Annotated in this window: 55 protein-coding genes (1 of these 55 only partly in view); 23 read left to right on the top strand and 32 right to left on the bottom strand. The window is 54.5% G+C overall.

Annotated features, from left to right (window positions below):
• From ACT3R4_RS12970 to ACT3R4_RS12950, 5 genes are all read left to right on the top strand, one after another.
• Positions 1-494, top strand: partial view of a LysR family transcriptional regulator gene (locus ACT3R4_RS12970; protein WP_193057016.1) — the 3' portion only. 421 nt of this gene lie to the left of the window's left edge; only the last 494 of its 915 coding nucleotides appear in the window; its start codon lies beyond the left edge, outside the window; it ends in the stop codon at positions 492-494.
• A gap of 78 nt (positions 495-572) precedes the next feature.
• Positions 573-1,466, top strand: a complete 894-nt coding sequence (locus ACT3R4_RS12965; RefSeq protein WP_441679240.1) for an AEC family transporter — start codon at positions 573-575, stop codon at positions 1,464-1,466.
• 99 nt (positions 1,467-1,565) lie between these two features.
• A complete protein-coding gene (locus ACT3R4_RS12960) occupies positions 1,566-2,684 on the top strand; it encodes a PQQ-dependent sugar dehydrogenase (protein ID WP_441679241.1) in 1,119 nt (372 codons plus the stop codon).
• Positions 2,685-2,838: 154 nt separating this feature from the next.
• Positions 2,839-4,284 carry a sensor histidine kinase gene (locus ACT3R4_RS12955; RefSeq protein ID WP_193057014.1) on the top strand — a complete coding sequence of 482 codons (1,446 nt, stop codon included), beginning with the start codon at positions 2,839-2,841 and terminating at the stop codon, positions 4,282-4,284.
• 11 nt (positions 4,285-4,295) lie between these two features.
• Complete coding sequence (locus ACT3R4_RS12950) at positions 4,296-5,696, top strand: sigma-54-dependent transcriptional regulator (RefSeq protein WP_441679242.1); 1,401 nt, start codon at positions 4,296-4,298, stop codon at positions 5,694-5,696.
• Between the two features lie 283 nt (positions 5,697-5,979).
• Here the strand turns inward: ACT3R4_RS12950 and ACT3R4_RS12945 are convergent, their stop codons facing one another.
• Entirely contained in the window at positions 5,980-6,387 is a 408-nt protein-coding gene (locus tag ACT3R4_RS12945) for a hypothetical protein (protein ID WP_172117531.1), read from the bottom strand.
• 384 nt (positions 6,388-6,771) lie between these two features.
• Here ACT3R4_RS12945 and ACT3R4_RS12940 point away from each other — a divergent pair, with 384 nt between their 5' ends.
• The 4 genes from ACT3R4_RS12940 to ACT3R4_RS12925 all read left to right on the top strand — a co-directional run bounded on the left by ACT3R4_RS12940 (position 6,772) and on the right by ACT3R4_RS12925 (position 11,633).
• Positions 6,772-7,974, top strand: a complete 1,203-nt coding sequence (locus tag ACT3R4_RS12940) for a quaternary amine ABC transporter ATP-binding protein (RefSeq protein WP_172117530.1) — start codon at positions 6,772-6,774, stop codon at positions 7,972-7,974.
• Positions 7,974-8,804 (top strand): ABC transporter permease, encoded by an 831-nt coding sequence (locus ACT3R4_RS12935; protein ID WP_172117529.1) that lies wholly within the window; start codon positions 7,974-7,976, stop codon positions 8,802-8,804. The genes ACT3R4_RS12940 and ACT3R4_RS12935 overlap by 1 nt, the downstream gene beginning before the upstream one ends.
• Before the next feature lie 152 nt (positions 8,805-8,956).
• Entirely contained in the window at positions 8,957-9,829 is an 873-nt protein-coding gene (locus ACT3R4_RS12930) for a glycine betaine ABC transporter substrate-binding protein (RefSeq protein ID WP_172117528.1), read from the top strand.
• Positions 9,830-9,989: 160 nt separating this feature from the next.
• A complete protein-coding gene (locus ACT3R4_RS12925) occupies positions 9,990-11,633 on the top strand; it encodes a BCCT family transporter (RefSeq protein WP_192527427.1) in 1,644 nt (547 codons plus the stop codon).
• 64 nt (positions 11,634-11,697) lie between these two features.
• Here the strand turns inward: ACT3R4_RS12925 and ACT3R4_RS12920 are convergent, their stop codons facing one another.
• The 6 genes from ACT3R4_RS12920 to ACT3R4_RS12895 all read right to left on the bottom strand — a co-directional run bounded on the left by ACT3R4_RS12920 (position 11,698) and on the right by ACT3R4_RS12895 (position 17,897).
• Positions 11,698-12,423, bottom strand: a complete 726-nt coding sequence (locus tag ACT3R4_RS12920) for a 3'-5' exonuclease (protein ID WP_172117526.1) — start codon at positions 12,421-12,423, stop codon at positions 11,698-11,700.
• 1 nt (position 12,424) lies between these two features.
• Positions 12,425-14,335 (bottom strand): DUF294 nucleotidyltransferase-like domain-containing protein, encoded by a 1,911-nt coding sequence (locus ACT3R4_RS12915; protein ID WP_192527425.1) that lies wholly within the window; start codon positions 14,333-14,335, stop codon positions 12,425-12,427.
• A gap of 129 nt (positions 14,336-14,464) precedes the next feature.
• The gene (locus ACT3R4_RS12910; protein WP_172117524.1) at positions 14,465-14,857 is read right to left on the bottom strand and encodes a DUF4168 domain-containing protein; all 393 of its coding nucleotides are present in this window, start codon (positions 14,855-14,857) and stop codon (positions 14,465-14,467) included.
• A 260-nt stretch (positions 14,858-15,117) separates the two neighbouring features.
• Positions 15,118-15,834 (bottom strand): monofunctional biosynthetic peptidoglycan transglycosylase, encoded by a 717-nt coding sequence (mtgA, locus tag ACT3R4_RS12905; protein ID WP_441679243.1) that lies wholly within the window; start codon positions 15,832-15,834, stop codon positions 15,118-15,120.
• A gap of 8 nt (positions 15,835-15,842) precedes the next feature.
• Positions 15,843-16,697 (bottom strand): S-formylglutathione hydrolase, encoded by an 855-nt coding sequence (fghA, locus tag ACT3R4_RS12900; RefSeq protein WP_087105329.1) that lies wholly within the window; start codon positions 16,695-16,697, stop codon positions 15,843-15,845.
• Positions 16,698-16,787: 90 nt separating this feature from the next.
• On the bottom strand, positions 16,788-17,897 hold the full coding sequence (locus ACT3R4_RS12895; protein WP_193054474.1) for an S-(hydroxymethyl)glutathione dehydrogenase/class III alcohol dehydrogenase: 1,110 nt from the start codon (positions 17,895-17,897) through the stop codon (positions 16,788-16,790).
• A gap of 160 nt (positions 17,898-18,057) precedes the next feature.
• On the opposite strand from ACT3R4_RS12895, the gene ACT3R4_RS12890 reads away from it, so the two are divergent.
• Both ACT3R4_RS12890 and ACT3R4_RS12885 read left to right on the top strand, forming a co-directional pair.
• On the top strand, positions 18,058-18,954 hold the full coding sequence (locus tag ACT3R4_RS12890) for a LysR family transcriptional regulator (RefSeq protein ID WP_172117520.1): 897 nt from the start codon (positions 18,058-18,060) through the stop codon (positions 18,952-18,954).
• Positions 18,955-19,129: 175 nt separating this feature from the next.
• Positions 19,130-20,701 carry an AbgT family transporter gene (locus ACT3R4_RS12885; protein ID WP_441679244.1) on the top strand — a complete coding sequence of 524 codons (1,572 nt, stop codon included), beginning with the start codon at positions 19,130-19,132 and terminating at the stop codon, positions 20,699-20,701.
• 125 nt (positions 20,702-20,826) lie between these two features.
• Here the strand turns inward: ACT3R4_RS12885 and rpoD are convergent, their stop codons facing one another.
• From rpoD to rpsU, 3 genes are all read right to left on the bottom strand, one after another.
• Positions 20,827-22,683: an RNA polymerase sigma factor RpoD gene (gene rpoD, locus ACT3R4_RS12880; RefSeq protein ID WP_172117518.1), complete on the bottom strand. Its 1,857-nt coding sequence runs from the start codon at positions 22,681-22,683 to the stop codon at positions 20,827-20,829.
• 224 nt (positions 22,684-22,907) lie between these two features.
• Positions 22,908-24,758: a DNA primase gene (gene dnaG / locus ACT3R4_RS12875; protein ID WP_441679245.1), complete on the bottom strand. Its 1,851-nt coding sequence runs from the start codon at positions 24,756-24,758 to the stop codon at positions 22,908-22,910.
• 175 nt (positions 24,759-24,933) lie between these two features.
• On the bottom strand, positions 24,934-25,149 hold the full coding sequence (rpsU, locus tag ACT3R4_RS12870) for a 30S ribosomal protein S21 (protein WP_008956349.1): 216 nt from the start codon (positions 25,147-25,149) through the stop codon (positions 24,934-24,936).
• A gap of 235 nt (positions 25,150-25,384) precedes the next feature.
• Here rpsU and tsaD point away from each other — a divergent pair, with 235 nt between their 5' ends.
• A complete protein-coding gene (tsaD, locus tag ACT3R4_RS12865) occupies positions 25,385-26,434 on the top strand; it encodes a tRNA (adenosine(37)-N6)-threonylcarbamoyltransferase complex transferase subunit TsaD (protein WP_441679246.1) in 1,050 nt (349 codons plus the stop codon).
• Here the strand turns inward: tsaD and plsY are convergent, their stop codons facing one another.
• Positions 26,435-27,007: a glycerol-3-phosphate 1-O-acyltransferase PlsY gene (gene plsY / locus ACT3R4_RS12860; RefSeq protein WP_172117515.1), complete on the bottom strand. Its 573-nt coding sequence runs from the start codon at positions 27,005-27,007 to the stop codon at positions 26,435-26,437. It lies immediately after the preceding gene.
• 78 nt (positions 27,008-27,085) lie between these two features.
• Here plsY and folB point away from each other — a divergent pair, with 78 nt between their 5' ends.
• Positions 27,086-27,457, top strand: a complete 372-nt coding sequence (folB, locus tag ACT3R4_RS12855; RefSeq protein ID WP_192527421.1) for a dihydroneopterin aldolase — start codon at positions 27,086-27,088, stop codon at positions 27,455-27,457.
• Between the two features lie 4 nt (positions 27,458-27,461).
• Positions 27,462-28,007 carry a 2-amino-4-hydroxy-6-hydroxymethyldihydropteridine diphosphokinase gene (folK, locus tag ACT3R4_RS12850; protein ID WP_441679247.1) on the top strand — a complete coding sequence of 182 codons (546 nt, stop codon included), beginning with the start codon at positions 27,462-27,464 and terminating at the stop codon, positions 28,005-28,007.
• 19 nt (positions 28,008-28,026) lie between these two features.
• Here the strand turns inward: folK and ACT3R4_RS12845 are convergent, their stop codons facing one another.
• The 7 genes from ACT3R4_RS12845 to ACT3R4_RS12815 all read right to left on the bottom strand — a co-directional run bounded on the left by ACT3R4_RS12845 (position 28,027) and on the right by ACT3R4_RS12815 (position 35,992).
• A complete protein-coding gene (locus ACT3R4_RS12845; protein WP_441679248.1) occupies positions 28,027-29,166 on the bottom strand; it encodes a tRNA nucleotidyltransferase/poly(A) polymerase-related protein in 1,140 nt (379 codons plus the stop codon).
• 2 nt (positions 29,167-29,168) lie between these two features.
• Complete coding sequence (locus ACT3R4_RS12840; RefSeq protein ID WP_441679249.1) at positions 29,169-29,987, bottom strand: symmetrical bis(5'-nucleosyl)-tetraphosphatase; 819 nt, start codon at positions 29,985-29,987, stop codon at positions 29,169-29,171.
• 191 nt (positions 29,988-30,178) lie between these two features.
• Positions 30,179-30,556: a Co2+/Mg2+ efflux facilitator ApaG/CorD gene (gene apaG, locus ACT3R4_RS12835; protein WP_193057005.1), complete on the bottom strand. Its 378-nt coding sequence runs from the start codon at positions 30,554-30,556 to the stop codon at positions 30,179-30,181.
• A complete protein-coding gene (gene rsmA / locus ACT3R4_RS12830) occupies positions 30,553-31,383 on the bottom strand; it encodes a 16S rRNA (adenine(1518)-N(6)/adenine(1519)-N(6))-dimethyltransferase RsmA (protein WP_087112056.1) in 831 nt (276 codons plus the stop codon). The genes apaG and rsmA overlap by 4 nt, the downstream gene beginning before the upstream one ends.
• A gap of 41 nt (positions 31,384-31,424) precedes the next feature.
• Positions 31,425-32,483: a 4-hydroxythreonine-4-phosphate dehydrogenase PdxA gene (gene pdxA / locus ACT3R4_RS12825; RefSeq protein WP_441679250.1), complete on the bottom strand. Its 1,059-nt coding sequence runs from the start codon at positions 32,481-32,483 to the stop codon at positions 31,425-31,427.
• The gene (locus ACT3R4_RS12820; protein WP_441679251.1) at positions 32,484-33,509 is read right to left on the bottom strand and encodes a peptidylprolyl isomerase; all 1,026 of its coding nucleotides are present in this window, start codon (positions 33,507-33,509) and stop codon (positions 32,484-32,486) included.
• 35 nt (positions 33,510-33,544) lie between these two features.
• On the bottom strand, positions 33,545-35,992 hold the full coding sequence (locus ACT3R4_RS12815) for an LPS-assembly protein LptD (protein WP_441679252.1): 2,448 nt from the start codon (positions 35,990-35,992) through the stop codon (positions 33,545-33,547).
• 70 nt (positions 35,993-36,062) lie between these two features.
• Between ACT3R4_RS12815 and ACT3R4_RS12810 the strand changes: the two genes are divergently transcribed.
• The 4 genes from ACT3R4_RS12810 (at position 36,063) to speD (ending at position 39,281) form a co-directional block, all read left to right on the top strand.
• Positions 36,063-37,073 carry an aminoglycoside phosphotransferase family protein gene (locus tag ACT3R4_RS12810; RefSeq protein ID WP_441679253.1) on the top strand — a complete coding sequence of 337 codons (1,011 nt, stop codon included), beginning with the start codon at positions 36,063-36,065 and terminating at the stop codon, positions 37,071-37,073.
• Positions 37,070-37,729 (top strand): N-acetylmuramate alpha-1-phosphate uridylyltransferase MurU, encoded by a 660-nt coding sequence (gene murU / locus ACT3R4_RS12805; protein ID WP_193054469.1) that lies wholly within the window; start codon positions 37,070-37,072, stop codon positions 37,727-37,729. Before ACT3R4_RS12810 ends, murU begins: the two co-directional genes overlap by 4 nt.
• Before the next feature lie 108 nt (positions 37,730-37,837).
• Positions 37,838-38,257, top strand: coding sequence for an OsmC family protein (locus tag ACT3R4_RS12800; protein ID WP_087112043.1), 420 nt, complete (start codon positions 37,838-37,840; stop codon positions 38,255-38,257).
• Positions 38,258-38,486: 229 nt separating this feature from the next.
• Positions 38,487-39,281 carry an adenosylmethionine decarboxylase gene (gene speD, locus ACT3R4_RS12795; RefSeq protein WP_172117503.1) on the top strand — a complete coding sequence of 265 codons (795 nt, stop codon included), beginning with the start codon at positions 38,487-38,489 and terminating at the stop codon, positions 39,279-39,281.
• 73 nt (positions 39,282-39,354) lie between these two features.
• On the opposite strand, the gene lpxL is transcribed toward speD, so the two are convergent.
• The 12 genes from lpxL to ACT3R4_RS12735 form a co-directional block, all read right to left on the bottom strand.
• Positions 39,355-40,272, bottom strand: a complete 918-nt coding sequence (gene lpxL, locus ACT3R4_RS12790) for an LpxL/LpxP family Kdo(2)-lipid IV(A) lauroyl/palmitoleoyl acyltransferase (RefSeq protein ID WP_441679254.1) — start codon at positions 40,270-40,272, stop codon at positions 39,355-39,357.
• A gap of 9 nt (positions 40,273-40,281) precedes the next feature.
• The gene (alr, locus tag ACT3R4_RS12785; RefSeq protein ID WP_441679255.1) at positions 40,282-41,382 is read right to left on the bottom strand and encodes an alanine racemase; all 1,101 of its coding nucleotides are present in this window, start codon (positions 41,380-41,382) and stop codon (positions 40,282-40,284) included.
• A gap of 112 nt (positions 41,383-41,494) precedes the next feature.
• Complete coding sequence (gene rpoS / locus ACT3R4_RS12780) at positions 41,495-42,469, bottom strand: RNA polymerase sigma factor RpoS (protein WP_087112035.1); 975 nt, start codon at positions 42,467-42,469, stop codon at positions 41,495-41,497.
• Positions 42,470-42,627: 158 nt separating this feature from the next.
• On the bottom strand, positions 42,628-43,686 hold the full coding sequence (locus tag ACT3R4_RS12775; protein ID WP_087112033.1) for a peptidoglycan DD-metalloendopeptidase family protein: 1,059 nt from the start codon (positions 43,684-43,686) through the stop codon (positions 42,628-42,630).
• A gap of 17 nt (positions 43,687-43,703) precedes the next feature.
• Positions 43,704-44,663, bottom strand: coding sequence for a DUF368 domain-containing protein (locus tag ACT3R4_RS12770; protein WP_087112031.1), 960 nt, complete (start codon positions 44,661-44,663; stop codon positions 43,704-43,706).
• On the bottom strand, positions 44,660-45,337 hold the full coding sequence (locus ACT3R4_RS12765) for a protein-L-isoaspartate(D-aspartate) O-methyltransferase (RefSeq protein ID WP_441679256.1): 678 nt from the start codon (positions 45,335-45,337) through the stop codon (positions 44,660-44,662). Before ACT3R4_RS12765 ends, ACT3R4_RS12770 begins: the two co-directional genes overlap by 4 nt.
• Entirely contained in the window at positions 45,324-46,070 is a 747-nt protein-coding gene (surE, locus tag ACT3R4_RS12760; RefSeq protein WP_087112027.1) for a 5'/3'-nucleotidase SurE, read from the bottom strand. Before surE ends, ACT3R4_RS12765 begins: the two co-directional genes overlap by 14 nt.
• 36 nt (positions 46,071-46,106) lie before the next feature.
• Positions 46,107-47,147: a tRNA pseudouridine(13) synthase TruD gene (gene truD / locus ACT3R4_RS12755; RefSeq protein WP_087112025.1), complete on the bottom strand. Its 1,041-nt coding sequence runs from the start codon at positions 47,145-47,147 to the stop codon at positions 46,107-46,109.
• A complete protein-coding gene (gene ispF, locus ACT3R4_RS12750) occupies positions 47,140-47,628 on the bottom strand; it encodes a 2-C-methyl-D-erythritol 2,4-cyclodiphosphate synthase (protein WP_441679257.1) in 489 nt (162 codons plus the stop codon). The genes truD and ispF overlap by 8 nt, the downstream gene beginning before the upstream one ends.
• Positions 47,628-48,335, bottom strand: coding sequence for a 2-C-methyl-D-erythritol 4-phosphate cytidylyltransferase (gene ispD, locus ACT3R4_RS12745; protein ID WP_192527405.1), 708 nt, complete (start codon positions 48,333-48,335; stop codon positions 47,628-47,630). The genes ispF and ispD overlap by 1 nt, the downstream gene beginning before the upstream one ends.
• A gap of 50 nt (positions 48,336-48,385) precedes the next feature.
• A complete protein-coding gene (gene ftsB / locus ACT3R4_RS12740; RefSeq protein ID WP_192527404.1) occupies positions 48,386-48,739 on the bottom strand; it encodes a cell division protein FtsB in 354 nt (117 codons plus the stop codon).
• A 52-nt stretch (positions 48,740-48,791) separates the two neighbouring features.
• A complete protein-coding gene (locus tag ACT3R4_RS12735) occupies positions 48,792-49,955 on the bottom strand; it encodes a GNAT family N-acetyltransferase (protein ID WP_441679258.1) in 1,164 nt (387 codons plus the stop codon).
• Between the two features lie 198 nt (positions 49,956-50,153).
• Here ACT3R4_RS12735 and ACT3R4_RS12730 point away from each other — a divergent pair, with 198 nt between their 5' ends.
• Entirely contained in the window at positions 50,154-51,509 is a 1,356-nt protein-coding gene (locus ACT3R4_RS12730; protein ID WP_441679259.1) for an aldehyde dehydrogenase family protein, read from the top strand.
• 398 nt (positions 51,510-51,907) lie between these two features.
• Complete coding sequence (locus ACT3R4_RS12725) at positions 51,908-52,759, top strand: MurR/RpiR family transcriptional regulator (RefSeq protein WP_087112013.1); 852 nt, start codon at positions 51,908-51,910, stop codon at positions 52,757-52,759.
• A gap of 26 nt (positions 52,760-52,785) precedes the next feature.
• On the opposite strand, the gene ACT3R4_RS12720 is transcribed toward ACT3R4_RS12725, so the two are convergent.
• Together ACT3R4_RS12720 and ACT3R4_RS12715 are read right to left on the bottom strand one after the other, a co-directional pair.
• Positions 52,786-53,139 (bottom strand): RidA family protein, encoded by a 354-nt coding sequence (locus ACT3R4_RS12720; RefSeq protein WP_193054457.1) that lies wholly within the window; start codon positions 53,137-53,139, stop codon positions 52,786-52,788.
• Between the two features lie 70 nt (positions 53,140-53,209).
• Positions 53,210-53,692, bottom strand: coding sequence for an Lrp/AsnC family transcriptional regulator (locus ACT3R4_RS12715; protein ID WP_441679260.1), 483 nt, complete (start codon positions 53,690-53,692; stop codon positions 53,210-53,212).
• 247 nt (positions 53,693-53,939) lie between these two features.
• Here ACT3R4_RS12715 and ACT3R4_RS12710 point away from each other — a divergent pair, with 247 nt between their 5' ends.
• The 3 genes from ACT3R4_RS12710 to crcB (ACT3R4_RS12700) all read left to right on the top strand — a co-directional run bounded on the left by ACT3R4_RS12710 (position 53,940) and on the right by crcB (ACT3R4_RS12700) (position 56,533).
• Entirely contained in the window at positions 53,940-55,634 is a 1,695-nt protein-coding gene (locus tag ACT3R4_RS12710) for a 2-isopropylmalate synthase (RefSeq protein WP_441679261.1), read from the top strand.
• Positions 55,635-55,760: 126 nt separating this feature from the next.
• Positions 55,761-56,147, top strand: coding sequence for a fluoride efflux transporter CrcB (crcB, locus tag ACT3R4_RS12705; RefSeq protein ID WP_441679262.1), 387 nt, complete (start codon positions 55,761-55,763; stop codon positions 56,145-56,147).
• Positions 56,144-56,533: a fluoride efflux transporter CrcB gene (crcB, locus tag ACT3R4_RS12700; RefSeq protein WP_193054453.1), complete on the top strand. Its 390-nt coding sequence runs from the start codon at positions 56,144-56,146 to the stop codon at positions 56,531-56,533. Before crcB (ACT3R4_RS12705) ends, crcB (ACT3R4_RS12700) begins: the two co-directional genes overlap by 4 nt.
• Positions 56,534-56,619 lie beyond the last annotated feature (86 nt).

Raw genomic sequence — 56,619 nt, 5'->3', positions numbered from 1 at the left:
ATGTATGGCTGGGCTTTACCAATGAGTGCGGGCTTAACCAAGAGTGTCTGGGCCATTTAACCCGCGGGTTATATGCCAGCCCACGCTATCTGGCCGAAAACGGGTCACCAACCCATCCTGATGAGTTACCCCAGTACGCCTGGATCGACTTGCTCAACACGGCATCCAACGGACTAACGCTCCATCACGCCAGGTACGGTGATTATCTTTTCGACCCGCCACGCTCGCGCCTGCGCGTCGATTTGACCGCGCTGCATATCGACGCCATTGCGGGTCATCAAGGGATAGGTCTACTGCCCCACTGGTTAGTTAAACGGCGTGAAGAACATCACCCTGGCGAGCTGGTCCCTTGCCTGGTGGGCTGGGAGCCTACGCCGCTGCCCATTAATTTACTTTACGCTTACGGCCACCAACCTCGGCGAACCAACGCGTTGCTTGATTTTTTACGCCAGCACGTTCCCGTGCAGTGGCAGCGCACAGCCGTAAACGCTTAACGAATTTTGCGTATTCGCCTTGCCTATTAGCAGGCTCATTAACGACAATAGGCAACCCACGATTGCCAAGGACCGTTAATGCTTGCCGAACTGTTTGCTGTTATGGCCCCCGTACTTGCCGGTGCGGGGTTAGGTTTTTTGTGGATTCGGCTAGGACACCCTTATCCTGTCGATTTTGTTACTCGACTGGTTTTCAACATCGGCACGCCCGCGCTGGTGTTGGCCTCGCTTGCGGGTGCCGACATAGATGCCGACACCTTTGGTCGCACCATGCTGGCGACTGCGCTGGTGATCATCACCATGGGGCTAGCGACCTTTGCTGTTGCCAAGCTGCTGGGCCGTGACTGGCGCGTTCTGCTGTCTCCCATGATGTACCCCAATACCGGCAACATGGGGCTACCGGTGGTTCTTTATGCATTTGGTAGCGCTGGTTTTGCTTATGGCATCACGGTGATGGTAACGGTCTCGCTGTTCCAATTCACCCTGGGGTCTGTTCTCAACAGCCAGGGCAATCCGCTTAAAACGCTCGTTAAGACCCCAACGGTATATGCCATTTTAATTTCCATGGTGCTGCTGCTAACCGATACCTCACTACCGCCTTGGCTTGGCAACACCGTGGGCCTTATGTCGGGCTTTACCGTACCGTTGATGCTGATCACCTTGGGTGTTTCCTTGGCGAGCATTCAGGTAAAAAGCCTGCGTTCCGGGTTAGGGTTTAGCCTGGTGCGCATACCGCTGGCGACGGTGGCGGCCTGGTTCATCGCAGGCTGGGTAGGGCTTCCGCCGCTGGCGCAAGGCATTCTCGTTTTACAAATGTGTATGCCCGTGGCGGTGTTTAACTATTTATTTGCCCAGCGTGCCCGGCGTGAGCCAGCCTATGTGGCCAGCCTGGTATTTTGCTCGACCCTGTTAGCACTGATCTACCTACCGATACTGTTAGCACTCCTAATGCCTTCTCTAGGTGGGGAATGAGCCCAATAGGAAAAGTCCCTGCTAGACTGATGATGGCCTTATCACAAGGTTCGCCCCGCTGAGGTTCCCCTTGGGCTCATCACTACAGGAGAATGCGCTATGCACGTGGAACAAAACGCCAAGCCGGTTACGTCATGGCTATCAACCGTTTTGGGCGGACTGCTGCTAACGAGTGCAGTGGGTACGGCGCACGCTGAGGTTGTCCATAAATCTATCGAAACTGAGCATCTAGCCGTCGCCATTGAGCGGGTAGCCTCGGGGTTTGAACACCCTTGGGCGGTGGCATTTCTTCCGGATGGCCGCCTCCTGGTAAGCGAGCGCAACGGGCAACTAAATCTGGTGGATTCGCGCAGCGGTGAATACCAGGCGCTGGAGGGCATGCCAACGGTCAATCATCATGGCCAGGGTGGCCTGCTTGACGTGGTACTGCACCCGGATTTTGCAGACGGCAGCGGCGAACACGACTGGATTTACGTTACCTGGAGTAAACCTGACGCTAACAACAGTCGTACAGCGCTTTCGCGTGTTTACTGGCAAGATGACCAATTAGGCGATGTAGAGCATCTGTTTGAGCAGGATCGCGCCTCGGCTCCCGGCCGCCATTACGGCTCACGCTTGGCCTGGCTAGACGATGGTACGCTGCTTATGAGCGTTGGCGACCGGGGTTCGGAGCCTTCCAGAGCGCAGGCGCGCGATGACCACGCAGGCTCTACGCTGCGTTTGACCGAAACAGGCGGTGTACCGGAAGACAACCCGTTTGTGAATGATGCCAACACCCGAGATGAGATCTACTCGCTGGGTAATCGTAATATTCAAGGTATGACCGTATTGAAAAACGGTGAGCCGTGGGTATCGGAACATGGCCCGCTCACGGGAGATGAGCTGAATCACATCAAGGCAGGTGCTAACTACGGCTGGCCTGACGTAACGCTCGGCAACGATTACGCTACCCAGCAACCCATAGGCGAACAGTCGCTACCTGGCATGGAAGACCCGAATTATGACTTTAAAGGACGTTTTGCACCATCCGGCTTAGCCGAAGTCAGAGGAAGCACGTTTAACGCCTGGGAGGGCAACCTGCTCGCAGGTGGTTTAAGCAGTGAACAGCTGCTACGCCTCACGCTGAATGGCGATGAAGTTACTGAAAGTGAGCGTATTCTTGATGGTCATATTGGCCGTATTCGTGATGTGCGGCGCCATTTACTTGCTAACCGATGAGCGCCAAGGCAGCCTTTATCGGCTACTGCCTGCAGAATCCCCTTAATCCGGCGATTCTTTGATGGCCCCATGTTCATAACTCTATTCATCAACCGCCGTTTCTACTGATAATGCTTTTCACTGATGAAACGCTTAATGCCACCATGGAAGCAGCATGCGACTTCGTAATTTAATTATCATCACCGTCATCGTACCGCTGTTTGTTGTATTGGTGGTCTTCAGCTTAGTGGCCATAAAATCGCTGGAAGACAATGTTCGCTCCAAACTGCAAACGGAAGTCGAGATCATTACTCGGGCGCTTAGCACCTCACTGAGTGGTGCGGTTTCCCGAGACAGCCCAACACCGCTAGAAGAAGCACTGCAATCGGCGTTTTCGTTCCATCGAATTTATGGCGCTTACGTCTTTGACCTTCAGGGGCGCGAAGTTTACGGGCTGGGCTTAGGCAAAGACCTTTTCTCTCCCGAAGAGATCCGCCAGGTAATTGAGCAGGATGACCTTTACAGTAATTATCGCCAGTATGATGGCTGGACCTATTACTCGGCCATCATCCCACTACGCACCCAGGATGGCACCGTTCATGGTGCACTTCAGGTTAACCGCTTAAATACCGGCATCGAAAATTACACCGGGTTTATAAGTATTGTGGCGGTTCTGGTGTTTGTCATTGGCGCAGCTGGCATCGTCTTTAGCATTTGGTGGGGGTTTAGGCGCTATATTGAACGTCCGCTTAATCGTTTATTGCACGTTATGCTGCTGGTGGAAGACGGTGATCGTAGCCAGCGTGCGACGATAGACGGCCCGGCTGAGTATAGTCGGCTTGCCTCAGGTTTAAATGGCATGCTCGACGCCATGGCTGAAAAAGATCACGATATTGAAGAGCGTCAACAGCGTGAAATTGAGCTCGAAAAGCGCCTGCGTAAATCCAAAAAACTGGCAGAACTGGGTGTTCTTGCAGCCGGCGTCGCCCACGAAATTGGCGCCCCCCTTACGGTTATTAACGGCCAGGCCCAGCGGCTAGCTCGCCGAAACGTCATTGGCGATGAGGAACGGGCCAAACTTGTACGCATTCGCGGCGAAGTTGAGCGAATTGTCGAAATAGTTCGTCAATTAATGGAATTAGGCCGACAGCATAATGTCGAAAAAGGCGAGCTGGCGCTAGATCGGTTAATTCAAAATGCCAGCGATTTAGTAGAAGAGGAGCTTGAACCGCGAAATATCCGGTTGGATATCCATCTTCCCTCGCCCACGCCTCATTTACTGGCAAACGAACAGCAAATCGTTCAGGTGCTTACCAATCTACTGCGTAATGCAGCGCAAGCACCTAACGTAAGCCATATCCGCGTACGCGTACGTACGCATGAACATGAATTAACGCTCTATGTAGAAGACGATGGCCCAGGCATCCCTGCTAGCAACCATCAGCACGTTTTTGACCCATTTTTCACTACCAAACCGGTGGGTCAAGGCAGTGGCTTGGGGCTCTCCATGGTGCACCGTATTATTAATGACCACGGCGGTACGATTGGTGTGTTTGACAGCGCTCTTGGTGGCGCTGGATTTGAAATCACACTTCCACTTAGTGAAACCGCATCCGCTTGAGGACAACATTTGTGACCCATCAGGAACATCCTTTACCTTTGCTGGTAGTGGAAGATGACCCCGCTATCCGAGAGCTTTTAGAAGAAGAGTTGAACGATGCGGGCTATCAAACGCTTGGCGTGCCCAGCGCTGAAGAGGCCATTGCCCTACTAAGCCATACCCCTGTGGCCATGATGATTACCGATGTACGCCTGCCAGGAATGACGGGCATTCAGTTGCTGCAGCAAATTCGTCAAAGTGGCAGCGAATTGGGGATCATCGTTATTACCGCTTTTGGCACTATCGATCAGGCCGTTGAAGCGCTCAAGCTTGGCGCCAACGACTTCCTGACCAAGCCACTTGACCTTGATGCTATCCGTGAGGCGGTCTTTCGGGTGTTGGAGCGCCAGCGTCTATCGCTTTCACACGATACAGAGCTCAGCCACTTTCACGGCATTGTGGGCAAAAGTAATGTTATGCAGTCGCTGTTTCATGACGCATCGCGATTGGCTAAAAGTAATGCCCCCATTCTTATTTTGGGAGAAAGCGGTACCGGCAAGGAGCTTTTGGCGCGCGCCATTCATCAGGAAAGCCCTCGCCATGAGGCCCCTTTTATCCCCGTCAACTGCGCCAGCATACCTGCTGAGCTGATGGAAAGTGAGTTTTTCGGCCATGTGAAAGGCGCCTTTACCGGGGCCAATGAAGCTCGCAAAGGGCTTTTTCATACCGCTCAAGGTGGCAGCCTGTTTTTGGATGAGATAGGCGAAATGCCGATCAACCTCCAGGCCAAGCTGCTCCGGGCGCTTCAGGAAAAAACCGTGCGCCCGGTCGGCGGCGAGCGAGAAGAAGCTGTGGATGTGCGCATCATCGCGGCGACCCACCGCAACCTGGATAAAGAGATTGAGCAGGAGAGCTTTCGTAGCGACTTGTTTTATCGTCTGGAAACCTTTTCACTGCGCATTCCTCCCCTGCGTGAACGGGGCAGCGATATTGAACATCTGATTTTTGCGTTGATTGATAAACATGCGGAAGCGCAAAACAAGCAGATTGAGCAAATTGAGCCCGAGGCACTCAACAGCCTGCTGAATTACACCTACCCCGGTAACGTCCGCGAATTGGAAAACGCCATTATGCGAGCGGTAACGCTCAGTGAAGAGGGTCTTTTGCAGCACCAGGATTTACCCGAACGCTTGCGCGAGAATTCTCATCCGGAAGCTAGTGCCGAGATCACGCCGACATTAAGCGGAGAAGTACTGCCAGGTACACAGTTACCGACGCCCTCGCCTACTCGATGGCCTAGCCTGGAGGAAGTGGAAAAGCGCTATATTCGAAAAGTGCTCGAAGCGACAGGAGGCAACAAACGCCGAACAGCGGAGCTTTTGGGTATCGCTCGACGCACACTCTATCGCCGTCTTGAAGATAGCGAAGAGTAGATCAACAGGACCAGTTCAATCGGACTAGACCAACAGGACTCTGTATGAAAAGGCCAACAACAGTGCCTTGATGCGTGTTTTATCGACATAGCCAGGCGCTTCTACGATGCAAGCGTCTGGCTGCGGTAGCGCGGGTACACGGCTAGCGACCCCCAGTAGCATCATACTTCAGCGCAAAAAAAACCCTCGCAGGCGCGAGGGTAAAGATGATAAACCGTGTGGAGCAGCCGCAGGGAACGAACAGCTGAAGCGGCTTATCATCGTAGGGAACAGTACGTAGGTATTAGCCGTTAGTTAACTCATCATCATTTTCTTCATCGGCGGCTCCTGGCATGGGATCTGTACCTTCACCAAAACCGGGCTCTTCTTCAACATCCTGGGTACGCGCCTCATCTTCAGGCTGTATTGACTCTTGCGGGACAATTGCTTCATCGTTATCTGCTGAACCCGTGCCTGCTGGATCAGCGGGATCTGCGGCTTGATCCGTTGAGGAAGGCTCTTGGGTCATGGTGGCATCCTGCTCAACGTCAGGTGCTGCACTTTGCTCCATGGTTTCAGGCTGTTGGGCAGGCGGCAATTCTTCTTCATTGTCACCACAGCCAGCAAGCAAGAGGACACTGGCAGCAGTTGCGATCATGCACAAAGAAAGTAGACGTGGGCGCTTCGCTTTTACATCCGCGTGCTTATTCATAAAATTCATCTCCTTGAAACCTGCAAAAAACATCCTGAATCACTATCCCAAACCAAGCACACATCAAGCCAACTCAATGAATTATTAAAAATAATAATTAAAATCAACACCTTAAAAGAAACAATCACTATTAACAATCAACCACGCGTGGGCGCAAAATGACACATGTGGCATTTCTTGACCGCGCTTAAAGAGGCGTTGTGACACAACCCTCTCATTTATGTATAATATTTTTTAATAAATATACAACCATATACTGTTTTTTCATTATGAATGCTTTGTGTGGCTGCTTTATATAGAAGGTGGCGCTGCTTTTATGTAAATGGCGGCAAATCAGAAAGAGCAACCATACAAAGCGCCTCATACACATAAAAGGCATCGCCTATGGATGAGCAACGTCCTGTTAAAATTAGAGTCCGAGGCTTAAGTAAGGTCTTTGGTAAACAACCTCGAAAAGCATTAGAGCTACGCGACCAGGGTCTTAAACGTCCAGAAATCCTTGAACAAACAGGCCAGACACTCGGCCTTTCCAACATATCCTTCGATGTTTATGAAGGTGAACTCCTCGTCATCATGGGCCTTTCGGGCTCAGGCAAATCGACACTGATCCGCTGTCTTAATCGCCTGATTGACACAACGGAAGGTGAGATCATCATTGATGATGAAAACATCCCCACCCTGAGTGAAAAAGCGTTACTGGAGTGCCGACGCCGCCATTTCTCGATGGTCTTCCAAAATTTTGCGCTGTTTCCGCATCGCACGGTGCAAAAAAACGCAGAGTTTGGCTTGGAAATACGCGGCATTGATAAAGCCGAGCGTCATAAAATCGCCCATACCGCCCTTAAACAGGTGGGTCTGGAAGGCTGGGAGAACGCGTATCCCCACCAGCTTTCAGGGGGAATGCAGCAGCGCGTTGGCCTGGCCCGCGCACTGGCTAACGATGCCAGCGTACTGTTAATGGATGAAGCATTTTCAGCGCTTGACCCCTTGATTCGTAAGGACATGCAACTGGAACTTTTGCAGCTCCAAGCCAAAATGCAAAAGACCACGGTCTTCATTACCCACGATTTGGATGAAGCGCTGAATATCGGTGATCGAATCGTGCTGCTTAAAGATGGCGAAGTCGTCCAAATTGGCACTCCTGAAGAAATTCTGACCCAACCTGCGGACGATTATGTGCGTCGGTTTATCGAAGGGGTCGACCGCTCGCGTGTGCTAACGGCCGAGAGCGCTATGCGCCCACTGCGTAGCACCGCGCGTGATAGTGATGGCCCCCGCACGGCACTTCACCGCATGCGGGACCACGCAATTGACTCTATCTACGTAACTGACCGTGACCGCCGTCTGCTCGGGCTACTGGAAGCCGAGTCCGCGAGTACGGCGATCAAGGAAGGCGCCGAAAAAATCGCCGACTACCTGACTCAGGACTTCCGCAAAGTGTCCCCCGACGAGCCGTTGCAGAACCTGTTCGCCATGTTTAGTGAAAAGAGCTTTCCTATTGCCGTGGTAGATGAACAGCAACGCCTTCTGGGCGTTGTGGTGAAAGGCGCGGTACTGGATGAATTGGCACGAGCAGGAGAACCGTAATGGACATTCCCCGTATCCCGCTAGGCAGTTGGATCGAAGGTGGCCTCACTTGGCTAACCAGCGAATACTCTGTGGTTACTCGCGGCATTTCACGCTTTACCCAAACCGGGATTAACAGCCTGAATGATGGGCTGATGTGGCTACCGGAGTGGGCACTGCTGGCCATTATTGCGCTGCTTTGCTGGAGGCTTGCGGGCCCGCGCTTGGCACTGGGAGCGGTCCTTGGCTTGGCATTAATCTGGAACATGGGCCTTTGGGGACCCATGATCGAGACGTTAACGCTGGTGGTGATCGCAACCGTCGTTGCCGTTGTCATTGCACTGCCTATCGGCATTACCGCGGCCTTATCGGAACGCCTTTATCGCTTGTTCATGCCGCTGCTGGATTTTATGCAGACCATGCCTGCGTTCGTCTATCTGATACCGGCCATTCCCTTTTTCGGCATTGGTTCTGTGTCCGCCATTTTTGCCACGGTTATCTTTTCCATGCCGCCCGCCATTCGCTTTACGACGCTCGGCATTCGTCAGGTACCTACAGAGTTAATAGAAGCTGCGGATGCTTACGGCGCTACTCGAAGCCAAAAACTATTTAAAGTGCAGCTACCGCTCTCGTTACCTACTGTGATGGCGGGCATTAACCAAACGATCATGCTAGCGCTTTCCATGGTGGTTATTGCCGCGATGATAGGTGCCGATGGGCTAGGCAGCGAAGTATGGCGTGCAATACAGCGCCTGCGCCCAGGCGACGGCTTTGAAGCCGGTATTGCCGTTGTTATTCTGGCCATGCTGCTTGACCGTTTAACGCAGTCGTTACGCAAGACCTCAAGGTAAGCTGACTGAAATACCCAACGACAACGAGAAAATGAGAAGTAGCTTGATGGGGTGTTAGCCCCTTTGACTTGATGAGCTTTATTTTCACGACCATGCTGAATTGCCTAACATGATGTTATGTTAAGGCAAACAATACAAAAGGGAGCAAGTGAATGAAAACACGTATGCTAAATCGTCGTATCCGTCTGGCCTCTGCCGCATTGATTGCAGGTACTGGGTTAGTCGTAGGCAGTGCCGCTCAGGCGCAGGATCAAGGCACCATCAATCTTGCGTATGTTGAATGGTCGTCAGAAGTAGCCTCCACTAACGTCGTTGCTGCGGTGTTGGAGCAGGCTGGCTACGAAGTAGACATGACTTCGCTTTCCGCAGCGGCCATGTTCCAGGCGCTTTCAACCGGTGACGCCGATGCGATTGTTGCCGCATGGCTGCCGACAACGCACGCTGAGTATATGGAGCGCATTGGTGACCACGTCGAAGACCTGGGCCCCAACCTGGACGGCACCAAACTGGGGCTCGTCGTACCGTCTTACACAGACGTTGACTCGATTGCCGACCTTAATAGCAACGCAGACCTCTTTAACAGTGAGATCATCGGTATAGACCCTGGTGCAGGCCTAATGGGCTTGACGGAGCAAGTTGTCGATACCTATGACCTTGATCTTCGCCTGCGCAGTGGCAGCGACGCCACGATGGTGGCAGCGCTTAGTAACGCCATTAATAATGAAGAAGATATCGTGATCACCAGCTGGACGCCCCACTGGATGTTTGCACGCTGGGACCTTAAATACCTGGAAGATCCAGAAAACGTGTTTGGAGGCGCTGAGCAAATTCATACCGTTGTACGTAACGGTTTTGCCGATGAAATGCCAGAAGCCTACGCGATTCTCAATGCATTCGAATGGACCCCAGAGCAAATGGGTGAAGTAATGCTGATGAATCAGGAAGACGGAAGCGACCCCTACGAGAACGCCAAGAAGTGGGTCGAAGAAAACCAGGATGTGGTTGAGCAATGGCTAAATAGCTAATCGCTATCCACCACTGTGCCGACGTCAGTTGATACTGGGGTCGGCACCTTTGTTTGCACTTACAAAACAGTTCCAATAAAACAGCAATACAATGCTTGTTAATATATAGTTAAGCAAAACGACACTACGCGTGTTTTCTAATTAAAACGGAGAGGTACTCGTGGATAAACAAGAGCCCAATAGCTCCCCTGAGGAGCCAAAATCCCCTGAAGGCATACCCGCTCCCGATGGGGCGGCAAATCTGATCGATACCGACTACGTTGTTGGTCAGGACAACATTACGACCAATAAAATGGGCTTTGACCTTGACCTGCACGGCAAGGTGTTTAGCATTTCAGCGATTATTGTACTGCTATTCGTGGTCTTGACGCTGGCGCTGCAAGACACCATTGCGCCGGTATACGATTCCATTTTCAACTTCCTAACCGGCAACCTGTCCTGGTTTTTTATCACGGCTGCCAACATATTCGTTATTTTATGTGTTGGTTTGATTTTCTCCCCGTTGGGTAAAATCCGCCTTGGTGGCGTCGACGCCAAACCGGATTACACCTATATGGGCTGGTTCTCTATGCTGTTTGCCGCTGGCATGGGCATTGGCTTGATGTTCTTTGGCGTAAATGAGCCACTTACCCACTTCGGCACCGCCTTTGATGGCAGTAATTGGGCACCGCTGGGTGGCGCCGAAGGCAACGCTGCAGCAGCCACATCGCTAGCCATGGCAGCCACCATTTACCACTGGGGCCTGCACCCTTGGGCGATTTACGCCATCGTGGCACTTTCGCTGGCCCTGTTCTCGTTCAATAAAGGCTTGCCGCTTTCAATGCGCTCGGTGTTTTACCCCATTTTGGGTGAGCGCGTTTGGGGCTGGCCAGGCCATGTGATCGATATTCTGGCGGTGTTTGCATCGCTGTTTGGTTTGGCTACGTCACTAGGCCTAGGTGCCAGCCAGGCGGCAGCGGGGCTTTCGTATTTGTTTGGCGCGCCTGAAAGCGATGTCACGATGATTCTATTGATCGTCGGCATTACCCTGGTGGCGATTGCATCCATTGTTGCTGGTGTTGATAAGGGCGTGCAACTGCTCTCCAAGATCAACATCGCCATGGCGGCGTTGCTACTGTTCTTTGTGATTGCGGTAGGCCCGACTCTGTTCATCGCGACGGGCTTCTTTGAAAACCTGTGGAGCTATGCGACTCACTTCACCGCGCTTTCAAACCCGTTCGGCCGTGAAGATGCTAACTTCAGCCAAGGCTGGACAGCCTTCTACTGGGCATGGTGGATCTCCTGGTCTCCTTACGTCGGCATGTTTATCGCCCGCGTATCACGTGGCCGTACGGTTCGAGAGTTTTTGATTTCCGTACTTATTATCCCCTCAGTAGTATCGGTACTTTGGATGACGACCTTTGGCGGCACCGCCATTGATCAATATGTAAGCCAGGGTATTAGCACCGTGCGCGATGCGGGCGTCGACCTTCAGCTGTTCCTGATGCTGGAGCAATTGCCACTGGCACAAATCACCTCTTTCGTGGCGATTTTGCTGGTCATCATCTTCTTTGTCACCTCCTCCGACTCAGGCTCGCTTGTGATTGACTCCATCACTGCGGGCGGCAAAGTGGATGCCCCCACACCGCAACGCGTGTTCTGGGCGATCATTGAAGGCGCCATTGCCATTGCGCTGCTGCTGGGCGGCGGCCTTACGGCGCTACAAACCATGGCCGTTTCCACCGGTTTCCCGTTCACCATTATTCTATTGGTGGCGTGCTACGCAATCGTCAAAGGTTTGATGAGCGAACCCAAAGCGGTGTAATTAATCGGTACGCATGACCAAAACGGGCAGCCCAAGGGCTGCCCGTTTTTTTATGGATGCCGTGCTAGCACCAGATATTTTTTAAAGGCGTATCTGGCTGATAATGGGTGGCGATTTGCGCCTGGAGAAGTTCTGCCGTGGCCAATGCATCGACCAGCGCATGATGCCCCTGATAGGCAGGCAAACCATAGCGGGCACGGCTAGCGTTTAAACGTATTGAAACCGGGGGGCGTCCCAACCAGCGGCGAAAACGTGCCCATAACGTTTGTCGATGTATCCTCGCCTCAAGCGACATCGTATCGATCATTGGGAACATCACCCCCTCGCCCCGCCGTGCTTTAATCGCCGTATCCAGGAAGGGCCGCTCAATATTGCGAAAGTGCACCACGACCAAATGGCCCGCGAGCGCGTCCAACAGCTCATCCAGCACCACGTCCAAATCCGGGGCATCTGCCACCTCGGAATGGGTAATATGGTGGAAAGCTATCGAGGATTCAGACAGCGTTCTAGTGGGCTTGACGACCCAATAACGGCGCTCCGCGAGCTTGATACGGTCCAGTGTAAACGGCACGACGCCCATACTGACAATGGCATGGCGCCGCTCATCCAAACCGGTGGTTTCCAAATCCAGCGCAACCATCGGCACGTCAGCAATGGGGGTATCACCAGAAGGCAGTGATGTGGCAAAAAACCGCTGGATAGCAGGGTCTTTCGCCTGGCGCTCACGCTGCGCCATATAGTCAATCCAGTCGGGCTGGGTGATGCGGTGACGCGGGCGAATGCCTAGCATGTTAGTGCCTCTGCCGTTGAGCGGGCACCGGGTAACGGAACTTTAAAAATTTCTGAGCATTGCTAAGCACATGGAAAGCATCTTTCAGCGTATGCCGCTCGCTGTCCTCTACATTTTCAGGCTCAATATTGTTATCTGGCTCTCGGTCTTCCTGAATATCGATCATCTGGTGGCGCAACCGCGTCATACATAAAAACTCAAACGCATAGCTCAGCTTATCGCTAACACCTGGGGCTAAAAGCTGGGTATCGCTTATATCTTTTAGTCGCTGAAACGTATTTTGCGCTTTGGAACCACACGCCAGCGCATGGATACGGATTAGATCAACCATCGGCGCTGTGCCACGGCGTTTCAGGTTAATTGAATTGTTATGCTTGCCATCCTTTTCCATGACAAAGGTACGGAAGAAACCAAGCGGCGGCGTACGGTTCAACGCGTTACGCGCCATTGCCGCTAAAAACAACGGCGATTCAGCAGCTCTACGCGCAATTAGATCCTGTAGCGTTTCAACAAAATGTTCTTCGCCATAGATGCTATCAAGGTCAAAGAAGATCGAACTCTGCAGCAGCTTTTTAGGCGTCGGATTGGAAATCCAGTCTTCAAAATAGCCTTTCCAAACGCTCAGCGGCTGACGCCACTCTTGATTGGTGGCCATGATATCGCCTTTGCAGTAGGTGTAACCGCAGGCATCCAGCCCATCGCTAACAAACTTGGCCAGCGCATAAAAATAAGCATCATGCTCTTCAGGGATAAAGTCATCAGACAAAATGAGCGCGTTATCCTGGTCAGTCACAATGCTTTGTTCATTGCGTGCCATTGAGCCATTAACCATAAAACAGTAAGGTACCGGCGGTGGCCCAAGCTCAGCTTCGGCCAATTCCAGCAGGCGCCGGAAGAAGCTACGCCCCACCGTTGAAAGCGCGCTGCCCACCATTTGCGAGTTAGCGCCCTCCTGAACCATTCGTACAAACGCCGCACTAACATCAGGCGCCAGCTTGGCAAGCCCTTGTGCGCTGGACTGATTGAAAACATTGCTGACCAGGTAGAGTCCGCTATGCGTTTCATAGCGAATAATATCGGAAAGGTGCACCACGCCAACAGGCCGCTGCCGATACAGCACCGGCAAGTGATGAACATTGTTGCGCAGCATGGTCAGCATAGCCTCATATATCGACGCATCCGACTGTATGGTAATCAAATGAGAGGACGCGACATCGCCAATCGCGGTTTGCGGTGAAAGCCCCTCTGCCACGACCCGGGTTCTAAAGTCACTATCGGTAAAAATACCCACCATTTTCCATTTGGCGCCCTCGCTGTCTTGAAAACTGTAGCGCGGGCTGCCGGTGCATTGGGTGAGCACAATGGCCGCTGATGCCTGGGCATCGTTAATTTGCTGGGCAACCTGCTGAAGGCTGGTGGTGGATGCCACCATGACGGGATAGCGGGTCACCAGTTTGCGAATACGCGTGACCATCATATCGTTCGACTTTTTTTGTTGCTCGGCAACCGTTTCAAGCCGTGGCCGCTCAAGCTCTACAAAGTCAGCGAAGTTATCGTCCTCTTCGCATAAGCGCTGAAAGACATCGTTGGGAATAAAATAGATCAGCGTATCTTCAATCGCCTGGGCCGGGAAGCGCACTTTGTGATTCCGCAATAAGCTAAAGTGGCCAAAAATATCCCCCTCGCCTAATCGGTTATAAAGCTCACCCTGGCGGCGATACACCTCAACGGCGCCACTTCTTATAAAGCACAGCTCACTAACGATATCATTTAGCTCCAGGATCTCGCTGCCCGTTTTGAAATAGCTGACCTCAACGCGCTCGGCAATCGCATCAAGCAGCTCATCCGAGAGACCATCAAAAGGAGGAAACTGGCCCATAAATTGGCGTATTTCAAGTAGCTCTACGTCCATGTGATCTCCCAAGACGTGTCTAATAGATAAGCCGAGTTTGGCTCGGTTCATCACTAGCGTAAACCCTGGACGCAAAAAAAGCCCGACACCTGGGTGTCGGGCTTTGATGGTGTATCAACTAGCGATGGCTTAGGACTGGTTTGCCATCTCTTGAACACGCTGCATCATTTCCGGATCTTGCTGGATAGACTGACCGATAGCATTGAAGGTATCGACATCCAAGCCGCTGTCTTCAACCACTTCGATCATACGATCATTTGCTTCGGCGCGAACTTCCTGTTGGGCTGACTCATCTCCTGCCTCCTGCAGACGCTGTGTATACTCTTGCGAGATCACGGCGATTTCTTGAGAAGCATCGGCGAACTGCTGTAACTGCTGGTCAGAAAAATCCTGGGCGGGTGCTGCTTGCTGAGTAGCCATGGGATCCTGAGCCGGGTCCTGCGCTTGCTGGGCGTTGGCAGTAGATGCCATTAAGCCAGTAGCGAGCAGGGCAGCAGAGAATAGAGCAGTTATACGTTGCATAGTAAGAAACCTCATTGACGCGATATGAATGTGGTAAATGTGACGCAAGGATTCAGCACAGGTTCAATTTTTTAAGTAAGAGAACGTAACAAAATGAAGTTACGATAATAACAACACACATAAAAATATATAAAAACAGTTTATATTCAATCACTTATACAAAAAAATACCGCTATCATTTTGAATAATATTCGTGCACTTTTTTATAAATAGAAGCGCATCAAGGGAAGAAGCTGGCTTTAGCTCTTTAATCCAGCCTTCTATAGCCGTTCCAGGTACCCTACTCCGCCCAGGTTATGCATCTGCTGGCGTACCCATTGGCTACGCCTTTCCACTTGGGCGTCAGGTCGAGAGGCGCTGCGGGTGCGTGGGCTGGGGAGGATGGCCGCGAGCAGGCTTGCTTGGCGCTCCGTCATCGCTCCACCGGAGGCGCCAAAATAGTGTTGCGCTGCGGCTTCCAGGCCAAACACGCCGCTATCCCATTCAGCGATATTCAGATACACCTCAAGAATACGCTGTTTGCTCCAGAGAATTTCAATCAACAGTGTGAACCAGGCCTCTAACGCTTTGCGCGTCCAACTGCGCCCACTCCACAAAAAAACATTTTTGGCTGTTTGCTGACTCAGCGTGCTGGCGCCGCGCAAACGGCCGCCATCACGACTGGCTTCCCAGGCGCGTCGCAACTCAACAAAGTCAAAGCCTCGATGCAGAGGGAAGCGCTGATCTTCAGCAGCAATCACCGCCAACTTGGCATTGCTGGATAAATTGTCCCAGCTTCGCCACTGATGCTGAATGCGAATAGGTTCGCTGTTTACCCAGCTCTGTATTTTGCGCTCCACCATGATCATGGAGCCTGGCAAGGGCACAAAACGAAACAGAATGACCAGTGCCACAGAAAGAAGCACAAAAACCAGCACGCCGCGCCACACAAGACGCCATAGCTGACGAAGAAAGCGGCTCAGCGTACGTTTAAGCATCGTTATCCTTAAGATTTCATAAGATGTTCCGCATGATAACGTAGATGCTCCTCAATGAACGAGGCAATAAAGAAGTAACTATGGTCGTAACCCGGCTGACGACGCAGCGTCAGCGGGTGATCATGCGCTTCACATACGGCTTCAAGCCGCTCGGGCTTGAGCTGCTCTTCTAAAAACTGGTCCGCCTCGCCCTGGTCAATAAACAGCCGTTGACGCGAGGCACCATTAGCGACCAGTTCACAGGCATCGTACTGACGCCAGGTTGACTGATCCTCACCCAAATAGCTGGTAAACGCCTTTTGCCCCCAAGGGCAGTTCATCGGGTTCACAATTGGCGAGAATGCTGACACCGAGCTAAAACGACCTGGATGACGCAACGCTAAAATTAATGCCCCGTGGCCGCCCATCGAGTGGCCGCTAATCGACTCACGCCCGTTTACCGGGAAGTGCTGGCGTACAACGGAAGGCAACTCTTCAACGATATAGTCGTACATTCGATAGTGTGGCTTCCACGGCGCTTGGGTAGCGTTGACATAAAAACCTGCCCCCGAGCCAAGGTCATAACTATCGTGCTCGCCCGGTAAGTCTGTGCCACGCGGGCTGGTATCCGGACAAACGATGGCAATCCCAAGCTCTGCCGCTATCCGCTGGGCGCCCGCTTTCTGCATGAAGTTTTCATCGTTGCAGGTAAGCCCGGATAACCACCATAAAAGCGGTACACGCTCGCTTTCGGCTTGTGGCGGTAAGTACACCGCAAATTCCATATCGCAATCCAGCGCCCGAGAGTAATGGCGGTAGCGTTTGTGCCAGCCACCAAAACTACGATTGGCAGACACCAGTTCCAGGGTTTCACTCATGCTCATGGGGCAGGCTCCTTGCGAAAAGAGAAGCGCGGCAGTGCTGCCTGCCGCGCTTTATCAGTAAATTAACAATACAGACCTGTTAATAACGACCTAGTAATGCAGAACGGTGCGGATGCTCTTGCCCGCATGCAGCAGTTCAAACGCTTCGTTGATTTTCTCAAACGGCATATCGTGAGTAATAAAATCATCAATATTAATTTCACCGTTCATGTAACGCTCAACGTAGCCTGGCAGTTCACTGCGGCCTTTCACACCACCAAACGCGGAGCCTTTCCAAACGCGCCCGGTCACCAGTTGGAACGGACGTGTGGAAATCTCTTCCCCCGCACCGGCGACGCCAATCACGATCGATTCGCCCCAGCCTTTGTGGCAGCACTCAAGCGCTGAGCGCATCACATTGACGTTACCGATACACTCAAACGAATAGTCCACGCCACCATCGGTCAAATCAACAATAACCTGCTGAATGGAGTCGCTGTAATCCTTGGGGTTTACAAAGTCAGTCGCGCCAAACTGCTTGGCCAGCTCAAACTTATCCGCATTAACATCAATGGCGATAATTCGACCCGCTTTCGCCATGACCGCGCCCTGGATTACCGCCAGACCAATCGCCCCCAAACCAAAGACTGCGACGGTAGCGCCTGGCTCTACTTTTGCAGTATTGAGTACCGCGCCAATACCGGTAGTTACGCCACAGCCCAGCAAGCAGATTTTATCCATCGGGGCTTCTTTGGAAACCGCCGCTAACGAGACTTCAGGAAGTACGGTGTATTCGCTGAACGTGGACGTTCCCATGTAGTGGTGCAGCATCTTGCCATCCAGCGAGAAGCGCGAGGTGCCGTCGGGCATTACGCCTTTACCCTGGGTGGCACGCACGCTGCCGCACAGGTTGGTTTTACCTGACAGACAGAATTTGCACTTGCCACACTCAGCGGTATATAGCGGAATAACATGGTCGCCTGGCTTGAGGCTGGTCACCCCTTCACCTACTTCCTGAACGACACCAGCGCCTTCATGACCCAGCACTGAAGGGAAGAGTCCTTCCGGGTCAGCGCCCGACAACGTATAAGCATCGGTATGACAAACGCTAGTAGCCGCCATTTTTACCAACACTTCGCCCGCTTTCGGACCTTCCACATCAATTTCAACCAGCTCAAGCGGTTTACCCGCCTCTAACGCAACGGCAGCACGTGATTTCATAGTGTCACTCCTTAAGACAGTGGCGCAGTAAGTCGCCTGAACAGATAACGTATTGCTCCAATAGCGACAGTGTAAGGTAGCTAGAGGTACTAGAAAAAGCGGGATATACTCATAATATTATTGCCACTGAGCAACAATCACCTACAACGGATGAGCCTCCATGCAGCGCTGGGATCGTGTCGAAGCCTTTATTGAAGTGGTCAGACTGGGCACATTTTCTGCGGCCGCAAACCATCTAAAAGTATCAACCTCGCATATTAGCCGCTTGGTGAGCCAACTTGAAAACCAGCTCGGCATTCAGCTTCTCTACCGTACAACGCGTCAAATACGCTTAACGGATGCAGGCGCTCTGTATATGGAGCATTGTCAACATCTGTTTGATGGATTGAAAGATGCCGAACAGGCGCTGAGCGAACTGCAGGCCAAGCCTCGAGGCCTGCTTAAGCTGACCTCAGCCACTACCTTTGGCGAACGTTATATCGCACCACTGGTGAATGAATTTCAATGCCTACATCCTGATCTTGAAGTGTACATGCATTTTACCAACCGGCCCGTTGAACTCATTGAGGAAGGCTTTGATATCGCCATTCGCATGGGCGTACTAAAGGATTCAAGCCTGATCGCCAGGCGCCTGTGCGACCGACGTGAATACGTTGTCGGCTCTCAGGATTACTTTCGCCAGACACCGCCTCCTCACACGTTGGCGGAACTTGGCCAACATCGTTGTTTGGTCGGTTCACGGCCTAATTGGCTGTTTGATAGCAACGGCCAACGCCGCGAAGTACGCGTAGAAAGCTGCTGGACGGGTAACTCCGGTCCCGCCCTGCTGGATGCCGCGCTTAAGGGCCTGGGCCTTGCCCAACTGCCTGACTATTACGTAGCACCTCACCTTGCAAGTGGCGAACTCATCGCCGTACTGGAGCCCTTTCAGCATCATGATACGGCTGTCTGGGCGGTTTACCCCCGCCACCGCCACTTATCCCCCAAGATTCGTCAATTGGTCGATTATCTGGTGGCCAATATGTCGCGAGTACTGCCGAACACGCCATCACTTTAACGCCAGAGCCGGCCTTTCGCTTGCCATAGCCCCTCCTGCGCTTACGGCATTTCATTTTTTAAATCCCGCTATACGTAAAGCCGTTTGCGCCCTTATACACTTCAAAGTAGTGTCATCTTTTAGCCCCAATGGGCTTTTTTTTGCTACAAACCTCCACTCTAACGACATAAAACTTATGACACCCCCTAAAAACCATGAAAAAAACCTAAAGCGTGGCGCGTTTACCCGCTTTCTCGATAGCGTTGAGTGGCTTGGCAACTTGCTCCCTCATCCGGTCACGCTATTTGCCATTTTATGTGTCCTTGTGGTGATAGCCAGCGGTATTGCCGGTGCCTTAGGCGTGTCAGTTGCCGACCCACGCCCCGCTAACGAGGGCGAATGGATTGCGGTTAATTCCCTCCTTAATGCCGAAGGCTTACGCCGGCTGGTCACCGAGATGGTGACAAACTTCACAGGCTTTGCGCCTTTAGGCACTGTGCTGGTTGCCATGCTGGGCGTTGGCGTAGCCGAACACTCAGGGCTACTTTCTGCCAGTATGAGAGCGTTGGTGCTTAACCGCTCACCCCGCATCGTTACCTACGCCATTGTGTTTGCGGGCATTATGTCCAACATGGCGTCCGAACTTGGCTACGTTGTACTTATTCCTCTGGCCGCCATGATCTTCCATTCGCTTGGGCGCCACCCTTTGGCGGGTCTCGCTGCAGCTTTCTGTGGTGTTTCCGGCGGCTACAGCGCCAACCTGCTCATTGGAACCGTCGACCCGCTACTTTCTGGTATTACCCAAGAGGCCGCTCGCCTACTGGACCCGGCTTATGTGGTAGGCGCTGAAGCAAACTGGTTCTTCATGTTTGTCAGCACCTTCTTTGTGACCTTGATCGGCGGCCTGGTTACCGAGCGTATCGTGGAACCGAAGCTTGGCAAATACGATGCCGCTGATGCCGATAGCGACATTGGCCAGCAGTCCATGCAAGGGCTTTCCGCTGAGGAGAAGCGGGCGCTAAAAGGCACGGGGTTTGCCACACTGGTGCTTATTGGCTTAATTGCCATGACCGTGGTACCTGAAAATGGCATATTGCGTAATCCAGAAACAGGGCTAATCAGCGGCTCGCCCTTCCTGAGCGGCATTGTGGTCATTGTAGCGGTCTCCTTCTCACTACTGGGCTTCATCTATGGGCGCCTGGCAGGCACGATGCACAATGATCGTGATGTGGTAAATGCCATGGCCAAAAGCATGAGCAGCCTTGGGCTGTATATTGTGCTGGTCTTCTTTGCCGCTCAGTTTGTGGCGCTGTTTAACTGGAGCAATTTTGGTACCGTGACGGCCGTGGCGGGCGCTGATCTGCTGGAGTCTCTTGGGCTACGTGGCCCGGGTCTGTTTGCGCTGTTTATTTTATTGTGTGCGTTCGTCAACCTGTCGCTGGGCAGCGCATCGGCGCAATGGGCGGTGACCGCTCCGATTTTCGTTCCCATGCTGATGCTGATGGGCTACGCGCCAGAGGTGATTCAGGCGGCCTACCGGATCGGTGACTCTGTCACCAACCTGATCACTCCGATGATGAGCTATTTTGGGCTGATACTGGCGGTTGCTACCCGTTATCGCAACGATATGGGCATAGGCACACTGGTCGCCTTAATGTTGCCCTATACGCTATTCATGTTGATCGGCTGGAGCTTACTGTTCTTTGTGTGGGTGTTTTTGCTGGGCCTGCCTGTTGGTCCTGGCTCTGCAACTCACTACACGCTATAACAAAGGCTCAACGGCATCAGGATTCGTGGAGTGCTTGACACTAGATAGCAAAAAGCCCGCCGTTTAAAAAACGGCGGGCTTTTTTTACGCTAGACACTAGCGCCTAAGCACTAACCTGGACTGGCTTACTCGTCCAGGAACGAGCGAAGCGGCTCAGAGCGGCTAGGGTGGCGAAGCTTGCGCAGCGCCTTGGCCTCAATCTGACGAATCCGCTCACGGGTTACGTCAAACTGCTTGCCCACTTCTTCAAGCGTGTGGTCAGTATTCATATCAATACCGAACCGCATGCGCAGTACCTTGGCTTCACGTGCGGTGAGGCCGCCCAGTACGTTACGCGTCGCTTCAATCAAGCCTTCTCCGGTGGCCATATCGATAGGCAGCAGCATGGTGCCGTCCTCGATAAAGTCGCCCAGATGCGAGTCATCATCATCACCAATCGGCGTCTCCATGGAGATAGGCTCTTTGGCAATTTTAAGCACCTTACGTACCTTGTCTTCGGGCATTTCAAGACGTTCGCCGAGCTCTTCCGGGGTCGGTTCGCGGCCCATTTCCTGCAGCATTTGGCGCGACACGCGGTTAAGCTTGTTGATCGTCTCGATCATGTGAACCGGAATACGGATCGTCCGTGCCTGGTCGGCAATTGAGCGGGTAATCGCCTGACGAATCCACCAGGTCGCATAAGTAGAGAACTTATAACCCCGACGGTATTCGAACTTATCCACTGCCTTCATCAAACCGATATTGCCTTCCTGAATCAAATCAAGGAATTGAAGACCACGGTTGGTGTACTTCTTGGCAATCGAGATAACCAGACGCAGGTTGGCCTCAACCATCTCTTTCTTGGCGCGGCGTGCTTTTGCCTCACCAATCGACAGCTTGCGGTTCACCTCTTTCAAATCCGCCACGGTGAGCTGCACCATGTCTTCTTCGAAAGCAATTTTACGCTGCGAACGGGCGATATCAGAACGTAACGGCTCAAGACGGTCAGCGTATTTGGGCTGCGCTTCCTGGAACGCATCCAACCACTTGGGGTTAGATTCGCTACCCGGGAACGATTTGATAAACGTCTTGCGCGGCACTTTGGCTTTTTTAACACAAAGCTGCATGACCGCTTTTTCCTGGGCACGCACTTGCTCAACACTAATACGTACCTGGCCTACCAGGCGTTCAAAGTGTTTCGGCACCAGTTTGATCGGCGAGAACAATTCGGCAAGACGAGCCTGCTCGGCTTTCAGCTCGGCGCTGCCGCGACCGTGCTTGGTAAGCGCCGCTCCGGCTAACGCATTTTGCTCGCGAATTTGCTCAAAACGCGCCCGCGCCTCTTCAGGGTCCGGACCGCCTTCGCTGGCGTTGGAATCTTCGTCATCCTCCTCGCCATCGCTGTCGCCGTCTTCGTCGTCGCTTAAGTCGGTGGCTACCTCAGGTTCAGGCACATCCGCTTCGGCAACGCCGGGGATACCTTCATCGGGGTCGATAAACCCTGAGAAAAGATCCGACAGACGGCCAGGCGCTTCTTCATCCTGAGTAGCGTCGTAAGCATCCAGAATGGAGGCGACAGCCCCTGGCAAGTAGGCCAGTGCCGACATGACTTCACGTGTACCCTCTTCAATCCGCTTGGCAATTTCGATTTCGCCTTCACGGGTCAAGAGTTCTACTGTGCCCATTTCACGCATGTACATGCGGACTGGGTCTGTGGTGCGACCCACGTCGCTTTCCACGGCAGCGAGTGCCGCAACGGCCTCTTCCGCAGCGGACTCGTCCGTGGAGTGATCCGACATCATCAAAGTGTCTTCATCAGGCGCTTCTTCAGCGACACGGATACCCATGTCGTTGATCATGCCAATGATGTCTTCCACTTGATCCGGGTCGGCGATATCCTCGGGTAGATGGTCGTTGACCTCGGCATACGTCAGGTAACCCTGCTCTTTGCCGCGCGCGATCAACTCCTTCAGACGTGACTGCTGCTGCGCATTTCCAGCCATAGAAACCCTATCTCGACGAAGAAGAATGAAACACCTGGAGCGCTGAATCGATTAAACTCAACAAGCCGAACAGTATAGCGTAAATAGCTGTATTTTTTCCAGCGAAACGTATTTGCGCGGTCATTCAGGTGTGTTAGGTTGTTCGGTTAGGCCAGCCCTTGGTGACTGACCCTATATCTGGTGTTGGTGAGGGAAAAATTCAACCCCCTCTCTCCGAACACCGGTCAAAACCGCTGGGCCAACTCGACTACCAAGCCGGCCAAGCGCTGACGCTGCTGTTTATCCAATTTCTGCCCAGCGCGTTCCTGAGCCAACAACGCCTCGTACTCTTCCTGGGGCGAGCGCTTACGTTGCTTCTGCTGCAAGTGCTCAACCAACCCCCTTAACTCTGCTTCTCGTGCTGCCTTGGGGATCAATAACTCCCGCGCGGCAAACTCTGCCAGCACCGCGCCCTGTGGCGTACCCTGAAAATGCGCCAGCACGACCTGCGGACTGCGATAGCGTCCGGCCTGCAAGAGCACGATCAAATCGCGACAGAGCGGCGTATCCGCATCATCAGGCAGCCACTCCAGATTATCCGGCAAGGCTGACACTACGCTCGGCTCGTGCAGCAGAAGCTGCACGATGCGCCCAACGGGCGTAAGCACCCGGTTACGTGCACGTGACGTAGCTCCAGTAGAGCCCGCCTTTACAGTACTTGTCTGCTCCGCGCTATCTTCGACAACAGGTTCAGCCGCCTCCCAATACGCTTGCCCCTTGGGTGCCGCTGTGCGCTTATCCAACAGCGCTTGCAACTGCTGTTGCGCCAAGCCACTGCGCTTGGCAAGCGCTTCAAGCAGTAACGATTTGAGCATGCCATCAGGTACTTTGTTCAACGCTTCAAGCACCTGGCTTGCAAATCGCTCGCGCCCCTCCACCGTGTTTAAATCACGGCCCTGAGCCGCCTGCTCAAACAAAAACTCCGACAGCGGCATCGCGCAGGTAACACGATCCTTAAACGCTTCGGCGCCTTCACGACGCACCAGCGTATCCGGGTCATCACCTTCTGCCAGAAATAGAAAACGCGCCTCACGGCCGTCAATCATCAACGGCAGCGCGGTTTCCAGCGCTCGACTGGCGGCCTGGCGGCCGGCGCGGTCGCCGTCAAAGCAGAACACCACTCGGCTGACCAAACGAAACAGACGGCTTAGATGATCTTCGGTCGTCGCGGTTCCCAGCGTAGCCACCGCGTTATGGATGCCGTACTGCGCAAGCGCCACAACGTCCATATAGCCTTCTACCATCACCAGCTGTTCAAGCTTGCTGGATGCCTGGCGCGCCTCATAAAGCCCATAAAGCTCGCGCCCTTTATGAAACACTGGGGTTTCTGGTGAGTTGAGGTATTTGGGCTGCTCGTCGCCCATCACTCGCCCACCAAATGCAATCGTCCGCCCTCGTAGATCGCGGATCGGAAACATCACCCGATCCCGAAAACGATCGTAAGTACGCCCCGTATCTTCACGATGAATCAACAGGCCATACTCAATCTGGACAGGTTCTGATATCTCCCGCTCACCAAGGTGCTGCTTGAGCGCTTCCCAACCGCCAGGCGCGTAGCCTATGCCGTAGGCACTGATCACCTCAGCAGAAAGCCCTCGGTTTTCCAGATATTGCTGGGCGCCTTGCCCTTCGCGCATTTTAAGACGCTCGCGATAAAAGCTTGCCGCAAGCTCGAGCAGGTTAACGCCCTCTTTGCGCTTTTTTTCACGCTGATGCGCACGCGGGTCGTCAGCGCCTTCGCGTGGCACGTCAAGACCCAGCCGCCCGGCCAACTGCTCCACCGCTTCAGGAAACGGCAATTTGTCGTATTCCATCAAGAAGCGTAGTGCATTCCCATGCACGCCACAGCCAAAGCAGTGATAAAACTGTTTATCAGCACTTACCGTAAACGAAGGCGTTTTTTCCTGATGAAAAGGGCAAAGACCCGAGTAGTTCCGGCCAGCCTTTTTAAGCTGCACACGCTCACCAACCACTTCCACCACGTCAACGCGGCTAAGCAAATCGTCAATAAAACGCTGGGGAATCTGGCCTGCCATTTACAACGGCACCCTCGCGCATGTGCGCTAAACGCTTGCTTAACGTCATCTGGCGGACTGCCCAATCACCTTAAACAGCGTAGAAAACTGAAAAAACAAACGGCCACCTAGTGGCGGCCGCTTGGCATCCCTCTTGAGACAACCAGCTAACCGCTCTGGCTCTCTCGGGTACGGATCAATAGAGCCGTTCGAAACGCTTTTGCTCACGCTGAACTTTCTTGGCGTGGCGTTTTACGGCAGCTGCCGCTTTGCGTTTACGCTCAGCAGTCGGCTTCTCATAGTGCTCGCGACGGCGTACTTCAGAAAGAACACCAGCTTTTTCGCAAGAACGCTTGAAGCGACGCAGGGCGACGTCAAACGGCTCGTTATCACGTACTTTTACAGAAGGCATTAAGCACTCACCTACCTTAAGGAGTCTTGAGTTCGAAAGTACGTACACCATCATCGCATTATTGCGAAGAACATAGCGTACGACCCAGTTTTTACAGCGCACGATAGTTTAGTCGTGGTTGGCAATGATTGCAAACTGCACCCCTGACATTGTGTAATCAATGCCACCTTTATGGGCGTTAGACATGTTAAAATTTTGCCTTATGCAATCTGTTAGCCCTCTGTAGAGACTTCCTATGCGTGTGCTTGGCATCGAAACTTCCTGCGACGAAACCGGCGTTGCTCTTTATGACACCTCCCGCTCAGGGGGCGATGGCCTGCTGGCCGATGCGCTGTATAGCCAAATTGCCATGCACGCCGAGTATGGCGGCGTGGTACCCGAGCTTGCCTCACGGGACCACACGCGCAAGCTGCTCCCTTTGATTGAGCAAATGTTAAGTGATGCCAAGCTGACAAGAGACGATTTAGAGGGTATTGCCTATACCGCAGGCCCGGGGTTGGTAGGCGCGCTCATGGTGGGTGCCAGTACGGCCCACGGTATGGCCCGTGCACTAGGCATTCCGGTATTGGGCGTGCACCACATGGAAGGTCATCTACTCGCTCCCATGCTGGAAGACGATGCGCCAGCGTTTCCTTTTGTGGCCCTACTGGTATCTGGTGGTCATACCCAGTTGGTGGAAGTCCAAGGACTTGGAAGCTATCAGCTATTGGGTGAATCCGTTGATGATGCGGCCGGTGAAGCGTTTGATAAAGCCGCTAAAATGCTCGGCCTTGCTTATCCCGGCGGCCCGTTGGTGGCCAAGCTTGCCGAACAGGGCGACCCCAAACGATTTCGTTTTCCACGTCCGATGACTGACCGGCCGGGGCTTAATTTCAGTTTCTCAGGGTTAAAAACACATACCTTAACGGCCATACGTCAGTTGGAAGCGGCTGGCGAGCTTGACGAGCAGGCGCGCGCTGATGTGGCCCGCGCCTTTGAAGAAGCCGTAGTCGATACACTGGTCATCAAATGCCGACGGGCGCTGGACCAAACGGGGTTAAAACGGCTGGTGGTGGCTGGCGGGGTGAGTGCCAATCACCGGTTGCGTGAGCGCTTGGCACTTGAGTGTCAAAAACGTCAGGCAAAGGCCTACTATCCTCGCGGCCGGTTCTGCACGGATAACGGTGCCATGATCGCGTACGTGGGCGCGCAGCGCCTGGCCGCTGGCGAACAGGACAAGGATGGCGTTATGCAGGCTACGCCGCGCTGGCCGCTTGATCAGTTGACGCCTCCCAACGCCGAATAATTAGCGACGCCCCAGGCGCGGCTCATCGCCGCGTCTTAATCTGCGAATATTAAGCCCATGACGCAGCAGCACCAGTAGACTCAAGCCGCCCACTACGCCCACATAAGCAGGCGCCAGCCAGATACAGGCAAGCGGCGCCACCAGCGCGCTTAACAAGGAAGCCATTGCCGCGGTTTTTAAGCGCCACGCCAGCAAGGTCCACACCCCCACGCTCACCAGCGCAACACCCGGGGTCAGCACCAGCAACACGCCCAGCGCGCTGGCGACGGCCTTTCCACCACGAAATCCATACCATACCGGGTAGCTATGCCCCAGTAATACCGCCAGCCCAATCAGCCCCTGCCAACTGACCGGTAACGCCATTAATTTACTGGCAAGCACTATGGGTACGCCTTTTAACGCATCCAGCAAAAGCGTGGCGCCCGCCAAGCGCGGCCCATAAAGGCGTAACACGTTAGAAAAACCGGGATTACCGGAGCCACAGCGACGAGGATCGCCCACTCCCGCTATCCGGCAAACACTAATCGCTGCCAGCCAACTGCCGCTTAAATAGCCGAACACTAACCACGCCATGGCGCCTTTTCCATCCTACTGTCGTTTCGTTTCATCCTAACGTACAATCGCCCGCTTGTTGTCGCCGAGGAAGAGCTTGTGGACCGCATTTTGATCGAAGCACTCAAGGTAGACACCGTGATTGGTGTTTACGATTGGGAACGCACCATTCAACAGTCGCTTAGCCTGGACTTAACCCTGGCGACCGATATTCGCCCGGCTGCCGCTACTGACGATTTAAGCTTAACGCTAGACTATGCGGCTATTTGCCAGCGTATCCAACGATTCGCTGACACGCATCAATTCGCGCTGGTGGAGACCTTCGCGGAACGCTTGGCTGACTGCCTGCGCAGCGAGTTTTCCATTACCTGGTTACGCTTGCGGGTGCGTAAACCCGGCGCGGTGCCGCAAGCGGCGAGCGTAGGCCTTGAAATTACACGTGGCGAGCTACCGGAGGCCACAAGGACATAATCTCATGAGCCTGGTTACCGTCAGTTTAGGCAGCAATATTGATCCTGTGCGTCATATCCGCCTGTGTCTCGATGCACTTTTCGATACCTTCGGGCCTTTAAATGTCTCGCGCGTTTTTGAAAGCGAGCCGGTTGGTTTTAGCGATACCCGTAATTTTTATAACCTGGTAGTGGCCTTCGAAAGTAACTGGTCGCCGAGTGAATTACAGGCATGGGCCAAGGCTTTGGAAATTATTCATGGCCGTACGCAGGGCTTGGACAAATACAACCCTAAAGCGCTGGATATCGACCTGCTAACGGTGGGCAACCTGCAGGGCGTCGTTGAAGGTGTTGCACTGCCCCGCGCCGAGATGACCGAAAGCGCATTCGTGTTACAGCCCTTGGCGGAGCTGCTACCTAACGAACGGCACCCGGCTTGCAACACGCCTTACGCCACACTTTGGAATAATTTTTCGCTGGGAAATCAGCGGCTTTGGGCGGTAGATTTTACCTGGGGCAGCGCCTGGATATCGCACGCGGAGCCTGCGCTCTGTACGTCCCAGGCTCGCTAAACCTCTTCTGATTGGCTAATCATTCGCTTAACGCATCACTGACTGCTTGCTGGCGCTGTTCACGTAGCGCCTGGCCTAATTCAGCCCCCTTGAATCCTTGAGCGATTAGCCCCTGCGGGCTAACGCTGCGTGCCGCCTGCCAAGCAGCCTGTAGCGGCTGGGCATACTCTTTTTCAATAACACCGGCACTTTCAACCACACCGGCTAACGTGAGCTGTGTGGCGACCTGGTCAGGCTTACGAAAACCATCCAGGCGCTCCAGCCAATGCAGCACCGCTACCGCCTCTAAGGGCTCTTTTAGTAGCGAAAGCGTCAACGCGACATAGCGCGCCAACTGCGCTACGGCATTGGGTAAACGTAGCGTTGACGCCAATGCCTCGCGCCCCGCATCGTCCAGCACACTCACCAGTAATGCATAGCGCCAATGTGCCAGCGGCGTTGAGCTATCGTCAGGCACGTATTGCAGTGCGGCCAAGCCGCTCTGCAGTTTTTCTGCTGAGAACGGCCACCATATTGCCAGCGCTTCACACTGCGCCAACGTCGTGAAGTAAGCTTCGGGGCTGGGTTCACCCAAGGCTTTTTCGGTTTCGACCCATACCCGTTCAGCGGCTAAATGCTCAAGCTCACCACTGCGGCTAACCTCGGTCATCAGTGCCAAGGTTTCAGAGGCGATAGAGAACCCCAGCGACGCATAGCGGGCTAAAAAACGTGCCGTACGCAGCACCCGCAGCGGGTCTTCACCAAACGCAGAGGAAATATGCCGCAGCACGCGTTGTTCGATATCCTTCTGGCCATCAAAGGGGTCAATCAGCGGCCCATCGACCCGTTGCGCAATGGCATTCACGGTCAGGTCGCGGCGCAGCAGATCCTCTTCCAGCGTTACTTCGGGGCTGGCATGCACTTCAAACCCCGAATATCCGTGTCCGGTTTTTCGCTCCGTACGCGCCAGCGCATACTCCTCCGCTGTATCAGGGTGCAAAAACACCGGAAAATCTCGCCCCACCGGCTTAAAGCCGCGCTGGCGCATAGCCTCTGGGGTAGCGCCCACCACCACCCAGTCGTTATCATACACTGGCCAGCCCAGCAGCGCATCGCGAACAGCGCCGCCCACGCGGTATACGTCCAGCCCGGCAATGCGCGGATCATTTGAGTGCGCCATCACTACCGCCCTCCTCGTTGCTGGCTGGGTACGCTCATTCGCTCACCGGTATCTATATTAAGCGCGGTTAACGCCCCACCCCACACGCAGCCCGTATCCAACGCGTCTACCCGAACCCTGGCGCCCCGAGTCTTTCCTTCTAGCGCGGCCCAGTGCCCAAACAGGAGGTGAGGGTCGTCGTCACGGGCATACTGAAACCACGGCGCAAAGCCAGGCGGGGTGCTAGCGAGTCCCTCTTTAGCAGCAAACTCCAGCCGCCCTTGGCTGTCAATAAATCGCATACGTGCCATAGCGTTAACAATAAAGCGCAGCCGGTCCATTCCCTCCAGGTCCTCTCGCCAACGATCAGGCTGATTACCAAAAAGCTCGGTCAAGAAATGCCCTGACTGCTCGCTGGCAAGCGCTTGCTCAACCTCACGGCTATAAGCGACAGCCTGCTCTATGCGCCACTGAGGCAGCAAACCGGCATGCGTCATTAGGGTATTGCCTTGCTGCACTGCAAGCGGCTGGCACTGCAGCCAATCCAGCAGTTGCTCGCGATCTGGCGCATTAAGAATATCGTTGAGGGTATCGTGCTTTTTTTGCCTACCGCCGCCACGCGCGACCACCAACAGATGAAAGTCGTGGTTGCCCAGCACACAGCGTACCGAGCCGCCCAGTGCGTGCGCTTCGCGTAAACACTCAAGGGAGCCTAGCCCACGGTTGATCACATCGCCCACCAGCCACAAAGTGTCGTGCGAGGGATTAAAGTTCAGGGCTTCAAGTAGCGTCATAAACTCGGCGTAACAGCCATGCAAATCGCCAATCGCGTAGGTACTCATGCGCGGGCCTTATATAAACGAGGGCATTAAACATGCATATTAAAACGCGCACATTACACATGCTGCGCGGTGTATGATTGCGCACTGAGCGCCTGTCCTGGCAAGAGCCCCATACCAAACCAGCACTGTCTGGCCGTCAGACTGAACTCAACAATGCTTTAATGCAGTATTCGCGATGGTGATCACTAACGTTAGTGCAACTGACGCGGCACAGCCAAGCGAAAAGGCGCTACGGGCACTTCAAAGGCACGCTGGGTATAGGTGTTCAACAACGTATAGGCACCTTCCATCACGCCCACCGGTGTTTGCAAAATCGCCCGACTGGTATAGCGAAAGCGCTGACCGGGGCCGATTAATGGCTGCTGCCCGACCACGCCCTTACCGCGCACTTCCTGACTATCGCCGCTGCCCTGGGTGATTTTCCAGTAACGTGCCATCAGCTGTACGCTATGCGGGCTTTGATTATGCACCGTCACGGTATAGCTAAATACGTAGCGTGATTCCACATCGCTGGACTCTTCGGCACAATATTCAGGCGTTACACTGACGTCGATGGCTAAACCACTCACCCGTTTTCACTCCCATCACTACCTGGCCTTTCATCAGCAGCCACGCGGTTAGCAATGGTTACATACTCGGCAACCGTTAGCGTTTGCGGGCGGCGCGTGGGGTCAATACCCAGCGCTTCTAACGTTTCAGGACTGACGCGTCCTTTAAAGTTATTACGTAAGGTTTTACGACGTTGGCCAAAGGCTAGCTTTACCAGCTCAAACAGGAGTGCCGGGTCGTCGGCTACGTGCGGCAAACTTGCGTGCGGCGTGAGGCGCACAATGGCAGAGTCAACTTTAGGCCGGGGCACAAAGGCCTCGGGCGGTACGATAAACAGCTGGTCGACGTGGCAGTAGTACTGCGCCATCACAGAAAGCCGCCCCCAATCCGTACCGCCTGGCTGGGCAGCCAGCCGTTCAACGACCTCTTTTTGGAGCATGAAGTGCATGTCGGCAATCGCATTACCGGCTGTGAGCAGATGCACGATCAGAGGTGTTGAGATGTTATAGGGCAGGTTGCCGACGACACGCAGGGCGGGGCCATCGCCTTTCAGCGCCGCGAAGTCAAACTTCAGCGCATCGCCTTCATGGATAATAAAGTCGGGGTAGTTGAAGAACTGCACGCGTAGACCAGGAATCAAATCGCGGTCCAGCTCAATCACCTCAAGCTTCCCTGCCGCCTCAAGCAGTGGCGCGGTCAGCGCGCCTTGGCCCGGCCCAATTTCAACAAGACGGTCGCCTTCCCGCGGCCCAATAGAGCGCACAATACGCGAGATGATACCCAGGTCACGTAGAAAGTTTTGACCGAAGCGTTTGCGAGCACGGTGCTGCTGGGGCACTTGAGACATCTAACAGAATTCCTTGGAGGTATTTTTCAATCGTGGAGGCGTTACGCCTGGCGGGCCGTTTGGGCGCGCTGTTCGGCAAGACGCCGAGCAAGCGATAGTGCAACGCGCAGGCTACCAGGGTCAGCCACGCCTTTACCCGCGAGGTCAAGCGCGGTGCCGTGGTCTACCGACGTACGCACTAGCGGCAAGCCCAGCGTGATATTAGCAGCTTGACCAAAGCCAGCATACTTAAGTACGGCCAAGCCCTGGTCATGGTACATCGCCAGCACGGCATCAACACCCGCCAAGTGGCGAGGCGTAAACAGCGTATCGGCAGGTAAAGGGCCTTGAATATCCAGCCCTTGTGCACGCAGGGATTCAAGCGCGGGGATAATCGTCTCTTGCTCCTCATGGCCCAAATGGCCATCTTCGCCCGCGTGAGGATTTAGCCCGCACACGGCAATACGCGGCGAGGCAATACCAAACTGATGCACCAGATCATCGGCCAGCAAGCGGCTAATCCGGGTTACCCGCGCGACGGTAATCGCATCGGCAACCTGGCGCAGCGGCAAGTGTGTGGTGACCAATGCAACGCGAAGATCACCACTGCCTTGCCAGTCCGGTGCGTTGGCGTGTAACGCGGCATCGGTTGCCAGCATCATCACGACCTCATCAACACCGCAGGCATCACGCAACCACTCTGTATGCCCTGTGAACCCTGGGTAGCCGCCTTCAATGATGACGCCTTTATGCAGCGGTGCGGTGACAATGGCGGCCGCCTGGCCTGCCTGACAGGCCGCCACGGCCAGCTCAAGCGTGGCAAGCACATACCCTGCATTGGCCGGGTTAAGCACGCCAGGCGTTGCGGGCTCATTCAACGCTACGGGCCAAACGGGTAACTGCCCCGCGCAAGCGGCTACTTCCTGGCCTGGGCTTGTTTCCACCAGTGCCACATCAAGCTCTAGCGCAGCGGCCCGCTGGCGCAACATATCGGCATCACCAATGGCGACGGCCTGCGCCGGCAGGTGGCCCTGTGCGGCCAGCATAAGCACTAGCTCAGGCCCAATACCCGCAGGCTCTCCCGTGGTAATCAGCAGCGGAAGGTCAGCGATTTGGCTCATTTAAAGGCGAACATCCACAAAGGCTTCCGCGCGAATTTCCTGCTGCCAGACTTGCAGCTCTTCATTGGCGCGGCGCTGGAAAATGGCCTGACGCACTTGCTCCTGGCGGCTCTCATTGGTCACGTTCTGACGACGACGCTCTTCAACTTCAATTACGTGGTAGCCGAACTGTGAGCGCACTGGCTCGGAGATTTGGTTAACGTTCAGCGTCTGCAATGCTTCCTCAAACGCCGGTACGGTTTGGCCAGGACGCACCCAACCCAGCTCGCCACCGTTAAGCGCACTGCCGCTGTCGTCACTAAACTCACGTGCTACGGAGGCAAAGTCAGCGCCTTGCTGTAAACGCTGACGCACCTCCTGGGCCCGGGCACGCGCCTGCTCTTCACTGCGCGTTGGCGTTAGCTCAACCAGTACGTGACGTGCGCGGATCTCTTCGACAAACGCCTGATCGCTATTTTGATTGCCCTGTTGATCAAGCACGCGCTGAACATCACGGTCGCTGACCGATACGCGCTGACCAACCTGGCGCTGCTGCACTTGGCGCATCAACATTTCACGGCGAATGTCTTCACGCACCTCAGCAAGCGTCATGCCATCGGCTTCTACCGCGTTTGCGAACTGATCCAACGTCATGTTGTTGGATTCAGCAATCGTACGCAGCTGACGGTTCAGCTCGGTATCATCGATGCTTAGATTGTTGCGATTTGCCAGCTGTAACTGGATTTCATCCAGTATCATCCGTTCAAGCACTTGCGCCTGAAGCGCAGAGCCTGGCGGAAGCGAGCCCCCCTGAGCTTGCGCTTGCTGCTCTATCTGAGCAACACGATCGTCGAGTTCACTTCGCATAATAACGCCATCGTTAACCACGGCAACGATGCTATCGATCGGCTGGCGCTGGGTGGACTCAAAATTCTGCGCTTGCGTTACCAGTGGAGCGGCAAGCGTGCCTGCGCCCATGCACAGCGCGATAACGCTCGCGGCCGACATCGTTTTTGCATGAGCTAGCAGCATATTTCTGGTTTTCATAAAAAGTCTCTTTCAGTCGCCATTCAAGAACGTCGTTACAAGGGAGTAGGACGGTAACCAGGAATGGTCCGTTCAAAATAGCTGTCAGCCTCTTGGCCAACGCCGCCCAAGCCACGGAATACAAAGCGTAAAAATAGCCCGCGATCGTTGAAGTCATCTGCAACACGCGCAGTGTCGTTATCATCCACCCACTCGCGCCAAACAAGCTGCACGCCGTAGCAGCAGTCGTTCCATTGTACCCCTGCCAGTTTTTCAAGCGCACGATCATTGGTTTGGTCGTGAAGATACCGGCCTATCAGATCCACCCTTGGGCTGGTTTTCCAGGCAAATGACACGTCCCACTCTTCGCGGTTGTAATCACGAAAGCCATCATCGCCTGGTAACGTATCAGGGTCGAAGCCTTCGATCTCCCAACGGTAACCCAGGTTCACTACATGGCCTTCAGGGTGCCGATAACGCAGGTCAAAGCGAGTGCGTTCCGTCTTTTCACGGTGATCATCGTAAAGCCATTCGTAGCCGGTACTCCAGCGATCATTGATCTGCCAGTCCAGCCGGGTTACCAGAGGCGAACGATCACGCGTGGCCTGATAGTAACGCTGCGGGTTAACGTAAGGGTCTTCTTCTGGCCGCGCTGGCAGGGTATCCGGGTCTCCGTCACTATCAATACGGCGGTCCGAAAAATAGAGACTTTGCCCGATACCGAATGTTAGACGATCACGGCCACTGTCATCTTCGATAAAGCGCGTCTGCACACCCACTGACACACGGTTAAGATCGCCGACCCGATCCCCGCCGGAGAAGCGATGGGGCGACCACAGTTGGTCCCACGAGAAAGCCCGCTCACGACTATCGAAATCGGGTAGCTGGGTCTGGTTCTTGCGGGGTACATAGGCATAGTTAAACCGCGGCTCCAGCGTTTGCCGGTAGCCGCGATTTCCAAGCTCCAGTTCACGCTCAAATACCAGGCCGCCATCCACCGACGTCACCGGCACAGTTCGACTTGGTGAGGTATTGCGCTCCGTTTCACGGTCACCGTAGTCCAACTCGTAGGCGGTATACCAAAGCTCAGCCCGTGGTTCGATATATCCCCAGGGCTTTTCTTCGCGCCAGCCGACGGCCGGCGTTAAGTGTAGACGCGTGCCGGTTGCCGCCTCGCGTTCCGGCACCAGCCGCTCATCCACGTCACGCCAAAAATAGGTCGCGTTGGAGCGCCATTCGCTGAAGAAGCCACTGCCTAGCTGCCAATTGGAATTCGCGGTCAGGCTGGGCAAGCGGTAGAACGGCTTATCAGAGTCGCTAAGCGGGTCTTCAAGGCGCTGAAAGCCTTGCGCCCTGGCATCGAGATACCACTGGTCACCCTGATAATCTATCTGGGCAAGCCGCTCCAGGCTTACGCGGTCGCTCCCCCCAAACTCATCACCGAAGTCGTCGAAATAGCGGCCGTCACTGGAAGCGCCATAGCGCAACCGATAATTGCTGCGGCTGTTGACTCGGCCCGCATGGCGCGCATCGACATACCAACGGGTTTCGCCAGCAAAGCGGTCACTACCACTGTTACCTCCGTCGTCCCTACTTAAGTACCCCCCCTCAACGGTTCCCTCGCTTTCCGAAAACAGGTAGCGGTATTCACCGTTGAGCAGCAACCCACGGTCACTCATCCAACGCGGCGTAATGGTGGCGTCGTGATTAGGGGCGATATTCCAGTAAAACGGCTGTGCGTAGTTAAATCCATCTGACGAAAACCCGATAGCCGGGGACAACAGCCCCGTGTGACGCTTATCGTCGATAGGGAAGCGCAACCACGGCCAGTAAAAAACAGGCACGTCTTTTACTTTTAAGCGGGCATGCGTCGCGGTACCAAACCCCGACTCCTGATTTAGGCGTATATCACTGCTCACCAGCTCCCAGGTATTGGCGCCGGGTTCACAGGTCGTAAAGGTGGCATCTCGCAAGCGATACTGAGACTCGCCTGTTTGCTCAAGCTGACTTGCCTGGCCACGCAAACGCTCTTCATACAGCACATAGTGGCTGTTACGCACACTCGCGCGATCTTCATTGAGCATTAAGGTGGCGCTGTCGCCACGCACCAACGCTTGGCCATCACGCAAAGCGAGATTACCCTCAGCATCCACCTGCTCACGGTTTGCGGGTAAATAAATGCGTTCGGCTTCTAATTCCGAATTACCACGTCGCAATACCACATCGCCTCGCAGCAATGCCTCGCCATCGGCGGCGTAATCTACGTCCTGGGTTTCAACTGACAGCGTTTCCGGGTTCTGCTCTACAGGCAACCGGTAGCTGGGCATCACGTACCGGCCACGGCACAACTGTTGTGACGCTTCATCTCCTTCCCAGGCCTGCCAGTCAAGCGCTTGTGCGGGCAGCGCTTGATTCTGCGCCACCACCGAGAACGAGGCGCTAGCGAGCAAACTGCCCATCAGCGTATGCGCAACCGGTATGATGCGCGAAAATCGCTTGCCCATGTTCGTTATCCTTGGCATCCAGAATAGGTATTATACAGCCCGCATGATGCCCGACCAGCAAGGAGCTTGCATGTCCTCTTTACGGATTGATGCCCTCACCCGATGGGCCGCAGAACAAAACAGCCTAAATCCGGCGTTGATTACCCTCTCACCAGCGGGCGGCGACGCCAGCTTTCGGGGCTATTTTCGTCTAACACTACCTAATGGCGACACCCAAATAGTCATGGATGCACCGCCTGCTCAAGAGGATTCAGCCCCTTTTGTTACCATTGGCCACCGTTGGTACGCGGCGGGCTTACCCGTTCCCAAAATTTATGCCGCGAATTTAGACGACGGTTTTTTACTGCTGGACGATTTAGGCAGTACCCCCATGCAGGACCGGTTTACCGATAGTGCCGCGGCGATTCAGTATCATGAAAAAGCTCTGGGCTTGATTGCCGAGCTGCAAAACAGGGCCAGCCCAACCGCACTTCCCGACTATGATGCTGCGCTATTGGCTCGTGAACTCGACCTGTTCCCTGAGTGGTGCATGGATAAGTGGCTGAGGCTACCTTGCCCATCCAGCTGGGAGGCACTGCGCACAGACCTTATTCACCGGGCGCTTCAACAGCCGACGGTTAGCGTTCACCGTGATTTTGATGCCATGAACATCATGATCAACCATGACCGCTTATATATGATCGACTTTCAGGACGCCGTGGCAGGGCCGATTAGCTACGACGTTATTTCCTTGCTGCGAGGCCGCTATTGGCGCTTTAGTGCGGCCCAATTCGCCGAGCTGGCCACCCTGTTCTATCGCCAGGCCCGCAGCGATGGGCGCCTGTCCAGTGTACTAACAGAGGCCGACTTTATTACCCAGTGCCACGCCATGGCCGCTCAGCGTTCGTTAAAAGTGTTGGGGATTTTTTGTCGGTTAACGCTACGTGACCACAAACAGGGCTACCTGGCACGCTTACCCCACTTCCTGGATCACCTTGAAGATAGCCTGAATGGCCTGCCCGAACACGTCGCCTTTGCCAACTGGGTAAGGCTCACGCTGCGCCCAGCCATTCTGCAACGCCTGGCGGAAGAGCATCCATGAAAGCGATGATATTAGCGGCCGGTTTAGGCAAGCGGATGCGCCCGTTAACCGACCACTGCCCCAAGCCCTTGCTCCCGGTCGCGGGGAAGCCGCTGATCGTTCATCACCTGGAGCGGCTTCAGCGGGCAGGTATTGAAGACGTCATTATTAATGTCAGCTATCGCGCCGAGCAAATCATTCAAGCGATAGGCGATGGCCGGGCCTACGGTGTCAATATTCAGTGGAGCCATGAGGCCACGCCGCTTGAAACGGGCGGAGGCATTCAAAAGGCGCTACCGCTGCTGGGCGAGGAACCCTTTCTGCTGGTCAATGGTGATGTGTGGTGTGACTACCTGCCCGCCAACACTCAGCTAAAAAGGGGCGATCTGGCGCACCTGATACTGGTGAATAACCCTGACCATCATCCTGAAGGCGACTTTGCCCTGGATAAGGGGCGCGTTCTTAATCAAGGCGCACAGCGTTATACCTATGCCGGTGTCAGCATTATTCATCCCAAGCTGTTGGCTGACCAGCCCACCGAGGCGTTTGCGCTCGCGCCACTATTAAAAAATGCGATGCATGAACAGCAGGTGTCAGGGGAACACTTCGCAGGACACTGGGTTGATGTAGGAACACCCGAACGCCTTGTCGCCCTGGAGCACTTTTTAAGCCAGTAAATCCCCTCGTTATAAGAAGGCCCAGAGTGGGGATTCAAACAGTGCGCCCAGGCAAAGAAATGTTATGCTGCGCGACTTACCTGTCGTCGCCAAGATAAGGAGAGCCACGTGAAAGCAAGGGTAAAATGGACGGATGGCCGTCAATTTATCGCCGAGTCGGGCAGTGGGCACAGCGTTGTGATCGATGGCCCACCCGACCACGGCGGCCGCAATACCGGGCCTCGTCCCATGGAAATGCTGCTGATGGGCATGGGCAGTTGCACGGCGTTTGATATCCTGAATATTCTCGATAAAGCCCGTGCCGATGTGACCGACTGTGTTGCCGAATTGGATGCTGAGCGCGCCGATGAAGTGCCTGCCGTATTCACCAAAATTCATGTTCACTTCGTGGTCACAGGCCGAGCGCTAAAAGAGAAGCAAGTTGCACGTGCCGTAGAGCTTTCCGCCGAAAAGTACTGCAGTGCGTCCATTATGCTTGTCAAAGGCGGTGTTGAAATTACGCACTCCTTTGAAATTGTAGAGGCTTGAGGCAGAGCGACGACGCTCGCTCCTTCGGCCTACGATGCAGCACAGCGAAAAAAAATGCCCTGCCCGGATGCATCCCCTGCCCCGGCCGGGCATAATACGCCTCCTTGTATTCCCCCTGACTGCCCTGCAAGTGCTTTTAGAACATGCGCACCACGTATGGCATTAGGTTTTTCTCGGTTCCGGCGCTGGCTCGTCGGGGTGTCTTCATCAGCCATAGGGAGGTTCGGACATGACAGATAGTCTCCGACTCCACGGGTTCAATAACCTGACCAGCTCGCTGAGCTTTAATATTTACGACATCTGCTATGCCAAGACCGAAGAGCAACGTACCGCTTATATCGACTATATCGATGAGCTGTACAACGCCGAACGGCTGACGCAAATTTTGAAGGATGTCACCAATATTATCGGTGCGCATGTGTTGAATATTGCCCGTCAAGATTATGAACCTCACGGGGCAAGCGTCACCATTCTCATTGCTGAACATGAGCTTGATGAAGCCAACCCTGAAAACACAGAACCAGGCCCTGGTCCGCTGCCTGAAACCGTGGTTGCCCATCTGGATAAGAGCCATGTCACCGTACATAGCTACCCGGAATCGCATCCTGACAACGGCATCAGCACCTTCCGTCTGGATATCGACGTATCAACGTGTGGGCATATCAGCCCGCTGAAAGCGCTGAACTATCTGATTCACAGCTTTGATTCTGATATCGTCACCATGGATTACCGTGTGCGCGGCTTCACCCGGGACGTCGACGGTAAAAAGCTGTTCATCGATCACGAGATCGCCTCGATCCAGGATTACCTGGCGGAAGATACCAAGCAGGCGTATCAGATGATGGACGTGAACGTGTATCAGGACAACATGTTCCATACCAAGATGCTGCTGAAAGACTTCGAGCTCGACAATTACCTGTTCGGCAAGTCGCGTCGCGACATTACGTTTGAAGAAGCCCGCGATATCGAAAGCCGCCTGCGCAAAGAGATGCTGGAAATCTTCTACTCACGTAACCTGGATTAATGCCTGAGTAGCTAACAACAGCCACAAAGAAGCCGGCATCGCGCCGGCTTCTTTGTATCTAAAAAAACCGTATCTAATAGAAACCTTCATCATCCCCTTCAGGGCGCGTTTTAAAGCGCCGATGCAGCCACAGGTACTGCTCGGGGTGCTTGCGAATGGCACGCTCAATAAACTGATTAACCCGCGTTGCGTCGTTAACTTCATCGTTACTGGGAAAGTTTTCAAACGCAGGTAGGCACTCAATCGTATAGGTGCGGTTATCCGGGTTGCGATGAAACATCAGCGGCACCACCGGCGCGCCCGTCATACGAGCGATTTTAGACGTTAGCCGAATGGTGGCCGCCTGCTGACCAAACAAGGGGGCAAATACACTGACATCCGGCCCAAAGTCCTGGTCGGGTGAATACCAGACAATATGCCCTGCCTTGATACGTCGCACCACGCCGCGCAGATCGTGTCGATCTATCGCCTGGCCGAAAATACGTGAACGAGCACGCGTCATAAAGCGCTCGAAAAGCGGGTTATTATGCGGGCGATATACGACATCCGCCGGAAAGAACAGCGAATGCAGCGCGCCCCCCAAATCAAGCGTTGAGAAGTGGATCCCGACGACCAACACCCCCTTGCCTTGGGCTTTGGCATGCGCCAAGTGCTCCTGACCATGGTACGCCACTCGATGACGAAATCCTTCTGCCTCCCGACACCAGCCAGTCGCGGTTTCCACCAAGCCAATACCGTTAGCAATAAAGGTATCCTTCACCAACTTTCGCTGTTCATCGGCACTCTTTTCCGGGAAGCAAAGCGCCAGGTTGGTGGCCGTAATGTCCCGCCGCCGTTTGGCAAAGCGCCATGCCAAAAGCCCGATGACCTTGCCTACCCAAAGCTTAATACTCCAAGGTAGCCAAGCCGCGATATACATCGCACCGATGGCAAGCCAGGTTCCCCAGTAGCGTGGGTGAGCAAACGACGCTGGATACTCTTTTTTCGACATACGTACCACCTACACTGAAGACTCTTGATAACGTCTGGGTACGCGTGGCAACACCCCGGTAAGCAGGGTATAGCTGATCGTATCGCAGTAGCGTGCAACCTCATCGACGGCTAACACTGCCCCATTGCTGGCCGTTCCCCAGAGCACCACCTCGCAGCCAATGGCAGCATCTTGTATATCGGTCACATCAACGGTCAACATATCCATCGACACTTTGCCGGCGATAGCACAGCGCTGCCCATTGACCAGTACCGGCGTACCGTCCACCGCATGGCGGTCATAACCATCGCCGTAACCTGCGGCCACCACCGCAATACGTGACCGGCGCGGGGTGCGCCAGCGCCCTCCGTAGCCGACGGGTTCACCTTCGTTAATCTCTCGCAAACCGATAATTTCCGAACGCAGACTCATGACCGGACGTAATTGCTGCGTGGTTGGGGTGGCCACTTCCAGTGGGTCACTGCCATAGAGCATGATGCCTGGTCGGTTCCAGTCACCGTGGGCGTCAGGCCAGGCAAGCGTCGCCGGTGAATTAGCTAAGCACAAAGGCGCATCAAGCGCCTTGGCCAGGGCCTTTAAACTCAACAGCTGCTGATTAAAATAGTGGCCGTCGCTGGCATCAGCGGTCGCAAAATGGCTCATTAAATGCAGCGCCGTAACCTGTGGTGCATTGGCCAGGCGCTGCCAGACCGCTTCCGCCTCCTCCAAGCCAAACCCCAGCCGATGCATACCCGAATCGACTTTTAACCAAACGGGAATGGGTTGGCTTGGCGAAAATGCCAGCAGCGCGTCTACCTGCCATGCGCTATGAATGGCGGTCCACAGTGCGTAGCGCTCCACCAGCGGTAACTCATCGGCGCTAAAGATACCTTCTAACAACACAATAGGTTTGCTGATGCCGCTGTTACGTAGCGCAATCGCTTCTTCGATGCACGCCACCGCAAACGCCGGGACGTGGCTTTCCAGCGCGTGAGCACACGCTACAGCGCCGTGGCCATAGGCATCCGCTTTGATAACCGCCACCGAGCGGCTTTGGGGCGCGCAGCGGCACGCCAACTGATAGTTGTGACGCAGAGCATCCAAATCGATATGGGCCGCTAGCGGGCGCATTGCGTATCTCTCTTATACATAATAAGTCATCAAAAATAGCCCCTCTAACAACAACGCACCGAGTATAAACTCGGTGCGTTCAGGCCGTGCCTACGTAGCCACGCTGTCTTGGCTAGCTTTCGAAAATCGCCTCTAGCGATAGGCCTTGCTTTTCAAGTGTACGGCGTAGCTTCTTTAATGCCTCGACTTGAATCTGTCGTACGCGCTCGCGGGTCAGGCCAATTTCAGCGCCGACCTCTTCCAGGGTGGCCGCCTCATGGCCGCGCAAACCAAAACGACGCACGACCACTTCGCGCTGTTTATCACTTAGCTCATCAAGCCAAAGATCCACGTGTTCACGCACATCACCATCCACCAGGCAACCTTCTGGGCCTTGAACGTCGTCATCGGCCAGGGTATCAATCAGTGGTTTATCACTCTCTCCACCCATGGGGTAGTCTACCGAGGAGACACGCTCATTGAGGCCAAGCATTTTCTTGACCGTATCAACCGGTTTGTCGAGATGCTCAGCAATCTCTTCGGCGGTCGCTTCATGGTCAAGCTTTTGCGTCAGCTCACGCGCGGCACGCAGATAAATATTAAGTTCTTTCACCACATGTATCGGCAGACGAATGGTGCGCGTTTGGTTCATTAGCGCGCGCTCAATGGTCTGTCGAATCCACCATGTTGCATAGGTTGAAAAGCGAAATCCACGCTCAGGGTCAAACTTTTCAACGGCACGAATAAGCCCTAAATTACCCTCTTCAATGAGATCCAGCAGCGTCAGTCCACGGTTTAGATAGCGCCGTGCAATTTTAACCACCAACCGCAGGTTAGACTCGATCATTCGAGAACGACCAAGCGGATCCCCCTTTCGCGCCAGGCGGCCATAATAGACCTCTTCTTCTGGCGTTAAGAGTGGCGAAAATCCTATTTCATTGAGGTAAATTTGCGTCGCATCCAGGCTTTGAGTCGATTGCCGGTCCTCGCGTCCTAGTGCTTTCTCAAAAGCTTCTTCTTCCGCTGCGACATCGTCGTCAGCGTTTTCCAACGCTTCTTCGGCAGCATCCAGGTCAACCTCCTGTAGATCCTTCTCCAGCATACTCATGGCCTTACCCCCGTAGTATCGCCTGCCCGCCTTTTAACATGTAAAGGTAACCACGCTTACGTGTGCGTTACTGGTGTTATTATTTTTATGCGAGCCAGCTCGTAAGGGGCTGGCTCAACAAAACCTTGCCGCTACTTGCTTATCTGGTGCTCCACTGGTTAGCGTGCGGGTAAAAACTCCATAGGATCCTCGGGCTGACCATCACGGCGCACCTCAAAGTGCAGTCTAACGCTTTCTGCATCACTGTTTCCCATGGTGGCGATCACTTCGCCTGCTTCAACCACGTCATTTTCACTAACGTTTAAGCCGTCGTTATGCGCATAGGCACTTAGGAACTGATCGTTGTGTTTAAGAAGAATAAGATTACCGTACCCACGTACACCACTACCCGCATAAACGACAATACCTGGGCCTGCGGCTTTGACAGGTTGCCCCTTTTGTCCGGCGATATCAATCCCGGCGGTAATCGAATCACCTTCTCCGAAGTTACCCGTGACTTGTCCATCTGTCGGCCATTGCCAGTTGATCGTCTCTGCGGGCGTGAACGTGCGCGATGAGCGGTCCGAACGTTCCACTGGAGCAGCCACAGGTGTTTCGGATTGAGCAACCACCTGTTCCTCAGGCTCCGATGCTGGGACTGTTTCTGGCTCAGGCTCAGGTTCAGGCCTTGGCTCGGTAGCAGCCACCTCGGGTTGAGAGGAAGATTCTTGCGGCGCACTGTTAGTTGACGCTACCTGCTGAGCACTTTCAACGGCTTGTTGTTCAGGGCGCTCAGCGTTTAAACGCTGTCCGCGTTCAATCGCCGATTCGTCAGGCAGTAGCCAATCAAGTTCCTGGTCGTTACTTGCTACTGCTGTCGCCTGCGGGTTGAGCCCGGTTGCGACAACGCCGCGCGATTCACTCGGCGTGTTTTGCGCCTGATTTGCGGGCTGGGAATTATTGCCAGCCCCAGCCCCTTCACGTAGTGCAATCATCTGTCCGGGGTGAATTTGGTAGGGCGCGTCAATATTGTTGATGGTGGCTAGCTGGCGGTAATCCAGATTATGCTGCCAAGCGATGCCATAAAGGGTGTCGCCTGGTTTGACGGTATATTGAGGCGAGTTTTCCACCACGCGACTCGCTTCACTCAAGTCACGTACTTGCGGGGTATTGTGCTGCTGATTGGCACACCCGCTAACTGCCAACACCAAGGCTGACATCATGAAGACTTTACGCATGCAAACCCTACTCCTTTTCAGCGCTGAGCCGTATTAGTTGAATCTAACGTGGTCGACTTCCCTGCCCGACGGTTCAATAGCATGACCAGCAATATACCAACGACCATCAGCAGCACCACGCCGATAATCTGCGCGGAAGCGCCGGTCAACGCCGCATAATCACTGGGCAGCAAATAACGATACTCCAAGGGTATCATTTGCCCGCTTGGGCCAACCTGATAACGCAACAGCTCGCGCCATGGCCACAGAACCGGCAACGAGCCAATAATAAACCCTAAAAGCAATTGCATCGTAAAGCCATGATGACGTCTTAACAGCCAGGATAATAGGCGCGAAAACAGCGCAAGACCTATCACACATCCCATACCAAACAGCATAATAATAGTGATGTCGAAACTGCGAATAGCCCCCATTATCGTGCCGTAGAGCCCCATAGTGAGCAACAAAAAACTGCCCGACACGCCTGGCAACAACATGGCGCTAATAGCAATACATCCCGCCACCATCACAATCGTGGCTTCATTACCGAGCAATAGTACCAAGGGCATTAAGCTCGGCAACATTCTGGCTAACAGTAAACCGGCCAACAGCGGAAATAAATACCAAAATTTCCAGCGGTCTCCCGCTTGGGCGACCACCATTCCAGAGGCGGCAACCAGCCCGAAAAAGAAGCCATCAAGCAGCAGAGGGTGCGCTTCCATCAGCCATAACGCCAAGTGCGCCACGCTGACCAGGCTAATGCCGACACCGGCCAGCAAAGGGATCAAAAAGGCCAGGTTCAAGTGCTTAACGAGGGCACGCCATCCATCACGCTGCCAAACCACCAACGCGTCAGGACCAAACTGCTTAATAGTATTGATCAGCTCTTCATAAATACCGGTAACAAAGGCAATCGTGCCCCCGGAAACTCCGGGTATGGCATCCGCGGCCCCCATCCCGGCACCTTTTAAAAAAACCCCCAAGGATTTACGCTTCAATCCACTACTCCTTGCAATAAAGGTACAAAACGCACGGGCTCAAGCCGCTGCTTCTCAAAAGCATTCCCAATGCGCTTTATCTGGGTAAGCCATTGGCTGCCATCAGGCGCTTCCAACGGCGCAATCAATACCCCATCGCGACTTAGCTGCTCGAGCAATATTTCAGGCAGTGTCTGCGCACAAGCCGTCAATAAAATAACATCGAACGGTGCCGCCGTTGACCAGCCCTCGCCGCCATCGGCAACGGTTAGCGTTACCTCTGCGCCCAAGCGCCAAAGGCGATCACTCGCTCGCTCATGCAAGGCGTAAATACGCTCAATGGAGTAAAGCTCCTTCACTAAGCGCGACAAAATCAGCGTTTGATACCCGGAACCGGTACCCACTTCCAATACACGGCGTGGCTCGGCTTTCACAACCAGCTCCGTCATCCGCGCCACGGTAAGCGGCTGTGATAACGTCTGCCCAAAACCGATAGGCAGCGCCGTATCTTCATAGGCACGATGCGCCAAAGCCTCGTCAACAAACAGATGTCTGGGCTCGCCAGCCATCACATCGAGCACATCCGGGTGTCGAATTCCCTGTTCGATCAACCGATCAATCATGCGATCCCGGGTACGCTGAGAGGTCATTCCCCGCCCGCGCCGCTCAATGGGCGAAATATCAGGCAAAGGCATCCAACCAATCCTGTACGTCACGGCACGCGGGGTGGCGCGTCAAGTCGGTTTGCAGCGGCGTAATCGATACATAACCTGCCTCGATCGCTGCAAAATCGGTATCTTCACCGTCATCCGCATTGGCAGCAACCGGCGCAATCCAATAGCGCGTCCGCCCACGTGGGTCTTCGATCGCAAGCGGTTTTTCAGCCGGGCCACGATATCCAAGCCGGGTTACCTTAACGCCTTTGATGGCTTCCCATGGCACATCTGGAACGTTAACGTTGAGCAGCGTTCTGGGCGGCAAGGAGAGTTGATCGGCGGCACCAATCAGGCTGGATGCCACTTTCGCCGCGGTGTCAAAATAACGATCACCGCATAGCGACATGGCAATCGCGATCATGCCCAGGTTGCGCCCTTCCATGGCCGCGGCCACCGTGCCTGAATAGAGCACGTCATCGCCTAAATTGCCACCGTGGTTAATCCCTGAAATAACCAGATCAGGCCGCTCATCCCACACGCCATTTACGCCTAAGTAAACGCAGTCAGCGGGCGTACCATCCACGCTATAGAAACCATTTTCCAGCGCGGTTAATGAGAGCGGGCGCGACAATGTCAGCGAGTTACTTGCCCCGCTACGGTCACGGTCCGGGGCAACGACACGCAGTTTGGCATGAGCCTCCAGCGCATCATGTAGCGCTTTCAGCCCTGGGGCGTAAACACCGTCGTCGTTAGAGAGCAGCAGTCGCCGCATTGATGCCTCCTTGTTGATCAAGCGTAACCTGGCGGCTTACGCCATATCCGGGTGATGAATGAGCTCACCGATAACGGCGGTAGCAAAACTGCCTCGGGGTAGTGCAAACGAGAGTAGCACGGCATCAGATTCCCAAGTGAGCTGGGGCGCCGTTAATCGCATACGCAGTGCTCTATGGGAGCGTTTCACACCGCTTGCTTCCAAACCTTTACACAACTCAGGATGCTGACGGGCTAACTGCGCCTCGTAGCGCCCTGCCTCATCAACGGCGTTTTCACCAATGCCCCAAAGCGCCGCGGTTGGATGCACGTCCAGCTCAGTGGCACGCGTTATCAACGACTCGTCCACCGCGTCGACGCCGAATACGCTTTGGGTGCCGTCAAGCATCACGGTATCGCCTGGGATAGGCTGGTGCCAGTTGCCGTCCGCCAAGCGAGCGCTTAGTAGCTCATTAAATAGGAAGCTTCGCGCAGTAGAGAGCAGCATTCCTTGACGGTCGTCACGTTTGCGCCACCCCCGTGCGAGTAGTGCCTCGGCACGCTGTAAATTACGCGCCTCAGGGCCGAACCGCTGGGGGCCAAAATAGTTGGGCGCCCCGAGCTGGCAAAGTGCCTGCCAGCGATTAACGAAATCATCCGCTGTTATCGCGTCGCCACTCAATCGTAACGTAAACGCGTTGGTGCGATGAACGCCACGTTTTAGTTTGCGTGGATGACGCACGCTTTCAAGCACCGTGATGCCCAATCCGCCCAGTGCTGACACCAGGTCAGCAGGCGCGTCACGCCCTGGCAAGTGAATGCTTAACCATTGGCGCGTCACGGCTATTCGGTCCTTCATGCCTGAATAGCCAATATCTCGCGGGGTCACACCGCATAATCGGCTGACACTTTTCACCACATCCAGCGTGGTCTGATTGCGTTTTTCAATCCGCAGCCAAAGATGCTCACCATGCGATTCGGGCGTGAAGTCCAGCTGCTCATCAACCAAAAAATCCTCAGGTTGGGCCCGATAATGCCCCGGCTTGGGCGGCCCAAACGCAGCATCCAAAGAGCGTGCCCACTGAGGCAGCTTACTCATTCAACGCCTCAGGCCGGCCGAGTAAAACCACTGTTTCAGCAGCAATGCCTTCACCGCGCCCGGTAAACCCTAACCGTTCCGTCGTGGTGGCCTTAACGTTTACCTGGCCCAAGGAAACATTCAAAGTGTCAGCAATGGTTTGACGCATTGTCGCAATATGCGGTGCCATTTTGGGCGCTTGAGCCATCAGGGTCGCGTCCAGGTTTACAATCTCATAACCTTCCGCCCGAACCAGGCTCATCACATGGCGCAGCAGCATACGACTATCAGCGCCTTTCCATTCGGAGTCTGTATCGGGAAAGTGATGACCAATATCGCCCAGCGCGCAGGCACCTAACAGCGCATCGCTTACCGCATGAAGCAGCACATCGCCATCGGAGTGTGCGACAAAGCCTTGTGAAAACGGCAGTTTAACGCCACCAATCATTAAGTGGTCGCCGGGGCCGAACCGGTGAACATCAAAGCCATGACCAATTCGCATTAAGCCTCCTGAGTAAACGTATCTGATTGTGCTGACAAAATGGCGGCGGCGAGGGCAAGGTCATCCGGATGCGTCACTTTTAAATTATCGCGCCGCCCGCTAACCAGTTGTGGCTGCCTACCCAGCGCCTCGACCGCTGACGCCTCATCGGTCACCATGCGTTTTTGATGCCGGGCACTCTCAAGTGCCTGGCGCAATAGCCCGTAATGAAACCCCTGGGGTGTCAGCGCATGCCAAAGTCCTTCCCGGGGTTCTGTACAGGTACTTTGCTGTTCGGCATTGGCCCGTTTCATGGTATCTGCCACCGGCATCGCCAATAGCGCCCCGCCGGTGTGATGAGTGACCGCCTGATACAGGGCGTGCAGGTCGTCCGTGGTAATACACGGGCGAGCCACATCGTGCACCATCACAATATCGTCATCCTGTGCGGGTATGGCATGTAGCGCGTTGAGTACGCTATCCATGCGCTCGATGCCGCCGGTTACGCGCTGCCAGGCCGCAAAAGGAACCCATTCAGCCTGAAACCACTGATCATCGCTGTCCAGGCAGAGCACTAACGACGCCTTGGGAAACGCCTCGTAAAGCCGTGCCAGAGTGTGCACCAGTATCGGGTGCTCACCTAACATCAGGTACTGTTTGGGTTTATCGGCTCCCATGCGACGCCCTTGCCCAGCGGCAGGCACGATAAGCCAAAGCGTTTTTTTCACAGCCGCTTACCTGACATATTCACTGCTCGTTTACTCACTATGCCGATTACTCATGGTGGCGATTGCTCACGGTCTAGTCGTGGTTGGACCACCAGGCCTGCGTTAATACCTATCAACTCGGTCGTTATGGCGACACCCGGCACCCAGAAAAACTGTTCATCGCTACGCACCATGCCCATATCACTTCGGGCCCGTTCTTCAATAGCGTCCAGCCCGGTTTTAAGATCGGTGACCTCGGCCGCTAAGCGTGCGTTGCGCTCGCGCATGGGCAAGTTGGCCTCTTCCTGCACAGTAACGCGCTGCTCGACTATTTGCAGGTCACGCCAGCCGCCATTACCTAACCAAAGCGTGTACTGGAGCAAACCCAGTACGACAAGTAGCGCTACCACAACCCATTTGTGCATCACCGATCTCCCAAGGCAGTAACGGCGCGCATTATGCCACTATGCAGAACCATCAGCGAGCCGCAGGCACTTTAAAAGGCAGCGCTTGAAAAGCCGCCTCACGATACGCGCTCACTTGAGCGCCCTCCGCCTGGCAAAACTGGGCAACACCCGCCGCCAAGCCGGGATGGTTCATATAGTGCAGCGAACGAACGCGTTGAGGGGCGAAACCGCGTACTAGCTTATGTTCACCCTGAGTGCCTGGGTCAAAGCGCGTCAGCCCATTCTGCAAACAGTACTCAATGCCTTGGTAATAGCAGGCTTCAAAATGCAGACAATCAGCCTCCACTTCACTTCCCCAGTAGCGGCCATACAGCGTGTGCTCACCTCGAAAATAGAGCGCCGACGCGACTGGCTGGCCATTCAACTGCGCCTGCACCAGCATCAATGCTTCGGGCATGGTCTGGCGTAACTGTTCAAAGAAGGCATGACTTAAATAGGGCGAGCGACCGCGCTCCAGATACGTCATTGAATAACAGCGATAGAAGTGCGTCATTGTTGCCTGGGTGATGTCCTGGCCCTCCAGGCGCACCACATTTAGCCCTTGTTCGGCCACCAGGCGCCGTTCACGCTTGATCATTTTGCGCCGTTTGGATGTCAGGCTTGCCAGGAAACCATCAAAGTCACCAAATCCTGCGTCCTGCCACTGAAATTGAAGCCCTTCGCGGACGGTTAATTGGGGAAACTGCATCTGCCAGGCCGTCACATCATGTTCATCGGCAAACAATAAATGCCAGCTGGAGAGCGCCCCTTGATGACAAAGCGTTTGCCAGGCTGACGCTAGCAGAGCACGGATAGCCTCAGCATTTAGATGGCTAGCAAGTAACGTGCGCACCCCCGGCACAGGAGTAAACGGGATAGCGCTGAGCGCTTTAGGATAATAGGTGCCACCGGCTCTCTCGAACGCTTCCGCCCATCCCCAATCAAACACATACTCACCGTAAGAGTGATGTTTACGGTACATGGGAAGCGCGCCTACCAGTTGGCCTGCTTGCCAAACGCAAGCATGGCAGGGCTCCCATCCTGTCTCACGACTCACCGAGCCACTCGCCTCCAGCGCATGCAAAAATGCATGGCGCAGAAAAGGCTGATCGTGGCCGACCAAGGCATCCCACTGGCTTGCCTCAATATCTTCCATGGCGGATAGAGTAGAGAGTTCTAACGAGCACGCAGACATGATATCTCCCAAGAGCAAAGCGTTGGCGCCCTGTTATCCAGCCTTACTTTATCATTAACGCAGCGTTACCCTTACTATCGTCTTAACTACCGTATTATCGTCTTAACTACCGTCTTAGCCTTACGGCAAGTGCGTTAACGTAGCGCCAAGCCACTATTGCGCCCAATCACATCCAGGTACGGAAGATAAGGAGCGGCTATGAAGCACGATTTAACAGGTATCTTTAATGCCCAACGACACGCTGTTGATCAAACGCCTTTTCCCACGCTAGGTGTTCGGCGCACACGGTTGGCACGTTTAGCGCAAATGACCAAGCGCCATCAGCATGAGATTGTGCGGGCTATTCAAACGGATTTTGGCCAGCGTAGCGACACAGAAATCCGCTTGGCGGAAATTAGTGCCGTGCTTCAGGCCGTACGCTATGCGCGCCGCCACCTCTGGCGTTGGATGCGCCCCTGGCGCGTAGGTATGCCTTGGCGCCTGTTACCGGCAAGGGCACGCATAGCCCCGCAGCCATTGGGTATCATTGGGGTCATTTCCCCCTGGAACTACCCGTGGAGCCTTGCGCTACTGCCCGTTATTGACGCCTTTGCTGCCGGTAATGTGGTCATGCTAAAGCCCAGTGAGCTAACGCCTCACACCAGCGCCTTGCTCGCTCGCCTGGCTTGCCAATATTTTACCCAGGATGAACTCGTCGTCATTCAAGGAGATGCATCGACGGCTCAGGCATTTAGCAAGCTTCCCTTCGATCACCTGGTGTTTACCGGTTCGACCAGCATTGGGCGCCACGTGGCAAGTGCCGCGGCAGCAAACCTTACCCCAGTCACCCTGGAGCTAGGCGGTAAATCTCCCGCGCTGGTGGCGAGTGATGCCGACATGGATAAAGCGGCCACGGCCATTATATTCGGCAAGGGGCTTAACGGTGGACAAACGTGTCTGGCACCCGACTACGTTCTTGTGGAAAGCCGTCATCTTGAGGCTTTGGTTAGCGCACTAAGCCGTGCTATTTTCCAGCAGCGCCCTGATAGCAGAGAGGCGACCAGCCCGATCAATGATGCGCACCGCGCACGCGTAGAGGGCCTGCTGGCAGAAGCCCGTGATCACGGCTGCCGAGTCATTGATCACGGCAACCATGCACCTGCGCTGGTTATCGACCCCACCCAAACGCTTTCTGTGATGCACGAAGAGATTTTTGGCCGCGCGCTCCCCGTTATCGGTGTTAAAAATATTGAGGCGGCGATTGGGTTTGTGAATGCACGTCCGCACGCTCTAGTGGTATATGCGTTTACTAATGATAAAACGCTTCAAACGCGGTTACTGCAACATACTCGTTCCGGTGCGCTTGTTTTTAATGAAACTTTGCTGCATCACGCAGTCCCCACCTTACCGTTTGGCGGCATCGGTGAAAGTGGCATGGGGGCTTATCATGGGCGCCACGGTTTTGAGCGCTTTAGCCATTTACGTGGTGTGTTTTATCAAACGAAACATGCTACCAGCAGGCTTTTGCAGCCGCCCTACCGGCGCTGGCTTATGAAACTGCTTCGTTTACGTTAAAACTTATTCATTAGGGGCTGTTGACGTTTCATTGCAGAGATATTGGCAGGATAAGAGCAAACCCGCAGAGTAGAGGTTCCTGCACTGATTGCCGAGTTACCTTCTGGCGCGGCGCTAATGGCTGATAAAGGCTATAACAGTGATGCTATGCAGCCCCTAATAAAACGCCGTTGATCGCCAACTTGCCGTTATGATTACCCAATTAGCCCACGCGGTGGGTTGTGGTATTGTGGCAGAGGGGTTGGGACCTCCGAACAAGCCGCCTATTTACACTCTATCGGTTGCGAAGCAGCGCAAGGGTACTATTATGCTCGACCACTGCCAGCCAATGTGTTTGTTGCCTGGTGTAAAGATTGGACATCACAACCTCCTCCCCACACTGCTTTGGAGCCTGCTTAATGGCGCATGACTTGCTTGACCGCTTACGCGAACGCTTAGAAGAATTAAACCGCTCCGAGCGTAAAGTTGCTAACGTGATTCTAGACGATCCGACAGCCGCTACCAGCTTAAGCATCGCAAGCCTGGCCCAAGCCGCCAGTGTCAGCGAACCGACCGTTAATCGGTTTTGCCGCAACTTTGGCGCCAAGGGGTATCCCGACTTTAAAATCAAACTCGCCCAAAGCCTGGCGGGTGGGACACCTTACGTTACCCGAGCCGTTGAGCCCGGCGATACGGCGACCCAATACACGCAGAAAATTTTTGGCGCCACCATTGCCGCGCTGGATGAAGCCCAGCGTGATATTGATATGACGGCCATTGAACGAATGGTCGACTACCTGACCCAGGCAAAGCAGATTCACTTTTTTGGGTTAGGCGCCTCAGGTGCCGTCGCTCAGGATGCTCAACATAAGTTTTTTCGGTTCAATCTACCGGTCATGGCCTACGCCGATGTATTGATGCAGCGCATGGTAGCGGCGTCCTGCCATACGGGCGATGTGGTGGTGATTATTTCCTACACCGGACGAACCCGTGAGCTGGTAGATATCGCCCGTGTAGCCCGCGAAGCTGGCGCCGTTGTGCTGGGTATTACAGCCCCCGCGTCACCGCTTGCCAACGAGTGCAGCGCCACGCTTAACGTGGCAACCCCTGAAGACACCGACCACTACATGCCCATGACGTCAAGGGTGATTCAGCTTACCTTGATTGACGCCCTGGCCACCGGCGTCACACTACGGCGTGGCGAAGACTTCTTACCGCACTTGAAAAAAATCAAGGACAGCCTGCGCGATACCCGCTTTCCGCTGGAATAGCCCAGCCAGCTAGAAAGGCTTTCGTTCTATACGGCGGTGGTCACGGTTATTTCTACTTTTAACTCGTCGGCGGGCATCGGGGCACATACGCAGGTACGCGCTGGCGCGTAGCCTTCGGGCACCCAGGCATCCCACACCTCATTCATGGCGACGACATCGCTGCCATCCTTGAGATAAATCGTGGCGCTTAATAGCTGCTCACGGCTTGAGCCGATCTCTTTTAACAGCGCATCGACACGCGCCAGCATGCTTTCTGTCTGCGCCTTAATATCGCCATGACGCGCCTCAGGCCCCGCGACCTGGCCACATAAATAAGCAACCCCTTGGTGGATAACGGCGCGACTCATGCGGGCCTTGGTATCGTGACGTTCGATAGTCATAGAGCACTCTCCTAAAAATGGGAAAAAAACAGTGTAAACGGCGACTCAGTGACTGACCACGCTTTCCTGTTCAGCGCTCCGTGGGTACCGGCCGATGTTCGAAAACCCGGCGTAACACAAAGCTGGTATGCGCCCCTGTGACACCTTCAATACGGTTAATAACGTGCAGCAGTAAATGCTGATAATCATCCATATCCTGGACTAAAATCTTTAGCTGAAAGTCGGCAGCCTGCCCGGTAATGATCAGACATTCGATCACGTTGGGAATTGTTCGGATGTGGCGTTCAAAGTTCTCAAACCGCTCGGAGGTATGCTGGTCCATGGCAATATGCAGCAGCACCATCAGTTGGTAGCCCAACTGGCGAGCATCTACCTCGGCGCGATACTGCATAATCAAGCCGTGTTCTTCCAGCGCACGCACCCGGCGCAAACAGGGTGATGCCGAAAGGCCAATTCGATCAGCCAATTCCTGGTTACTGATCCGCCCTTCTTGCTGCAGAATAGTCAAAATTTGGCGGTCAAAACGGTCAAGCGTCAATGGTGTCACCGACATAAATAGCAGCCTCTGCTAATAAATTCCAACTTATTAAAATATACTGCCAATTAATGCCATTTTTATCCATTTTTAGCAACAACCTAGCGCTATAAACCCGTTACACTATCCACACTGCCAAAAGCAGTTAACGGTTGCGTGCCATACTCTGCATCATGAGTCTGCACCGATGAGCGTGTTTTAATGCACCAAGGCCTACGCCACAAGCGGCCAATTTCCAAGTCATTAATCCCTTAGGAATCTCACCATGTCTGCTTTCGATCATCGTAAATATCGCCCAGCACCGCGCGTTCCTGCGTTTAACCGCCAATGGCCTGACCGTGACCTTGATCGTGCGCCGATCTGGGTAAGTGAAGACCTACGTGATGGTAACCAGGCGCTGCTAGAGCCGATGACCGTTGAGCAGAAAAAGCGCTTCTGGCACCAGATCGTCAAGGTGGGCATTAAAGAAGTCATGGTGGGGTTTCCTTCCGCCAGCCAACCCGACTTTGATTTTGTGCGCTGGTTAATTGAAGAAGATCAGATTCCTGAGGATGTCACCATCGCGGTGCTGGTGCAGTGCCGCGAGCATTTGATTGAAAAAACCTTTGAGTCGTTAGTGGGTGCCAAGCGCGCTATTATCCACCTGTATAACTCGACCTCGACCATTCAGCGCGAGCGCGTGTTTGAGATGGACCGCGACGGTATTACTGATATTGCCGTTCAGGGCGCCACCTGGGTCAAACAGTATGCCGAGCGCTATCCAGACGTTGCCTGGCGTTTCGAGTACACCCCAGAAAGTTTTTCCAGCACCGAAATCGATTTCTCGCTGGCGATTTGTGAAGCGGTTATGGACGTTTGGCAGCCAACGCCTGAGAACAAGTGCATTCTCAACTTGCCGACGACCGTCGAAGTGGCTGGCCCTCACCACCACGCCGACCAGATCGAATACTTCTGCCAGCACATCAGTCGTCGCGATAGCGTGATTATCTCGGTGCATACCCACAATGACCGAGGCGGGGCGGTAGCCTCTGCGGAACTTGCCTTGCTTGCCGGTGCCGACCGTGTGGAAGGCACGCTGCTGGGTAATGGCGAGCGTACCGGCAACATGGACATCATCACGCTGGCCATGAACCTCTACAGCCAAGGGATTGATCCTAACCTTGATCTTTCCAACCCGGATGAAATCATTCAGGTCGTTCACGAGTGCACCGGCATTGCCATGCACCCGCGCCACCCTTGGGTGGGTGAAATGGTGTACACCGCCTTCTCTGGTAGCCATCAGGATGCGATTCGTAAATCCCTCAAGCACCAGAAGCCCGACGAACCGTGGCAAGTGGCTTACCTGCCGATTGATCCCCACGACATTGGCCGCGACTACCAGGCCGTGATTCGAGTCAACAGCCAGTCCGGCAAGGGCGGCATGGCCTTTTTGCTTGAGCGCGACTATGGCATAAATCTGCCTCGCTGGATGATGCTGGCCTTGGCCCCCTATGTGCAGAAAGAGAGCGAAGAGCGCGCCAGTGAACTCTCAAGCGAGATGATCCGCCAAGTGATGCTCGATAACTTCACCCAGGAAGCGCCACTGTCGCTGGCGGACTATCAGCTTTCCAAGGGCCAGCATGAAGGACTTGAAGTGACCTTATGGCAAGGTAGCGAAACCCTGCGCCTGTCCGGTTCCGGCAACGGTGCCATGTCGGCCTTTACCGCTGCCTGGCAGAAGCACTCCGGTGTTAACGTGACGATTATCGACTACAGTGAGCACTCGCTGGGCGGTGGTAGCGAAGCCAACGCAATTGCCTTTGTACAGTTGAGCGTTGATGGCCAGCGCATTTGCGCCGTTGCCGAAGATAGCGACACGGTCAGCGCTTCTTTGAAAGCTCTGATCTCGGGCATCAACCGCGTCTCCACTACAAACGCGGGAGCAGCGCTAAACCATCAGGGCAGCATCCTGTCGGCCTAACGATCTATAAGTAATATACCCATGCCTTGCGTGACGACCCACGCAAGGCATTTTTCTGCGCCTTGAAAACGCATGTTAGAATTGGCCGCTTATCGGAGACCCCTTTTGTTAGCCAGTGGAGAAAACATGGGTCCGGGCATCGCAAGCGTACTGCTTATCGCACTGGGCGGCGCACTCGGGGGAATGGTCAGGTTTGCTCTTTCCAACCTGATGGCGCGCTGGCTGGGCAAGGCGTTTCCCTGGGGCACGCTCGTCGTTAACGCGACCGGCGCGCTGGCCGCAGGCTGGCTACTGGGCAGCCAAGGCCTGCCTGACACACCAACGGCATTCTGGCTGTTTAGCGTAACTGGCCTACTCGGCGGCTACACCACGGTCTCATCGTTTAGCCTGCAAACCCTTGAACTTTGGCAAGGCGGCCAATCGGGCCGTGCGGCACTCAACGTGGGCGGCACACTGGTGCTGGGCATTGGCATGGCAGCGTTGGGCTGGGCGCTGGCAGGGCACCGCGTATGAGGACTTGGAAATGCTACCTTGCCGTCGGGGTTGGTAGCGGCCTGGGCAGCGCACTGCGCTACGCCGTATCGCTTGTCTCCCAAGCGGCCTTGGGTAGCTATTTCCCGTGGGGCACGCTGATCGTCAACGTACTGGGGTCGGGTTTGATCGGCTGGATAGCCGCCACCGCGCTACGTGCACCCCATAGCAAACTGACCTACTGGCACCCGCTGCTCGTGGCAGGTTTTTGCGGCGGCTTTACGACCTTTTCACTGTTTAGCCTGGAAACGCTGCATTTCCTTAACCATGGCCAAGGCTGGTGGGGGCTTTCGTACGTGCTGGTGAGCCTGCCGCTATGGCTATTGGCCGCCATGGCAGGCGAGCGCTTGGCACTTCGCCGCCAATAAATACTCAAGAAAAATCACTCAGGGAAAACCAATGCGCGAGCAGATGGAAAAACACCAGTGCTGGATTTACCTGGTCTGCATTGGCC

The organism is Halomonas sp. AOP7-E1-9, from assembly GCF_052376035.1.
Classification (GTDB): domain Bacteria; phylum Pseudomonadota; class Gammaproteobacteria; order Pseudomonadales; family Halomonadaceae; genus Vreelandella; species Vreelandella citrativorans.
Note: the sequence above shows the minus strand (reverse complement) of the source record. Positions and strands in the feature narration are given on the sequence as shown.

Bases quoted from the DNA above. Each gene is read 5' to 3' on its own strand.
- ACT3R4_RS12895 (WP_193054474.1), bottom strand. From the start codon at position 17,897: ATGAAATCACGTGCTGCCGTTGCGTTAGAGGCGGGTAAACCGCTTGAG.
- ACT3R4_RS12930 (WP_172117528.1), top strand. From the start codon at position 8,957: ATGAAAACACGTATGCTAAATCGTCGTATCCGTCTGGCCTCTGCCGCA.
- ACT3R4_RS12815 (WP_441679252.1), bottom strand. From the start codon at position 35,992: ATGGGCAAGCGATTTTCGCGCATCATACCGGTTGCGCATACGCTGATG.
- speD (WP_172117503.1), top strand. From the start codon at position 38,487: ATGACAGATAGTCTCCGACTCCACGGGTTCAATAACCTGACCAGCTCG.
- ACT3R4_RS12960 (WP_441679241.1), top strand. From the start codon at position 1,566: ATGCACGTGGAACAAAACGCCAAGCCGGTTACGTCATGGCTATCAACC.
- plsY (WP_172117515.1), bottom strand. From the start codon at position 27,007: ATGGCGTGGTTAGTGTTCGGCTATTTAAGCGGCAGTTGGCTGGCAGCG.
- ACT3R4_RS12765 (WP_441679256.1), bottom strand. From the start codon at position 45,337: ATGCCTTTGCCTGATATTTCGCCCATTGAGCGGCGCGGGCGGGGAATG.
- dnaG (WP_441679245.1), bottom strand. From the start codon at position 24,758: ATGGCAGGCCAGATTCCCCAGCGTTTTATTGACGATTTGCTTAGCCGC.
- ACT3R4_RS12840 (WP_441679249.1), bottom strand. From the start codon at position 29,987: ATGAGTACCTACGCGATTGGCGATTTGCATGGCTGTTACGCCGAGTTT.
- ACT3R4_RS12940 (WP_172117530.1), top strand. From the start codon at position 6,772: ATGGATGAGCAACGTCCTGTTAAAATTAGAGTCCGAGGCTTAAGTAAG.
- ACT3R4_RS12810 (WP_441679253.1), top strand. From the start codon at position 36,063: ATGTCCTCTTTACGGATTGATGCCCTCACCCGATGGGCCGCAGAACAA.
- ACT3R4_RS12775 (WP_087112033.1), bottom strand. From the start codon at position 43,686: ATGCGTAAAGTCTTCATGATGTCAGCCTTGGTGTTGGCAGTTAGCGGG.
- pdxA (WP_441679250.1), bottom strand. From the start codon at position 32,483: ATGAGCCAAATCGCTGACCTTCCGCTGCTGATTACCACGGGAGAGCCT.
- rsmA (WP_087112056.1), bottom strand. From the start codon at position 31,383: ATGTCTCAAGTGCCCCAGCAGCACCGTGCTCGCAAACGCTTCGGTCAA.
- ACT3R4_RS12820 (WP_441679251.1), bottom strand. From the start codon at position 33,509: ATGAAAACCAGAAATATGCTGCTAGCTCATGCAAAAACGATGTCGGCC.
- tsaD (WP_441679246.1), top strand. From the start codon at position 25,385: ATGCGTGTGCTTGGCATCGAAACTTCCTGCGACGAAACCGGCGTTGCT.
- lpxL (WP_441679254.1), bottom strand. From the start codon at position 40,272: ATGTCGAAAAAAGAGTATCCAGCGTCGTTTGCTCACCCACGCTACTGG.
- rpoD (WP_172117518.1), bottom strand. From the start codon at position 22,683: ATGGCTGGAAATGCGCAGCAGCAGTCACGTCTGAAGGAGTTGATCGCG.
- ACT3R4_RS12910 (WP_172117524.1), bottom strand. From the start codon at position 14,857: ATGCAACGTATAACTGCTCTATTCTCTGCTGCCCTGCTCGCTACTGGC.
- mtgA (WP_441679243.1), bottom strand. From the start codon at position 15,834: ATGCTTAAACGTACGCTGAGCCGCTTTCTTCGTCAGCTATGGCGTCTT.
- ACT3R4_RS12730 (WP_441679259.1), top strand. From the start codon at position 50,154: ATGAAGCACGATTTAACAGGTATCTTTAATGCCCAACGACACGCTGTT.
- ACT3R4_RS12710 (WP_441679261.1), top strand. From the start codon at position 53,940: ATGTCTGCTTTCGATCATCGTAAATATCGCCCAGCACCGCGCGTTCCT.
- ACT3R4_RS12720 (WP_193054457.1), bottom strand. From the start codon at position 53,139: ATGACTATCGAACGTCACGATACCAAGGCCCGCATGAGTCGCGCCGTT.
- folK (WP_441679247.1), top strand. From the start codon at position 27,462: ATGAGCCTGGTTACCGTCAGTTTAGGCAGCAATATTGATCCTGTGCGT.
- crcB (WP_441679262.1), top strand. From the start codon at position 55,761: ATGGGTCCGGGCATCGCAAGCGTACTGCTTATCGCACTGGGCGGCGCA.
- rpoS (WP_087112035.1), bottom strand. From the start codon at position 42,469: ATGAGTATGCTGGAGAAGGATCTACAGGAGGTTGACCTGGATGCTGCC.
- truD (WP_087112025.1), bottom strand. From the start codon at position 47,147: ATGAGTAAGCTGCCTCAGTGGGCACGCTCTTTGGATGCTGCGTTTGGG.
- ACT3R4_RS12915 (WP_192527425.1), bottom strand. From the start codon at position 14,335: ATGGACGTAGAGCTACTTGAAATACGCCAATTTATGGGCCAGTTTCCT.
- ACT3R4_RS12885 (WP_441679244.1), top strand. From the start codon at position 19,130: ATGACACCCCCTAAAAACCATGAAAAAAACCTAAAGCGTGGCGCGTTT.
- ACT3R4_RS12955 (WP_193057014.1), top strand. From the start codon at position 2,839: ATGCGACTTCGTAATTTAATTATCATCACCGTCATCGTACCGCTGTTT.
- crcB (WP_193054453.1), top strand. From the start codon at position 56,144: ATGAGGACTTGGAAATGCTACCTTGCCGTCGGGGTTGGTAGCGGCCTG.
- ACT3R4_RS12715 (WP_441679260.1), bottom strand. From the start codon at position 53,692: ATGTCGGTGACACCATTGACGCTTGACCGTTTTGACCGCCAAATTTTG.
- surE (WP_087112027.1), bottom strand. From the start codon at position 46,070: ATGCGGCGACTGCTGCTCTCTAACGACGACGGTGTTTACGCCCCAGGG.
- ACT3R4_RS12965 (WP_441679240.1), top strand. From the start codon at position 573: ATGCTTGCCGAACTGTTTGCTGTTATGGCCCCCGTACTTGCCGGTGCG.
- alr (WP_441679255.1), bottom strand. From the start codon at position 41,382: ATGCGCCCGCTAGCGGCCCATATCGATTTGGATGCTCTGCGTCACAAC.
- ACT3R4_RS12935 (WP_172117529.1), top strand. From the start codon at position 7,974: ATGGACATTCCCCGTATCCCGCTAGGCAGTTGGATCGAAGGTGGCCTC.
- ACT3R4_RS12890 (WP_172117520.1), top strand. From the start codon at position 18,058: ATGCAGCGCTGGGATCGTGTCGAAGCCTTTATTGAAGTGGTCAGACTG.
- fghA (WP_087105329.1), bottom strand. From the start codon at position 16,697: ATGAGCATGAGTGAAACCCTGGAACTGGTGTCTGCCAATCGTAGTTTT.
- ACT3R4_RS12945 (WP_172117531.1), bottom strand. From the start codon at position 6,387: ATGAATAAGCACGCGGATGTAAAAGCGAAGCGCCCACGTCTACTTTCT.
- murU (WP_193054469.1), top strand. From the start codon at position 37,070: ATGAAAGCGATGATATTAGCGGCCGGTTTAGGCAAGCGGATGCGCCCG.
- ACT3R4_RS12845 (WP_441679248.1), bottom strand. From the start codon at position 29,166: ATGGCGCACTCAAATGATCCGCGCATTGCCGGGCTGGACGTATACCGC.
- ACT3R4_RS12725 (WP_087112013.1), top strand. From the start codon at position 51,908: ATGGCGCATGACTTGCTTGACCGCTTACGCGAACGCTTAGAAGAATTA.
- ACT3R4_RS12920 (WP_172117526.1), bottom strand. From the start codon at position 12,423: ATGCTAGGCATTCGCCCGCGTCACCGCATCACCCAGCCCGACTGGATT.
- ispF (WP_441679257.1), bottom strand. From the start codon at position 47,628: ATGCGAATTGGTCATGGCTTTGATGTTCACCGGTTCGGCCCCGGCGAC.
- ACT3R4_RS12735 (WP_441679258.1), bottom strand. From the start codon at position 49,955: ATGTCTGCGTGCTCGTTAGAACTCTCTACTCTATCCGCCATGGAAGAT.
- ftsB (WP_192527404.1), bottom strand. From the start codon at position 48,739: ATGCACAAATGGGTTGTGGTAGCGCTACTTGTCGTACTGGGTTTGCTC.
- rpsU (WP_008956349.1), bottom strand. From the start codon at position 25,149: ATGCCTTCTGTAAAAGTACGTGATAACGAGCCGTTTGACGTCGCCCTG.